Source organism: Streptomyces stoeckheimensis, assembly GCF_045822005.1.
GTDB classification, from domain to species: Bacteria; Actinomycetota; Actinomycetes; order Streptomycetales; family Streptomycetaceae; genus Streptomyces; species Streptomyces stoeckheimensis.
On the sequence record NZ_CP169550.1, the window covers coordinates 5,884,008 to 5,941,678 of the forward strand.

The window sequence follows — 57,671 nt, forward strand, 5'->3', positions numbered from 1 at the left end:
ACCATGATCACCACGGCGGCGCCGCCCGGGGCGACGGCCGTCCGGGTGGCCGTGGCTCCGCCGGTGGAGGTGACCGTGACGATCGCGTGGACGTCGCGGGCGCCCTCGGCGAGGAACTCGTTCTGGTACACCTCCACGCTGAAGCGGGGGGCGCTCGGCTTGGCGAAGTTCGCCATCGGTCGCTACTCCTCGAGGACGGGGATCAGCCCTGGGGCTGCGGGGCGGCGGTGCCTACGGCGCCGGCGGGCGGGGTGGCCGGGGTCGCCGCGAAGGGGACGACGGCCACGGTGACGTTGTCGTGCCCGCCGCCGTCGAGGGCGTGCCCCACCAGGACCTGCGCACTGTGCAGGGGGCGGACGGCGGCGTCCTGCGGGAGGACCTGGGCCATGTCGCGCGCGGACTCGGCGTAGTTCCACAGCCCGTCGGTGCAGACCACGACCACGCCGTCGTGGTCGGGCTTGAAGGTGGCGGTGTGCGGTTCCAGCTCGTACGCATCGGCCCCGAGCCAGCCGGTGATGGCGTGCGCGCGGACGTCGGCGTAGGCCTCGGCCTCGCCCATCAGGCCCGCCGCGACCATCTGGGCGGCCCAGGAGTCGTCCTCCGTGAGGCGGCGGGGCAGGGCGGCGCGGTCGTCGGGGACCCAGTACGCACGGCTGTCGCCGACCCAGCCGATGGTCAGCAGGCCGCGGCTGACCACGGCGCCGACCAGGGTGCAGGCGGGGGCGTTCTGGGCGCCCGGCACCTCGGGGGCGAGGGCGTTCACGGCGGCGGCCGCCGCCAGGATCGCCTCGTGCATGGCCTCCTGGGGGTGGGCGCCGCGGGGGAGGGCGTCGAGCAGCGCCTCGTTGGCGGCTCCGGCGGCCGCCGCGGAGGCCTCGTCGGGGCGGCTGGCGGAGGAGACGCCGTCGCAGACGATGGCCACGGTGGCGGCGGAGCCGTCGGGCAGCGCGGTCGCCGCGACGGCGAAGGAGTCCTCGTTGCGGTGGTGGCGCAGCCCGCGGTCACTGACGGCGGCAACGCTCCCGAGCTCCTCTTCGAGGTGGTCCCGCTCCCGGGGCTGCGCGTGGCCGCAGTGCTCGCAGTACCCGTCGGTGTCCACCCGCCCGGCCCGGCAGGCCACACAGGTCTTCCCCCCGCCGTCCCCCTGCGGGGCGGGCCCCTGCTCGGCGGGGCCGCCACCGTACGGGGCTTCGCCGCCGGGGTGCTGCCCCGGCTGGGCGGGGTGGTCGTAGTGGGAGGCGTGCTCGCCGGGGCCCGGGGTGCCGTACGCGTCGTGCCCGCCGTGCGCGGCTCCGCCCGCGGAACCCGTGCCCTGCGTGCTCGCTCCGTAGGGGGCGGTGTCCGCGGGGTGCCGGCCCTGAGGGGGCGCACCGTACGGGCTCTCCGGGGCCGGAGGCGTGCCGTGGGGGTCGCCCAGGGGTCCGGGGTCGGACCAGCCGGTGGAGCCCGACACCAGGGTGGGGGCCGCGGTGGAGACGCTGCCCCAGCCGGGGGCGGCCTCGCCGGCGTACCCGGGGGCCGCCGGTTCGGCGTAGCCGCCGGAGTACTGGGGTGCGAGGTCCTCGTCGGACGACGGGAGCCCGCGCGCGGCCGGGATCCCACCGGCCGGGGTGGTACCCGTGTGAGCGGCCGCAGCCTGATCCGCCGCCGGGGTCGCCGGGGTCGCGCCCGGCGGGAACGCAGGCGCGGCCGGGGTCGTGCCCATCGGTGGGGTCGTTCGTTGCGGGGGGCCGGGCTCCGTGGGGGCCGAGGTGGTGAGGGCGTAGCCGCAGAGGCCGCAGAAACGGTCACCCTCCTCCAGCGGTTCCGCGCAGCTGGGGCAGCCCGACAGCCGATGCATCGACATCAATCACACCCACGTCCGGGGACGGAAACGGTTTGCCCGCTCCACCAGTTCGATCCTCTCCTCGCCCCGCTGCGCCAGCCGAGCCAGCACGCGGAACGAGCGCTCCAGGCCGAAGCGCAGCCCCCGCTCGTCCAGTTGGCAGCCGAGGAGCGAGGCAGGGCCGGGGTCGGAACCCCGGCTACCCGACAGTACCCAGTCCAGCGCCGAGCCCAGAACTTCCGCCCTGAGCCGCTCGTGGCGCACCGAGTCCAGGCCGAACCGTCCCAGGGCTTCCACCTGCGCCGCGGCCGCCGTCAGATCGGGAAGCAGCGCCTCCTGGGGAGACCGGTCGCGCAGGCGTGCCCGTACGGCCGCCACCCGCGCGGCGGTGTGGTGGATCGAGGCCTCCGGTACGGATTCCAGCGTGCGCACGGCTCCGGCCCGGTCCCCGGTGGCCAGTTGCACCCGGGCCAGCCCGAACGCCGCCCCGACGAACCCCGGATCCGTGGCCCACACCAGCCGGTAGTACTCGGCGGCGTTGTCCAGCTGCCCCAGCACCTCCGCGCACAGCCCCAGCGCCAGCTTCGGCGCCGGTTCGCCGGGGAAGGCGTCGTAGACGGCGTCGAAGGACAGGGCCGCCGTCTCGTCCTCCCCGACGGCCAGCGAGGAGATGCCGCGGGCCCACACCACGCGCCAGTCGTCGGGGTGCTGCGCCTCCAGCCGGGCCAGCGCGTCGGCGACGAGCGGCGCGTCGGCGCCGCCCAGTTCGAGCCGGGCCCGCAGCTCCCGCAGCCGCAGCTCCGCGGACTCGGCGGGCGCCGAGCCGAGCGCGGTCAGCAGGTCGGCCGGCGCGGAGGCCAGCAGACCCGCCAGGAAACCTGCGTTGGGGTCCCCGGCGTCGACCAGCGGCACGGGCAGCGCCAGCGCGGCCTCGCGGGTGTCCAGCGTGGACGGCTCGGGCCGCCGCGCGGCGGTGATCCCGACGGGCGGCAGCGGTGCGGTCGTCGGCGCCGGCCGCGGGGCCGGTACGCCGGGACCGGCGGCCCGGTGCGTCGCCGTGGTGACCAGCCCGGTCGTGCCGTACCCCGTGATCGGCGAAGTCGAAGGAGGCGCGGCCGGAGCCCCCGCGGACACGGCGGCGCCGGGAGACGGGGTGGGAACGGGCACGGGCGCGGGGACGGCGGCCGGAGCCGGGGCCCGGCCCGCCCGCCGCCGCTTCACGGGCCGCTCGCCCAGCCGGGACACGTGGCCGCCGGACGTGTCGTCGATGAACAGCCGGTCGTCCGGCACCCGCAGCTCGGGGCCGAAGAGGGTGGAGACCTGCGGCCTCGGGCGGCCCGTCTGGAGCGCGACGACCTCCCGCAGCACCCCCGTCAGCTGGTCCGCCATCTCCTGGGCGGACGCGAACCGCCGTCCGGGATCCGGGTCGGTGGCCCGTACCAGCAGCCGGTAGAAGGACTCGTACCGCCCGAACACCTCGATGTGCTCGGGGTCCGGCAGGGAGTCCACGAACACGTTCGTGTAGCCCTGGAAGTCGAAAGTCAGCACGGCCAGCGTGCGCGCCACCGTGTACAGGTCGGAGGCGACCGACGGGCCGACCTCCGCCACCTCCGGCGCCTGGTAGCCGACGGTGCCGTAGATGGCCGACTCCTCGTCGTCCATCCGCCGGACCGCGCCCATGTCGATCAACTTCAGCTGGTCGGCCTGCTGGATGGCGTTGTCGACCTTGAAGTCGCAGTAGAGGAGGTTCCTCGTGTGCAGGTGGCCGAGCGCCTCCAGCGCCTCGATGCCGTACGCGCACGCCTGCTCCACCGGCAGCGGGTCCCGGCGGCCGTCCGGCCTGCGCCGCTCGTTGGCGATCTCCTTGAGGGATTTGCCGCCGACGTACTCCATGACGATGTACCCGTCCAGCGAACCGGTCCGCTGGTCCAGGTGCTCCACGAAGTTGTAGATCCGCACGATGTTGGAGTGCTCGATCTCCGCGAGGAAGCGCCGCTCCGAGATCGCGGCCGCCATCGCGTCCTGGTCCCCGGTGTCCAGCAGGCCCTTGAGCACCACCCACCGGTCCGACACGGCCCGGTCCACCGCGAGGTAGACCCAGCCCAGCCCGCCGTGCGCGAGGCAGCCCGCGACCTCGTACTGGCCGTGGACGAGGTCGCCCGCGCGCAGCTTGGGCACGAAGGAGTACGGGTGCCCGCACTTGGTACAGAAACCTTCCGTCCGGCCCGGCCGCTCCCCGCGGGCCCGCCCCACCGGCGCACCGCAGTCCGAACGCGAGCAGAACCGCTTGCGCTCCGGGACCTCCGGGTTCTCCAGCACCGCCGCCGAAGGATCCGGACGAGGCACCTCCGGTACGTTGACCAGCCCGGCGCCCAGGCGGCTGCGGCCCGAACCCGCGGCGGCCGAACCCGAACTGCGCACCGACACCGAACGGGTGGACGCGGCCCCGGAGAGGGCGCGCGAGAGCCGTCCCGACACGGAGCGCCGGGAGGAAGACGATCGCGAGGAGCGGGAAGCCCGCGAGGAGGAGGACGAGGACCGCCCGGACCCGTGCGAGCCCTGGGACCCGTGCGAGCCCTGTGACCACTCGGAGTCCCCGTGGCGGGCGGCGCTCGTCATCGCCGTCGGTACCGACACCAGCTCCTCGGCGCCCGCCGCGACGGCGCCGGCCGGCGCCAGCCCGCAGGTGCCGCAGTAGACCTCGCCGCCGCCCATGTCCTCGTACGTCCCCGGGCAGCCGGGGCGCATGCACGCCGTTCCGATCAGACTCACGCGTCCCCCTCCCTCGGCCCGTCGGGCCACTCGCGCACCGGTCGGTGCCCCTGTTGATCCTGCTGGTCCTGCTGGGCCTGCTGCGGTGACGGCAGCGCCTCGGCCGTGGCCCACTGGTAGCGCAGCACCGCCTGCTCGGCGGCCCGCAGATCGCAGGGAGCGCTCCACAGCATCCGCCGGGCGGTGTCGTACCGCTCCATCAGCAGCGGATCCTCCGCCATGCCGAGCCGGGCCACCTTCGCCCGGTAGGCGTCGAGCCGTCCGCGCAGCTCCGCGCGCACGGCCAGCGGAGCCGTCACCGCGGTCAACGATTCGCGGGCCCGGCGCAATTCCTCCTCGGCCCGCTCCTCCAAGGACTCCAGCAGCGGCGACAGCCGGTGCCACTGGGCCCGGCGCCGGTACTCGGCCGCCGCCGAGAGCTGCTCCTGCAGCACCGTCGGCGGGCCGCTCACCGCGGGCACCTCGGACGCCGCGATCTTCGCCAGCACCTCGCCGCGGGCCACCCGGGCCTCCGCCAGGGTCCGGTCGGCCCGCGAGAGCACGTCCCGCAGCCCGATCAGCCGCTGCTCGGCGTCCTGCCGGACGGTCAGTACCGCCTCGACCTCCCGGCGTACGTCCTCCAGGGCGCGCGCGGCCCGGTCGTAGCGCCCGGTGTCCGGACGGCCGCCACCCGGCGCGGAACTCCCGGCGACCGCGCACCAGAACGCCAGCGGGTCCTCGATCACCCGGGCCCGCAGGTCCGCCAGCTCGGCCGTGATGGCCTCCAGGTCGTCCCCCGAGGGATGTTCCCCCGGCCGGACCCCCACCGAGTGGGCGAGGGCGCGGGTGCGGTGCAGTTCGGCGGCGAGGAGGTCGATCCGGGCGGGCAGCGCCGACCAGACGGAGTCCGCGGCGACCACCACGTCCAGGGAGCTCGCGTACAGCTCGTTCATGCGGGACACCAGCTCGGCGAGGGAGAACCGCTCCGCGAGCGGGGCCCCCTCCACCGCGGCACCGGAGATCAGCACCCCGGGCCCGCGCAGCCGGTCCGTCAGCTCGACCAGGTCCTCGCGGCTCGGCCAGCGCCGCCGCTCGCGGATCTCCCGGGCGGCGCCCAGCGCCCCGCTGTAGGCGTCGAAGTACCGCCACAGCCGGGTGATGGCCGCATCGGCCTCGGCCCACCGCTCCTTGGTGACCCCGGTCAGCCCGGCGCCCTCCAGGAGCCGTCGGCCGGAGTGGTCCTGGAGCGCGAGCAGCGAGGTCTCGACGGCCTCGTGCTCCGCACCCAGCCGGGCCAGCGCACGGTCCACGCCGTCCCGGTCCATCACCGCCGGCTGCGCCCCCAAAGGATGTGCCTCCACCGATCCCGCCTCCGGTCTTGTGACATCGGGCTCAGAATCCGACACCGGCCTCAGTCCCGGTACTTGGGAACGGGCGGGCCGCCCACGCCGGGCAGCACGGGCTCCAGGTGGTCCCTGTAGGCCTTCATCCAGGGGCTGTTGCCGCCGCCCGCGCGGTAGTCCTCCAGCACCTTGTTGACCCGGCGCACCAGGTCGCCGGCGTCCTTGTTCATGGCCACCCCGTAGAACTCCTTGGTGAACGGGGAGCCCACCAGTGCGACCGACGGGTCCTGCGCGGCCTGGCCGGCGGCGAGGGCGTTGTCCGTGATGATGCCGTCCACCTCGCCCAGCTGCAGCCGGACCAGACAGTCGAGCTGGTTGGACACGCTGACCGGGACGGCGCCGTAGGACTGGGCGGCCAGTGCCGACTCGGCCGTGGAGCCTGCCGCCGTGCAGATGCGGCGGCCCTTCAGCGAAGCGTCGTAACCGGTGATCGTCGAACCCTTGGGGGCCAGCACCTGCTGCCCGGCCTCGAAGTACGCCGTCGAGAAGGCGACTTCCTCCAGCCGCTTGCAGTTGACGGTCATCGTGCGCACGACGATGTCGACGGTGCCGTCCTTGAGCGCGGAGATGCGCTGGCTGGTGGGGATGGCCCGGTAGATGACCTTGCCGTCCTCGCCGAAGATGTCCTTCGCTATGGCCTTGACCAGGGCGATGTCGAAGCCGTCGAGCTCCCCGGCCGGGTTGCGGTAGCCCCATTTGAAGCTGTTCTGGTCCACGCCCGCGACGAGGTGGCCCGCCGCGCGGATCCGCTGGATCGCGGAGCCGTCCAGCCCGTTGGGGCGCAGGCTCGCCTCCGGGTTCTCACAGGTGTCCGCCGGTGTCTGCGGAGCGACGGCCATCCTGGCCGGCTCGCGCACCAGCGAGGAGGCTCCCGAGCCTCCCGGGGCCGCCTGGGCCAGGGGCAGCAGCACGGCCGCCGCCGTCAGCGCGCAGGCCGCGGCCATCGCACCGACCCCGCCCCAGCCGCGCAGCCGGCCCGTCAGCCGCCGCAGGCCGCGTACGTCCCGGACCTCGGCGGCGCCCTCCGCGGGCTCCGCCGTGCCTTCCCCGGAGGCCACGATGGCCTCCGGGGCCAGCGCAGGAGTCGTGGTGCCCCCGGACCCCTCGGAACCCTCGCCCGCGCGCTTCACCCGTCCCGGCATCGCTCTCACCTGTACTCCGAAAGCCTGCGCCCGATGCCGAGCAGGGCGGCCACCGCGCCGACGACCGCCAGGGCCGCCGTTCCCGTCACCAAACCGTCGAGCGCCCCGAGCCCGTCCCGCGCCGCCCGGGTGAACTCGCGCTGCTCGTGCAGCACGGCCTCCTCCAGCGAGGCGTCCACCGTGTCGAAGGCGGTGCCCGTGGGCTTCGGGTGGTCCTTGTCGCCGATGACCTGCCCGACGGCGCCCTGGTAGTCGCCCGTCAAGTCGGTCTGCCGGGCCGCCGCGTGCAGCCCCTTCCACTGCCGCACGCCTTCGGCGGCGCGGGCCACGGGATCGCGGCCGGCCGTGTCGTCGGCCAGCTTCGCCGCCGTCGCCAGGCCCGCGTCCAGGTCCTTCATGTCGTTCGAGAAGTCCACGTCGTACTTGTCGGACTTCTTGTCCTCGGCCAGGACGGCTCCGCGCGACACCAGGGTGAGGTTCTCGTTGGCCCGCGCCTGGAGCGAGGCGATCCGCGCGTCGTTGAGCACCTTGAGCGACTCCTGCCCGTCCGTGCGGGCCTCGCTCAGCCCCGACCGGGCGACCGTGTGCCCCGCGGCCAGCCACAGCAGCAGCACCAGCGAGGCGGTGGTCGCCGCGACGAGCCCGTGGTTGAAGACGCGGTTCGTCCGCCGGTAGTTGCGCCGCTGGGCCCAGAGCAGGGCGGCGAGGGCGAGCAGACCGGCCCCGAGCGAGGCCAGGGGCAGCGCGCGGGCCTCGTCGTAGTCCGTGTAGAGCCGGCCGGTCTCCGCCTCGTACAGCCGCTGCGCGGCGGGCAGCAGCTGGGTGCTCATCTGCTCGTTCGCGTACCGGAGGTAGGCGCCGCCGAGCGGCAGGCCCTGCTTGTTGGTGGCCCGGGCCTGCTCGATCAGGCCGGCGTAGCGGGGGAGCTGCTCGCTCAGCAGGGTGATCTGCTTGCGGGAGTCGTCGCCGGCCGTGGTGCTGGCGGCCGCGTTCACCAGCAGCCGGGACGCGTTGGCTATGTCCTTCTCGTACCGGCTGCGGACCTCGCGGGGCTCGTTGCCGCCCGCGAGGAAACCGCTGGAGGAGGCGGTGTCGGCGTCCGCGAGGGAGCGGTAGATGCTGGCCGCGTCGGCGCTCAGCGGCTGACTGCGGCCCACGACGTCGTCGGCCGCGGTGACCCGGCCGGAGATCTCCCAGACGGCCACCGCGCCGAACAGCAGGACCAGTGCGGCCAGGGCCGCGCCGACGATCCGCAGCCGGCCGGGCTCGGTGGTGGCGGCCGCGCGCAGCCGCTCCACGCCCTCCGCCCAGGCGGTGCCCCGCCGGGGCAGCCCGTCGGGCGGCGGCGCCGGCGGCCCGGAGGGCGCCGAGACGCCGCCGGGCGCGGGCGCGCGTGATGTGATGGCCACCCTGACCTCCCCCTCGGTCCTTCGTGCTTCGCAGCAGTATGGCCTTAGTGGCGGTCCTCCACAGCACCCGGTCCGGGATCAGGCACGATCCGCCCCGATCCGTCCCCGGTCCTGCCCCGGCCGGTCCCCCCGTCCGCTCCACCCCTTCACCGTCAGTACGCCCAGGGGGCCGTGATGGTTCCGGTGCGGGCGCGGTTCATCCGAAACGGTTCAACCGAAGCGGTTCATCCGAAATGGGCGCGCAGCTTCCCGTAGGCCTCGGGCCCGGCCCCCAGCGCGTCCAGACCCAGCAGGCCCGCGCCCAGCACCGGCGCGGCCGTCACCACCGAGACCCGGGCGTGCGGGGCCCGTTCGGCCAGCAGGGCCTCCACGCGGCCGTTCAGCCGCGGGTGCCGGGCGGCCAGGACGCTGCCGCCCAGCAGGACGGGCGCCTCCTCGGCCAGCAGCCCGAGCCGCTCCAGCGCCACCGAGGCCAGGGCCACGACCTCCTCGGCCTGCCGCTCGACGAGGGCCGCGGCGACCGGATCGCCGGCCGCGGCCACATCGAACAGCACCGGCACCAACTCGTGCATCCGTACGGGCTCGACGATGCCCAGGTGCAGCGCCTCGATCAGCGCGTGCATGGAATCCCGCGCGAAGTGCCGCGGCAGGGCCGTCGCGAGCTCGGTGGGACCGCCGCGCCCGTCCTCGGCGCGCGCCGCCCACCACATGGCCTCGGCGGCCAGTCCGCCGCCGCCGCCCCAGTCACCGGAGATCTGCCCGAGGGCCGGGAACCGGGCGGTGCGCCCGTCGGGCAGCATGCCCACGCAGTTGATGCCCGCTCCGCACACCACCGCGACCCCGCGCGGGCCCCCGGCGTTCTCGCCGAGGCCGGCCCGCAGGATCGCGAAGGTGTCGTTGCGGACCTCGGTGGCCGTGCCCCAGCCCCGCGCGTCGATCGCCTGCGCGAGCAGGGCCTCCTCCACCGGGAGGTCCGCGTTGGCCAGACAGGCCGAAACCCGGACGGCGTACGGGGCTCCGGCCGCGGGCTCCGGCAGCCCGGCGGCCGCGGCCGCCTCGGCGACGGCCCGCCCGACGACGTCCACCGCCGCCTCGACCCCGACGCGCGGGGGCTGGAAGCCGCCCGCGCGTCCGGTGCCGAGGACGCGGCCGTCCGCGGCGATCAGCGCCACGTCCGTCTTGCTGTTGCCCGCGTCGACGGCGAGGACCGCCGCGGCCGAGGGCGGGGGAACGGGCCGGCTCACGCCCATGCCAGGTGCTCCTTGTTGTGCGCGAGGAGCCGGTCCGTCAGCCCCTCGGCGAGGTCGAACTGGCCCACCAGCGGGTGCGCCAGCAGCGCCTTGAAGACCCGCTCGCGGCCGCCCCGCAGCGCCGCGTCCAGCGCGAGGTCCTCGTACGCCGTGACGTGGGCGATGAGCCCCGAGTACAGCGGGTCCAGCCGCGGTACGGCCAGCGGCGACGGCCCGGTGCGGTCCACACGCGCCTGCACCTCGACGACCGCGTCGTCGGGCAGGAACGGCAGGATGCCGTTGTTCAGCGTGTTGACCACCTGCACGGCGCTCCCGCCGTCGCCCAGCAGGGCCGCGGCCAGGTCCACCGCCGCCTCCGAGTAGAAGGCGCCGCCCCGCTTGGCGAGCAGTTCCGGCTTCTCGTCCAGCGCGGGATCCCCGTACAGGCCGAGCAGTTCCTTCTCCATCGCGGCGACCTCGGCGGCCCGCGAGGGCTTGGTGCCGAGCTCCCGGACCACCTCGTCGTGGGCGTAGAAGTAGCGCAGGTAGTACGAGGGGACCACGCCGAGCCGGTCCAGCACCGCACGCGGCAGCCGCAGGTCCGCGGCGATGGCGTCGCCGTGCCGGGCGATGAGCTGCGGCAGCAGGTTCTCGCCCTCCGGGCCGCCCTTGCGCACCCCCAACTCCCAGGTGAGGTGGTTGAGGCCCACGTGGTCGAGGTGGATGTCGGCCGGCGTCAGGTCCAGCATCGCGGCGAACCTGCGCTGGAAGCCGATGGCCACGTTGCACAGCCCGACCGCCTTGTGCCCGGCCTGCAGCAGGGCGCGGGTGACGATCCCGACCGGGTTGGTGAAGTCGATGATCCACGCGTCCGGGTTGGAGCGCCGGACCCGCTCGGCGATGTCGAGGACCACCGGGACCGTGCGCAGCGCCTTGGCGAGACCGCCGGCCCCGGTGGTCTCCTGGCCCACGCAGCCGCACTCCAGCGGCCAGGTCTCGTCCTGGAGCCGGGCCGCCTGCCCGCCGATGCGCAGCTGGATCAGGACCGCGTCCGCGTCCGCGACGCCCGCGTCGAGGTCGGAGGTGGTGGTGATCAGGCCCGGGTGCCCCTGCTTGGCGAAGATCCGCCGCGCCAGGCCGCCGATCAGCTCCAGTCGCTCGGCGGCCGGGTCGATCAGCACCAGCTCGCTGATGGGCAGGGTGTCGCGCAGTCGGGCGAACCCGTCGATCAGCTCGGGGGTATAGGTGGAACCGCCGCCCACCACTGCGAGTTTCATCGTCACTAGCCTTTCACTCCGGTCAGGGTGACGCCTTCGACGAACGCCTTCTGGGCGAAGAAGAAGAGGACGATCACCGGGGCCATGACCAGCACGGTCGCCGCCATGGTCAGGTTCCAGTTGGTGTGGTGCGCGCCCTTGAAGGACTCCAGTCCGTAACTGAGCGTCCAGGCGGCCGGGTTGTCCGAGGCGTAGATCTGCGGGCCGAAGTAGTCGTTCCAGGCGCAGAAGAACTGGAACAGCGCCACGGCCGCGATCCCGGGCTTCGCCATCGGCAGGACCACGCGCAGCATGGTGCGCAGTTCGCCGCAGCCGTCGACCCTCGCCGCGTCCAGGTACTCGTCGGGGATCGTCAGCAGGAACTGGCGCAGCAGGAAGATGGAGAAGGCATCACCGAAGGCCATCGGGATGATCAGCGGCCACAGGGTGCCGGAGAGGTCCAGCTGCTGGGCCCAGAAGAGGTACATCGGGATGACGACCACCTGGGGCGGCAGCATCATCATGGCGATCACCAGCAGCAGCGACAGCCGCCGGCCGCGGAAGCGGAACTTGGCGAGCGCGTAGGCGACCGGCACCGAGGAGACCACGGTCAGGAGGGTGCCGAGGCCCGCGTACATCAGGGTGTTGCGCCACCAGGTCAGGAAGCCGGGGGTGTCCCACACCTTCGCGTAGTTGCCCCACTCCCAGGTGCGCGGCCACAGGTCGCGGGTCAGCGCCTGCTGGTCGCTCATCACCGAGGTCAGGAAGAGGAACACGAAGGGGAGGACGAAGAAGAGCGCCGCCGCGACGCCCAGGGAGTGCACGGCCACCCAGTGCAGGGCGGCCTTGCGGCGGGCGGTGCGCACGACCCGGGCCGAGTCCGGGGTGCCGGGCGCGGCGGGACGCGGGCTCGGCCGCGCGCCGCGGGTGATGGTCTGGCTCATGATCCTCAGTCACCTGCCTCGATCAGCCCGCCGCGCCGCCGCATGAGCAGCGCGGTGAAGGCCATGGAGAGGGCGAACAGCACCAGGGCGACCACGCAGGCGGTGCCGTAGTCGAAGCGCTGGAAGCCGACGTTGTAGATGACCTGGGGCAGGGTCAGGGTGGACTTGTCGGGGTACCCGGGCTCGAACTGCTGGCCCGAGCCGCCCATCACGCCGGACGCCACCTTCCCCGCCACCAGGGGCTGCGTGTAGAACTGCATCGCCTGGATGACCCCGGTGACTACCGCGAACAGGATGATCGGCGAGATGTTCGGCAGGGTGATGTGGCGGAAGCGCGCCAGCGCCCCGGCCCCGTCCAGCTCGGCGGCCTCGTACTGCTCGCGCGGTACGTCGAGCAGCGCGGCCATGAAGATGACCATCAGGTCGCCGATCCCCCACACCGCGAGCGCGGTCAGTGCCGGCTTGGACCAGGCGGGGTCCGTGAACCAGCCGGGTCCGGACACTCCGACGGCGTCCAGCAGGGTGTTCACCGGGCCGGTGCCCGGGTTGAGCAGGAAGACGAAGGCGAGGGTCGCCGCGACCGGAGGGGCCAGGTAGGGCAGGTAGAACAGGGTGCGGAAGACGCCCGTGCCCAGTTTGATCTTGGTGATGAGCAGGCCGATGCCGAGGCCGAAGGCGACCCGGCAGGCGACCATGATCACGACCAGCCACAGGGTGTTGCGCATCGCCGGCCAGAACATCGGGAGGTCGGAGAAGACGTAGGTCCAGTTGTCCAGCCCGTTGAAGACGGGCGGGCGGAAGCCGTCGTACTTGGTGAAGGAGAAGTAGACGGTGGAGACGAGCGGGTAGGCGAAGAAGACGCTGAACCCGATCAGCCAGGGCGACATGAAGGCCGCCGTGCGCAGCGTCGACCTGCGGCGCCTGGCGCGTAGTTCGGGGGAGAGGGTGCCGGCCATCGGGCTACTTCGCCTTCGCGATGTCCGTGTCGATCTGCTGGTCGGTCTTGGCGAGACCGGCGGGGATGTCCGTGACCTCGCCCTTCTCGACCGCGTACGCGAAGTCCGTGAAGGTCAGCTGGTAGGTGCCGCCGTCCGCCTGCGCCGGGGTGGTGGTCGACTTCGGGTGCTTGGCGATGTCGATGAACGTCTTGAACTCCGGGCTCACCTGGAGCTTGGGGGAGTCCAGGGCGGCCAGCGTGGAGGGCACGTTGTGGATGGCGTTGGCGAACTCCACGACCGCCTCGGTGTCGGTCGTCATGTACTTCGTCAGCTCCCAGGCGGCGTTCTGCTTCTTGCTGCCCGAGGCGATGCCCATGATCGTGCCGGCGAGGTAGCCCTTGCCGTACTCGGAGACCCGGTCGTCGGGGACGGGCATCGGCGCGGTCCCGATCTCGAACTTCACCCCGGCCTCCTTCGCCATGGGGGCCCGCCACTCGCCGTCGATCTGCATGGCCACCAGTCCGAGGTGGAAGGGGTGCTCGGCGCTCCACTCGTCGCCGAAGGTGGTGCGGAACTTCTCCAGCTTCTCGTACCCGCCGAGCTTGCCGACCAGGTCCTTCTGCGCCGTCAGCATCTGCGCGAAGCCCGGGTCCTTGGCCAGGTTGGACTTGCCGTCGGCGTCGAAGTACGACGGGCTCCACAGCGCGGCCAGCCGCTGGGGGGCGGTCTCGTAGCCGTGGTAGGTGGGCATGATGCCGAGCTGCTCGTACGAATCGCCCTTGGCGATCGTCAGCTTCTGCGCGGCGGCCACGAACTGGCTCCACGTCTTGGGCGGTTCGGTGATCCCGGCGGCCTCGAAGGCGGTCTTGTTGTAGACGAGGCCGTACGCGTCGTTCAGCAGCGGCAGCGTGCACTGGTTGCCCTTGAACTGGGTGTACTCCAGCAGGGTCTTGGGGAAGACCTTCTCCTTGTCGATCCCGGACTTCTTCAGGAACGGGTTCAGGTCGGCGAAGGCGCCGGAGTTGCAGAACTTGCCGACGCTGTCGGTGGTGAAGGAGGAGACCACGTCGGGGGCCTTCTCCCCGCCGGCGCGCAGCGCCTGGTTGATCTTGTCGTCCGTCATGTTGCCCGTGACGTTCACCTTGATGTTCGGGTGAGCCTTCTGGAACCGGGCGATGTTGTCCTCGATGGCCTTGATCTCGCTGGGGGCGGACCAACCGTGCCAGAAGTTGAGGGTGACGTCCTTGTTCGGGTCGTCGGCGGCCGTGTTGGAGGCGGAGCCCGTACACGCGGTGGCGAGTACGGATATCGCGGCGACGGCGGTTGCGGCGACGGTCAGGCGGCGGATTCCGGGCATGGCGGAGTCACTCTCTGCGCGGGGGGACTTCCTGGAGGGGTGGTGGTGCAGGGGGATGCGTGCCGTGGTGCGGGGAGGTGCCGGTGGTGCGAGGTGGTGCCGGATGGTGCGGTCGTGCCGGGTGGTGCGGTTCAGCGGCGGGAGGTGTCGAAGACCTCGTCGCGGGTGGCGGCGAGGGCGCTTTCCAGCGCCCCGCGCAGTACGGGCCGTTCCCGCACCTCGCCGGTCACCAGCAGGGGCCGGGACGGGGCGAGGTCGGCGAGCTCGGCTTCGAGGAGTTCGCGCAGCGGCTCTCCGCCCGCGATGGTCAGGGCGCCGGAGAGGATCACGATCTCCGGGTCCAGTACGGCGACCAGCGAGGCCAGGCCGGTGGCGAGGGCGGTGGCGTACTCCCGCAGGAGGTCCAGGTGGGGCCCCTCGGGTGCGGCGGCGGCCTGGGCCAGCAGCGCGGCCGCCGCTTCGACCATGGCCCCGGACTCGGCCCCGTGCACGGCGCCGTGCACCGAGCCGGCCCCGGCCGCGGCGGCCGGCGGTGCGTCGACGCCGAGCCGGGCCGCCATCGCGGGCAGTACTTGTGCGCCGGCCAGCTCCTGGTAGCCGCCGGAGTTGACCTGGGTGACCTGACGGACCAGGGGGTGCCCGGCGACCGGCAGGAAACCGATCTCCCCGGCGCCGCCGGTCCAGCCGCGGTGCAGCCGGCCGCCGAGCACGAGGGCGGCCCCGAGGCCCTCCTCGTTCCACAGCAGGACGAAGTCCTCGTGGCCGCGGGCGGCGCCGAGCAGCTGTTCGGCGACGGCGGCGAGGTTCACGTCGTTCTCGTACTCGAACGGCATCGGCAGGGCCGCGGCCAGCTCGTCGAGGAGCGTGGGGGACTGCCAGCCCACCAGGTGGTCGGCGTAGCGCAGCACCCCGGTGCGGGGGTCGAAGGAGCCGGGGGTCGCGATGACCACCCGGTGGATGTCGGCGAGGTGCAGCCCGGCGTCCTTGACGGCCTCGCCGAGGGCGCGGGTGACGTGCTCGACCGGCCCGACGGACTCCGCGTAGGGGAGCTCGTGGCTGCCGATCACCTCGCCGGTCAGGTCGGCCACGGAGGCGAGGATCCGGCCCGGGGTGACGTCGAGCCCGGCGACGTAGGCGGCCCGCGCGTTGACGGCGTAGAGCTGCGCGTTGGGGCCGGGGCGGCCGGTGGCGGTGCCGGTGGCGACGACGAGCCCGGCGGACTCCAGCCGGGCCAGGAGCTGGGAGGCGGTGGGCTTCGAGAGGCCGGTGAGATGCCCGATCCGGGTCCGGGACAGGGGACCGTGCGTCAGCAGGAGCTCGAGCGCGGCCCGGTCGTTCAGGGCGCGCAACAGGCTGGGCGTACCGGGGGTGGCGGGCATGGGGTGACTTCTCTCTCACCGAGGTGAACTGTTAGGTAAGTTTCCTATTGGTGGGTCGCTCGTGTCAATGGCACTGCGTACACCACTGCCCCCGCAGGTCGGACCTACGGGGGCAGCGGTGTGTCTGTGCGCGGGGCCGGGCTGTGCCCGGCGGAGCGGGGCGGGCGCTACTTCGTGATGCGCGGGCCGGAGACCGAGCCGCCCGCGGCCGGCTGCGGGATCTCCGCGGTGGCCAGGGACTGCGGGGACGTCGGGTTCGCGAGCGCCGACGGCGGGGCCACGGCGGCCGCGGGGTCGGCCGGAGCGGCATCCTCCTCGGGCGCCGGAAGGCCCCCGACGATCCCGATGCCCGCGGCGTCGAAGGCGTCCTTGATCCGCCAGCGGAGCTCGCGCTCCACGGCGAACTGCTGGCCCGGCATCGTCTTCGCCGACACCGACACCGACATCGAGGCCAGCAGCACCTCGTCCAGGCCCAGCACCTCCACCGGACCCCACAGCCGCTCGTCCCACGGGGACTCCTTGGCCATGGTGTCGGCGATGTCCTTGATCACCGCGCGGATGCGGGACAGGCTCTCGGTGGGCTTGACCTGCACCGCGACGCTCGCCGTGGCCCAGCCCTGGCTGAGGTTGCCGATCCGCTTGATCTCGCCGTTGCGGACGTACCAGATCTCGCCGTTGTCGCCGCGCAGCTTGGTGACGCGCAGACCCACCTCGACGACCTCGCCCGAGGCCACCCCGGCGTCGATCTTGTCGCCGACGCCGTACTGGTCCTCGAGGATCATGAACACGCCGGAGAGGAAGTCCGTGACCAGGTTCCGGGCGCCGAAACCGATGGCCACACCGGCCACACCGGCGCTCGCCAGCAGCGGCCCCAGGTTGATGTCGAGCGCGCCGAGCACCATCAGGGCCGCCGTGCCGAGGATCAGGAACGAGGCCACCGAGCGCAGCACCGAACCGATGGCCTCGGACCGCTGACGGCGCCGCTCGGCATTGACCAGCAGGCCGCTCAGGGCCGTGCCCTCGACGGCGTCGGCGCCGCGGTTCATCCGGGTGATCAGCTTGGTCAGCGACTTGCGGACCACCGAGCGCAGGGCGAAGGCGGCGACCAGGATGAGGAGGATCCGCAGGCCCAGGGCCAGCCATCCGGCCCAGTTCTCCTCGATGAAACTGGCGGCGTTCGTGACGCTCTCGTGCGTTTCTCTGATCGTTTCGGACGCGTCCGGGTTGTCGGCTGCGAGCGGGAGCAGGGCGGCAGGCCAGGGCACGGCGGGAACCTCCAGATGTAGCGTCCTGCCCGCGGAAGGGGTGGGGCGGGCAGACCATCCACCCTAACGGGGCATTAGGCCTGACTTGTTGCCGTGTTCGAGGGAGAGACCAGACTCACGCGGGGAGGAAGCGGGTGTGGTCGAAAACACCTCGGACCCGTTACGGGCGCGTGGTGGCGCTTCGACCAGCCGTAAGGGGAGACTGGAAAGCAGATCGTCCCGGCGCGAGCCACGCGCCGCCGGCGTTATAGGAGGCAGTCCGTGCCGCACGTCCTGGTCCTCAACGCGTCGTACGAGCCCCTCGGCGTCGTACCGCTCCGTCGCGCGCTCGTCCTCGTCCTGGAGAACAAAGCCGTCTCCCTGGAAGAATCCGGCGCCTTTCTGCACAGCGCGACAAGGGCCGTCCCCGCTCCCAGCGTGGTTCGGCTCAAGCGCTTCGTGCGGGTCCCCTACCGGGGGCCCGTTCCACTCACCCGCCGCGCGTTGTTCGCCCGGGACGGTGGCCGCTGCATGTACTGCGGGGCCGTCGCCACCAGTGTCGACCACGTCATCCCGCGCAGCCGGGGCGGGCAGCACGCCTGGGACAACGTCGTCGCCGCGTGCCGCCGCTGCAACCACGTCAAGGCCGACCGGCACCTCGTCGATCTCGGCTGGCGGCTGCGGCACCAGCCGGCTCCGCCGTCGGGGCTGGCCTGGCGGATCATCGGGACGGGGCACCGGGATCCGTGCTGGATGCCGTACCTCCAGCCGTACGGGGCGGAGGATGCGCTGGATCGCATCGGGGTCCCGGTGGCCGCCGCGGCGGTCGCGTCGTAGCCCCCTGAGCCGGGCCCCGGCTGCGGGTGTGCCGCTGCGCGGGGCCGGTGTCCCCGCAGCGACCCTTGGCGCTGCGCGGGGCGGAGTTCCCCTACCCACCCTTCGCCCGTTCCCCGGGGCTCCGCCCCGGACCCCGCGCCTCAAACGCCGGCGAGGCTGGATTTCGCGTGTGAGGACCGGGTCCGGGCGGAGCCCGGGGAACGGTGGAAGGGCGGGTAGGGGACTTGCCCCGCAGGGTTACGGGGCGGCCACCGCGAAGGCCTCGGCTCCGAGCAGGCTGCAGCCGTAGCGGGTGGCGCGGGTCTCGCAGGTGACCCGGACGAAGCGGGCCGGCCCGGCCGCCGGGTCCAGGTGGACGGAGTCCACTCCGCCGCGGGACTCGACCGTCGCCGACGGGTGCCAGCCGACACCGTCCGCGGAGGTCTCCACCCGGAACCGGGACGGGTACGCCTCCTGCCACCGCAGCCGCAGCAGCCCGATCCGCGCAGGCGCCGGCAGCTCCGCCTGCCACCAGGCCCCGTCGGCCGCGGGCGAGGACCAGCGGGTGGCCGGGGAATCGTCCAGCGCCCCCGACGCGGGGAACGCCGGGGTCTCGTCGGCCGAGGAGGAGGCCACGGCGGAGCGCAGCAGGTTCGGGCCGGCCGTCCGCGGATGGGCGCGGACCTTCAGCGTGTGCGTCTCGGAGCCGAAGGTGACCGGGACCTCGTAGGTGCCCGGCGCCGTGCCCGCGGCCACCGCGACCTCGACCGGGACGGTCGCCGTCGTACCGCGTGCGGCCGCGGCCGTCTCCGGCAGGCGCACCGAGATCCCCGGCGGCGCGGTCGCCGACAGGGGCCCGCGGACCTCGCCGGGACGCAGCGCGGACAGCTGCGCCGGGATCCGCTGCGCGGCCCCGCCGATCTCCGCGTCCACGGTCTGCGCCAGCTCGAAGCGGGCCTCCGGCCCGTCCGCCGTCCACGGGACCACGCCGTGCACGGCCGGAGCCGGGCCCGACCAGACGAGCCGGACCGCGTCGGCCCGTAGGCCGCCCACGTCCGCCTGGGTCCAGCCCGACGGCGCCGCCTCCGCGACCTTGCGCCAGCCCTCTCCCGGTACGTGGGCCTCGATCACGGCGCCCCGGCTGCCCGGCGGCAGCGGGTCGGTCATCACGGTCACCACCGACACCGGCCGGGCATCCGACAGCTGGACCGTCCACGCGTCGGCCTGCCGGGTCACCGTGCCCGGCGCGCGGGCCGCGCCGGTCCACGCGTCGGCCTCGGCCGCCGCCCGCGCCAGGAAGGGGTCCAGCACCGCCTTGTCGACCCGGGCGGCTTCCGCCCCGGACAGCGCCGCACGGGCGGTGGTGAGGGCCTGCGAGGCCTGCCAGGCCGCCGCCCCGTCCCCGCGGGCCTGCGCCTGGAGGACGTCGAGGGCCAGCTCCCCGGCCGCCCCGTAGCGCGCGAGCCGCGACAGCCAGGGCCCCGCCTCCTCCGCGAGCGCGGGCAGCCGGTCCGGGGCCTCGCGCAGCACGCGGAAGGCGGCGCGCAGCCGGTCGCCCGCCGCCGGGTCGCCCGAGCTGCGGGCCCGCCAGAACTCCTCCATCAGCGGGACCAGGTAGGCGGACTCCGGCTGGGCGAGGCCGGAAGAGGCGTTGTTCCCGGCCAGCGCGGCCAGGGCCTCGCGGGCCTTGGGGTCGGGTCCGGCGAGCGAGGCCACGGCCGCCGCCCAGGAGTCGGCGGCCCGGTAGCCGCGCGGGTTCCACGTGAAGTCCGACGCGGTGAACAGCGGGATGCGCGACAGCGTGCCCTGGGGCATGGCGTTGGCCAGCACGGCCGCCGAACCGCCCGCGACCACCGGGTCGCGTCCCGCGTACGGGCCGAGGAAGATCCGGCCCGGATCCCAGTCGTTGACCGGGTAGTTGTCCATGGTGACCAGCGGGTGCCGGCCGAGCGCCGAGCGCGCCCCGTTCATCTCCTGCCCGGTGATCGTGCGCGGCACCACGCCGACGCCGGTCCAGGCCACCTCCACCCGCTCGTCCAGGGCCTCGGCCAGCGCGGTCCGGTAGGGCGTCGCGCCCTCCTGGTAGTACTCCGTCGGCAGCAGCGACAGCGCGGGCGCCCCCGGATAGCGCCGGGCCAGGTGCGCGGCCAGCTCGCCCGCCACCTCCGCGTGCGCCTTCGCGGCCGCCGCAGGGCCCTTGCCGTACCGCTCGCGGTCGGCCCGGCAGCCCCACTCGGTGTAGCTGACGTCCTGGAACTGCACCTGGAACGCCCGGAACCCCAGGTCCCACATGGCGTCCAGCTTGCGGGCGAGCGCCGCCCGGTCGGCCGAGGAGGCCAGGCACATCGACTGCCCGGGCGCCACCGCCCAGGCGAGCACCACCTTGTTGGCGCGCGCCCGGTCGGCCAGCTCCCGCAGCTCCGCCGCCCGCGGCGCCGGGTAGTCGCGGCGCCATTCCGTGGTCCGGTACGGGTCGTCACCGGGCGCCAGCAGCAGCCGGTTCAGCTTGGTGCGGCCCATGAACTCCACCTGCGCGAGCCGCTGGGCGGCCGTCCACGGAGTCCCGTAGAACCCCTCCGTGATCCCGCGCACCGGCGCGGTCGGCCAGTCCCGTACGAGGACGCCCGGCACCTTCCCGCCGCCCTGGGCCAGCAGTTGACGCAGCGTCTGTGCCGCGTGGAACAGCCCGTCGTCGCCGGTGCCGGCCAGCGCGACCGTGTCCCGCCCCTCGACGCGGCCCACCGCCAGCCGGTAGCCGCCGGCCGGGAGGTCGCCGGCCGCGCCCGAGCCCAGGGCGTGCAGCGCCCGCTCGGCATCGGCGCCTTGGAGCCGTACGACGGGGACGGCGTCGGGCAGCGGTTCCCCGTCGGCCCGCTCGTGCAGGGTCCGTACGCCCGCCCCGTGCAGGGCGTCGCGGACCACCTGGGCGGCGTACGCGTCCACGCCCGCGGGCAGCACCAGCACGGCCTCGGGGCCCAGCGGCACCGCGCGCGCCGGGTCGGCGGCCATCGACTGCGGCCGGGGCCACACCGCGAGCCCCCCGTCGGCGGCGCGCGCCGGATCGGAGCCGGGGTCGAGCACGGGGGCGGGCACGGGAACGGGCGCCGGGTCGCGCAGTGCCGCGGGCACCACCGCGGGTGCCGCGCCCGCGTTCGGCGCGGCGGGTCCGTCCGGCGCGTCGGGCGCGGTCGGCGAGGCGAAGGCGCTGGGGGGACCCACCACCGCCGAGCCGCCCAGCAGTGCGCCGATGACGGCGACCGCCGCAGCCGTGGCCGTGACCCGCTTGCTGCCCCTGGTCTGCACGGAGCCACCCCGTCCCGAGTCGTCCCCCGCTCGTACGAACGAGCCAGAGCCCACCATCCGTACGGCCGGGGTGTCAACGTCGGCGGGTGATCTGACCTGGATCGGCCATGAATGCGGTGCGGCCGACTGGGTATGGCTGGGATGTTCTCCGGACCGCGCACCGGAGGGTGTTCCCGACGTTCCCGCACGCCAGGGCCGATGGCTCCGCACGCGTGGCGACCGCCGCGGAGCTCCGCAACACCTCTCGTGCGCGGAGCGAACACAGGCACGTCTGTACGGATTCACGTCCCGCGCAGGAGAATTTCCGCTGTCGGTGGTGCGCGGACGGTGCGCGGACCGACACAGTGGGAGCCATCCACGGGTCCTGACCGATCCTCACGCACGAAGGAGTGCCTGCCGGTGAACACCAAGGCTGCGAACACCAAGGCTGCAACCACCGAAGCCGCGAACGCCGGAAGCGCCACCACCGCCATATCCGGCCCCAAACGGATCCCGCCGCTCGCCCACCTGCCGGCGCAGGCCGGACCCGACGAGCGGCCCCTGACCAGCGAGCCGTCGCTCGCCGACGCCGCGCACGCGCCGTTGACCAGTGAGCCCCCGCTCGCCTGCGAGGCCCCGCTGACCAGCGAGCCGACCACCCATGCCGCGGCGGCCGCCGCGGGTGACTAGACGAGAAGGAACCTGATGGACGACCTCGCCCGGCTCGCGGCCCTGTACGGAGTGGCCACCACCTACCAGCCCGCCGAGGACGTCACCCTCCGGGTCCCGGAGGCCACCATCGCCGCCGTGCTGCGGCAGCTGGGGGTGGACACGGACACCCCGGAGTCCGTACGGGCGCACCTGGCCACCGCCGAACACGACGCGGCGCACCGGCTGTTGCCCCGCGTGCTGGTGTGGTGGGCGGGATCCCGGCCGCCCGTGGAGCTGGGCGCGCTGCCGCCGGGGACCCGGACGCTGCTGGAGGCGGAGGCCGAGGGGGCCGGGCCGTCGGAGGCGGCGGGCCGTGCGGTCCGCCAGGAGCCGCCTGCGGCCTGGAGCGCGGCCGACGCGGGGGAGCCGCCCCTCGGCGTGCACCGGATCCACGCCGAGGCCCCGGACGGCCGCACCGCCACCGCCACCCTGATCGTTGCCCCCGACCGGGCTCCGGCGGCGCCCGAACGCACCCACGGGCTGCTCGTCCAGCTCTACTCGGTGCTCTCCGAGCGTTCCTGGGGCATGGGCGACCTGGGCGATCTCGCGGAGCTGGCGCGCTGGGCGGGACGCATCCACGGAGCCGGCTTCGTCCAGGTCAACCCGCTGCACGCGGCCGTGCCCGGCACCCCGACCGACCCCTCCCCGTACCGGCCGTCCTCGCGCCGCTTCCCCGACCCGGTGCACCTGCGGATCGAGGACGTCCCCGAGTACGCCGACTGCCCCGACCGGGCCGCCCTCGCGGAACTGGCCGACCGGGGGGCGGAGTTGCGGCGCGAGGTGCTGGAGAAGGGGGCGCTGATCGACCGGGACGCCGTCTGGACCCTCAAGCGGGCCGCCCTGGAGCTGCTGTACGCCGTCCCGCGGAGCCCCGAACGGGAGGCGGCCTACGGGGAGTTCCGCGCCGAGCAGGGCGCGGAGCTGGACCGGCACGCCGCCTGGTGCGCCGGGCACGCCGGGGAGGACCCGAAGGCCGGGGCCGACTTCCACCGCTGGCTGGTCTGGCTGACGGACGCCCAGCTCGCCGCCGCCCAGCGCGCAGCCAAGGAGGCCGGGATGGCGGTCGGCATCGTGCACGACCTGGCCGTCGGGGTGCACCCGGAGGGCTCGGACGCCACCGGCGCCCCCCACTACGCGCGGGCCGTCTCGGTCGGGGCCCCGCCGGACGCCTTCAACGCGCGCGGCCAGGACTGGGGGCTGCCCCCGTGGCGGCCCGACCGGCTTGCCGCCACCGGGTACGCGCCGCTGCGGGCTCTGCTGCGGGGGGTGTTCAGGTATGCGGGCGCGCTGCGCATCGACCACGTCATGGGACTGTTCCGGCTCTGGTGGATCCCGGAAGGGGCCCCGCCCGCCGAAGGCGCGTACGTCGCGTACGACGGGGAGGCGATGCTCGCCCTGCTGGTCCTGGAGGCGCACAGGGCGGGGGCCCTGGTCATCGGCGAGGACCTCGGCACCGTGCAGCCGGGGGTCCGTCAGGCGCTGGCCCGGCGCGGGGTGCTGGGCACCTCGGTGCTGTGGTTCGAGCGGGACTGGGGCGGCGACGGCGAGCCGCTGGAGCCGGAGCGCTGGCGGGCCGACTGCCTGGCCACCGTGACCACCCACGATCTGCCGCCCACGGCCGCCAAACTGGCCGGCTCCCACGTGGAACTGCGCGACCGGCTCGGCCTGCTGACCCGCCCGGCCGAGCGGGAGCGCGCCGAGGACGCGGCCGACACCGCGCGCTGGCTGGACGTACTGGAGGACCTCGGGCTCGACACCAAGGGCGAGGAGGCCGCCGTACGGGCCCTGTACGGGTTCTTGCTGCGCACGCCGGCCCGGCTGGTCGGGGTCTGGCTGCCCGACGCGGTGGGGGACCGGCGGCCGCAGAACCTGCCCGGCACCTGGGACCAGTACCCCAACTGGCGGCTCCCGGTCGCCGACGCGGAGGGCCGGCCGCTGACCCTGGAGGCACTGGCCGCCTCGCCGCGGGCGAACGCCCTGCTGGGGGCGGTGCGGGGGGCGGTGGGAACCCGTACGGCACCCCCGGGCGCGCGCGGCGTTTAGGTGTTCGCTACGTTTGCACCGTGGACAAGAAGAACGCTCTGCGCGCCGGCGCCGTCACGGCCGGATCGACGCTGATGATGCTGCTGATGACGTCTCCCGCCCTCGCGGTCACCCGTGACGACGGCGACGACCCGGGTCCGGGCCTGAGCGTCGCCGAGACGCTCGGCCTCTACGTGGCCGCGCCGATCGTGCTGTTCCTGGTCATCGCCGGTCTGGTGATGGTCGGCGACAAGTCGCGCAAGGCGCAGAACGAAGGCTGACCGAAGACCGAACGAAGGCGCCGGGGGTCCCTGAGGACCCCCGGCGCCTCGTCGTACCCGGGCCCGGTTCGCCGGGCCCGGCTCCGCAGGCCGGGGTCCGCTAGGGGGTCCCTGCCATCACCTTGCGCAGCAGACCGGTGAGCGTCGCGATCTCCGCCTCGTCCAGCCCGGTGAGCGCTTCCCGCTGCACCTCCAGACCCGCCGCGACCGCTTCGTCGATGAGCGCGAGGCCCCGGTCGGTGATGGTCACCCGCAGCCCCCGCCGGTCGTCCGGATCGGGGCTGCGGCGCAGCAGCCCGGCCTTCTCCAGCTTGTCCAGCCGTCCCGTCATCCCGCCCGTGGTGAGCATCAGCGTGGCCGAGAGCTGGCGGGGCGAGAGGGTGTACGGGCTTCCGCTCCGGCGCAGCGTGGCCACGACGTCGAACTCCCCGCGCGAGATTCCGTAGCGCGCGTAGGCCTTTTCCATCGCGTCGCCCATGGCTTTGGAGATCCGGTAGATCCGGCCGAAGACGGCCATGGGTGCGGTGTCCAGATCGGGTCGCACCGCGAACCACTGGTCCGCGATCGCGTCGACCGCGTCGACGGGGGCTTTGTCGGTCATAGGCGCAGTATCCGGCTTCCACTTGTTCCTTCGCAAGAAAGTTGCTTGCAGGAAAGTAGCTTAGTGCTAAGCTACTTCCAAGTGAGCTACTCTCTCGAACCGCTCGCTCGAGCTACTCGTCCCTGCCGGAGGAGCACCGCCGTGAAGCGCATCGCCACCATCGCCCTGACCGCCCTCGCCCCCATCTCCTGGGGCTCCACCTACTTCGTGGCCTCCGAGCTGCTGCCGCCCGACCGGCCGCTGTTCACCGGCGTGATGCGCGCCCTGCCCGCCGGACTCCTGCTCACCGCCCTCGCGCGGAAGCTGCCCACGGGGCGGTGGTGGTGGAAGGCGGCCGTCCTGGGCGGACTCAACATCGGCGCCTTCTTCCCGCTCCTGTTCCTCTCCGCCTACCGCCTGCCCGGCGGGGTCGCGGCCGTATTGGGCTCCGCGGGACCGCTGTTCGTCGTGGGGCTCGCCGCCCTCCTCCTGGGTGAGCGGGCCCGGCTGCGGACCGTGCTCGCCGCCGTGGCGGCGGCCTTCGGCGTCAGCATGGTGGTGCTGACCGCCGAGGCGCAGCTCGACCTGGTCGGGGTGGTGGCCGGCATCGTCTCCTCCGCCTCGATGGCATCGGGCACCGTCATGACCAAGCGGTGGGGGCGCCCGGAGGGTGTCGGCCCGCTGGCCATGACCGGCTGGCAGCTCACCGCGGGCGGCCTGATCATCATTCCGGTCGCCGCGCTGGTGGAGGGGGCGCCGCCGGCCCTCGACGGCAAGGCCTTCCTCGGGTACGGCTACATGATGCTGATCAACACCGGCATCGCGTACTGGCTCTGGATCCGCGGCATCGGGCAGCTCAGCGCCACGTCGGTCACCCTCCTCGGCCCTCTCTCGCCGCTCACCGCCGCCGTCATCGGGTGGGCCGCCCTGGGGCAGGCGCTGTCGCCGGTGCAGGTGCTGGGCATGGTGATCGCCTTCGGCGCCACCATCGCGGGGCAGCTCGCGGCGGGGAGGGCTGGCGCGACGGCTGCGGCGCGACCGAAGGCCGGATCGTTCAGTTCTGCTGAAGAGACCGATCGAAATGTTTCGATGGACCTGACGGGTGACCCGGTGCGACGGTAGACCAACGAACCGACACTCCGAACCCCGAGGGGGAGACACACCGTGGCCGTCATGGACCGAGTCCGCACCGTCCCGCAGGAAGCACTGCCCGGCAAGGCGAAGAAGGCGGCCGCCGGTCTCGGCATCCTCCTCGCCCTGCTCGCGACGGTCGTCTGGTCCGGCAGCTTCGTCGCCACCCGCGGCATGGCCGACAGCATCCCGCCCGTCCAGGCCGTCTTCTGGCGGTGGGTGATCGCCACCGTGGCCGTCGCCCCCTTCGCCGCCCGGCAGGCCTGGCAGCAGCGGGCCCTGATCCGCAGGCACTTCGGCTACATCGCCCTGGCCACCCTCTTCGGCGTCACCCTCTACAACACGCTCGTCCACCAGGCCGGACTGACCACCTCCGCCTCCAACATGGGCATGATCATGGCCGCCTCGCCGGTCATCATGGCCCTGTACGCCCGGCTCGGCGGCGAAAGGCTCGGCGCCCGGCGCACCTTCGGCCTGGCCCTCGCCGCCCTCGGCGTGCTCCTCCTGGTCGGCAAGGGATCGATCCGCTTCGACTTCGCCGCCGGCGACCTGTGGATGTTCGGCGCCGCCCTGTCCTTCGCCACGTACAGCGCGCTCCTCAAGCGCAAGTCCGCCGAACTGGGCGGCCTCGCCTTCCTGCTCACCACCTTCGTCCTCGGCGCCCTGATGCTCGCCCCCGCCTACGCCGTGTCCGTCGGCGTCCAGGGCGGCTTCCGGGTCACTCCCTCCACCGCCGGAATGCTCCTGTACGTCGGCGTCTTCTCCTCCGCCGTCGCCTTCTTCGCCTGGAACAAGGCCGTCGCGATGATCGGCGCCGCCCGCGCCGGAGTCGTCTACTACCTCCAGCCTGTCTGCGTCGCGGGCCTCGGCCTGCTGCTCCTCGGCGAGACGACCGGCCCGACGCAGCTCCTCTGCATGGCGCTGATCCTGGGCGGCGTGGGTCTGGGTGCCCGGCGGTAAGTTCGGTCCCATGATCGAGTGGGACATCAAGAAGCTGCGGATCCTGCGGACCCTCGCCGAACAGGGGACCGTGACCGCGACGGCCGAGGCGCTGCACATGACGCCCTCGGCCGTTTCGCAGCAGCTGACCAACCTGGCCAGGATGCTGGGGGTCCCGCTGCTGGAGGCCCAGGGCCGCCGGGTCCGGCTCACCGACGCCGCACACCTCGTACTCCGGCACGCGGAGGCCGTGTTCGCGCAGCTGGAGCGGGCCGACGCGGAACTCACCGGATACCTCGCGGGGGAGGCGGGGGAGGTGCGGATCGGCGCCTTCTCCACCGCCGTACCGGTCCTCGTGGTCCCGGCGGTCGCCGCCCTGAGGCGCTCGCACCCCGGGGTGGAGGTCCGCGTACGGGAGACCGAGGCGGCCGAGTCCTACGAGCTGCTGTCCGCCGGGGTCGTCGACCTCGCGCTCTCCCTCGCCGCGCACGCCCCGACCGCCCGTGATCCCCGCTTCACCCGCCGGACCCTGCTGGAGGACCCCCTCGACGTGGCCCTGCCCCCGGACCACCCGCTGGCCGGAGCCGCGGAGCTGCGGCTCGCGGACCTGTCCGGGGATCCGTGGATCTACGGCGGCTCCGGGCCCTGGTCGGAGATCACCCGCAACGCGTGCGAGGCGGCGGGGTTCGTGCCCGAGCAGGCTCACTCGGCCTCCGGCTGGACCGCGATCCTGGCCATGGTCGAGGCGGGCATGGGGGTGGCGCTGGTGCCCCGGATGGTGGCGAGCCGCGCGGCGGGCGTCGCCGTCCGCGGGCTGCCCCACGACCGGCCCACCCGGCACGTCATCGCCGCCCTGCGGCGGGGCTCGGAGTCGGCCCCTGCCGTGGCCCACGTCCTGGCGGCCCTACGAGCCGTCGCCACGGCCCGGCCGTAGCCGCCGCGCGGGGTGGGCAGCCCTGCGGGGCGAAGTCCCCTACCCGCCCTTCCACCGTTCCCCGGGCTCTGCCCGGACCCGGTCCTCAAACGCCGGACGGGCTGGAATGTGCCGCGCAGCGGTACATCTCAGCCTCGCCGGCGTTTGAGGCGCGGGGTCCGGGGCGGAGCCCCGGGAGCGGACCCGCGGGGTTACGCCTGGGCGTCCGCCGCCTGGGCGCGCAGCGCGCGCTCCACGCCCGCGCGGGACTCGGAGACGAGGCGCCGCAGGGCCGCGTTCGGCTCGGCCGAGGCCAGCCAGGCGTCCGTCGCCGCGAGGGTCTCCGCGGAGACCTGGAGGGACGGGTAGAGCCCCACCGCGATCTGCTGGGCGATCTCGTGGCTGCGGGTCTCCCAGACCTCCTTGACCGCCGCGAAGTACTTCGCCGTGTACGGGGCGAGGAGCTCGCGCTGGTCGGTCTGGACGAAGCCCCCGATCACCGCCTCCTGCACCGCGTTCGGCAGCGAGTCGCCCTCGACGACCGAGGCCCACGCCTCCGCCTTGGCCTCCGCCGTCGGACGCGCCGCGCGGGCGGTCGCCGCGTGCCGCTCGCCCGCCGCGGTCTTGTCCCGCTCCAGCTCGGCCGCGATGGCCGCCTCGTCGGCGACGCCCGTGGCGACCAGGCGCTCCAGGAAAGCCCAGCGCAGGTCGGTGTCCACGGCCAGGCCCTTGACCTCGGCCGAGCCGTCCAGCAGCGCCGACAGGTAGGTCAGCTGCTCCTCGGTGCGGGCCGTCGCCGCGAAGGCGCGGGCCCACGCCAGCTGGTGGTCGCTGCCCGGCTCGGCCGCGCGCAGGTGCTCCAGCGAGGCCTCCGTCCACAGGGCCAGGCCCTGGTCGCGCCACGCCGGGTCGGCGTACAGGTCCACGGCCAGCTTGACCTGGCGGTGCAGCGACTGGACGACGCCGATGTCCGACTCCTTGCCGATGCCCGACAGGACGAGGGCGAGGTAGTCGCGGGTGGCCAGTTCGCCGTCGCGGGTCATGTCCCAGGCCGAGGCCCAGCACAGCGCGCGCGGCAGCGACTCGGTGAAGTCGCCCAGGTGCGCGGTGACGTTGGCGAGGGACACCTCGTCGAGGCGGACCTTGGCGTACGACAGGTCGTCGTCGTTCAGCAGGACCACGGCCGGACGGGTCCGGCCGATCAGCTCCGGTACGGCGGTGAGGTCGCCGTCGATGTCCAGCTCGATCCGGTCGCCGCGCACCAGCTTGCCGTCGGTCAGCTCGTACAGGCCGACCGCGATGCGGTGCGGGCGCAGGACGGGCTCGCCCTTGGCGCCGGCGGGCAGTGCCGGAGCCTCCTGACGGATGGCGAAGGCGGTGATGGCGCCGTTCTCGTCCGTCTCGATCTCCGGGCGCAGGATGTTGATGCCGGCCGTCTCCAGCCACGCCTTCGACCAGGCGGTCAGATCGCGGCCGGAGGTCTCCTCCAGCGCGCCCAGCAGGTCCGACAGGCGCGTGTTCCCGAAGGCGTGCGCCTTGAAGTACGCCTGCACGCCCTTGAAGAAGGCGTCCTGGCCGACGTAGGCCACGAGCTGCTTGAGCACCGAGGCGCCCTTGGCGTACGTGATGCCGTCGAAGTTGACCAGGACGTCGTCCAGGTCACGGATGTCGGCCATGATCGGGTGCGTGGAGGGCAGCTGGTCCTGCCGGTACGCCCAGGTCTTCATGGAGTTGGCGAAGGAGGTCCAGGCGTGCGGCCACTTCGAACCCTCCGCGTACGCCTGGCAGGCGATGGAGGTGTAGGTGGCGAACGACTCGTTCAGCCACAGGTCGTTCCACCACTCCATGGTGACGAGGTCGCCGAACCACATGTGCGCGAGCTCGTGCAGGATGGTCTCGGCGCGCGTCTCGTACGCCGCGTCCGTCACCTTCGAGCGGAAGACGTACTGGTCGCGGATGGTGACCGCGCCCGCGTTCTCCATGGCGCCCGCGTTGAACTCCGGCACGAAGAGCTGGTCGTACTTCGCGAAGGGGTAGTCGTACGCGAACTTCTCCTGGAACCAGGTGAAGCCCTGCCGGGTCACGTCGAAGATCTCGTCGGCGTCGAGGAACTCGGCGAGCGAGGGACGGCAGTAGATGCCGAGCGGGACGGACTGACCGTCCGCGCCCTCGTAGGAGCTGTGCACCGCGTGGTACGGGCCGACGATCAGGGCCGTGATGTACGTGGAGATGCGCGGGGTGGGCTCGAAGCGCCAGACGTTGTCGGCGGGCACGTCCGGCGTCGGGGAGTTCGAGATGACCGTCCAGCCCGCGGGAGCCGTCACGGTGAACCGGAACGTCGCCTTCAGGTCGGGCTGTTCGAAGCTCGCGAACACGCGGCGCGCGTCCGGGACCTCGAACTGGGTGTACAGGTACGCCTGCTCGTCGACCGGGTCGACGAAGCGGTGCAGACCCTCACCGGTGTTGGTGTAGGCGCAGTCGGCAACGACGCGCAGCTCGTTGTCCCCGGCGGCGAGGTGCGCCAGCGCGATCCGGGAATCCCGGAAGACGGCGGCCACGTCGAGCGACTTGCCGTTGAGGACGACCTCGTGCACGGCCGGAGCGACCAGGTCGATGAAGGTCTCGGCGCCGGCCTCGGCGGACTGGAAGCGCACGGTGGTCACGGAGGGGTACGTGCCGCCCTCCTGCGCGCCGCTGAGATCGAGCTCGATCTCGTACGAGTCGACACTGAGCAGCTTTGCCCGCTGCTGAGCCTCTTCACGGGTCAGATTCGTGCCTGGCACGCGGTCATCTCCTTCGATGGTGACGTTCCGGCCCATCCTTCCACGCGGGCCGCGCCACCGCGCCGGAGTCATCCACGGGCGAAACGCGACGTCCGATTTCCGCCAGCTCCGACCGGTCCGCCGGGAGCACCCTGGACCCCATGACCACCCACACCGTGCTCGCCATCGCCCCTCCCGTCCTCGCCCGCCTGCGCACCCTCGACGACGCCGGTCGGCCCTGCACGCCGTACGAGGACCCGGAGGGCGGCGCCCCGCTGCGCTGCTGCCTGCGCCGCAGCGTCCCCGGAGAGCGGATCGCCCTCGTCTCGTACGCCCCGCTGCGCCGCTGGGCCGCCGCGACCGGCGCCGACCCCGGGGCCTACGACGAGCAGGGCCCGGTGTTCGTCCACGCCGCCGACTGCGGCGGACCGGCCCCGGAGTCCGGCCTCCCCTTCGCCCACCCGGGTGCCCTGCGCACGGCCCGCCGCTACGACGCGGCGGGCCACATCCTCGGCGGGCGGGTGCTCGACCTCTCCGAGGACCCGGACGCGGTGGTCGGGCAGGCGCTGACGGAGGCCTTCGAGGACCCGCGGACCGCGCTCGTCCACGTCCGCTCGGCCGAATTCGGCTGCTACCTCTTCGAGGTCCGCCGGGCATAGGGGCTCTGCCCCGAGGGCGGGAACGCCGGAGGGCGGCACCGTGACGGTGCCGCCCTCCGTCCGTGCGAGCGGGATCAGCCGCGCAGCTCCTCCGCGACCAGCTCCGCGATCTGGACCGCGTTCAGCGCGGCGCCCTTGCGGAGGTTGTCGTTGGAGAGGAACAGCGCGAGGCCGTTCTCGGTGGTCTCGTCGACGCGGATGCGGCCCACGTACGAGGCGTCCTTGCCGGCGGCCTGCAGCGGGGTCGGGATCTCCGAGAGCTCGACGCCCGGGGCGTCCTTGAGCAGCTCGTAGGCGCGCTCGACGCTCAGCGGGCGGTCGAAGCGGACGTTGACCTGGAGGGAGTGGCCCGCGAAGACCGGCACGCGCACGCAGGTGCCCGAGACCTTGAGCTCCGGGATCTCCAGGATCTTGCGGGACTCGTTGCGGAGCTTCTGCTCCTCGTCGGTCTCGAAGGAGCCGTCGTCGACGATCGAGCCCGCGAGCGGGATCACGTTGTAGGCGATCGGACGCTTGTAGACGGCGGGCGCCGGGAACTCCACCGCGTCGCCGTCGAAGGTCAGCTGGTCGGCGGCCTCGGAGACGGCGCAGGCCTGGCCCTTGAGCTCGGCGACGCCCGCCAGGCCCGAGCCGGACACGGCCTGGTAGGTGGTGGCGATCAGCGCGGTCAGACCGGCCTCGTCGTGCAGCGGGCGCAGCACCGGCATCGCGGCCATGGTGGTGCAGTTCGGGTTCGCGATGATGCCCTTCGGGCGGTTCTTGATCGCGTGCGGGTTGACCTCGGAGACGACGAGGGGGACCTCGGGGTCGCCGCGCCAGGCGGAGGAGTTGTCGATCACGACGGCGCCCTGCGAGGCGACCTTCTCGGCGAGGGCCCTGGAGGTGGCGCCGCCCGCGGAGAAGAGCACGATGTCCAGGCCGGAGTAGTCGGCCGTGGACGCGTCCTCGATGGTGATCTCCCGGCCCTCCCACTCGAGGGTGGAGCCGGCCGAACGGGCCGAGGCGAACAGCCGCAGCTCGTCCACCGGGAACTTGCGCTCGGCCAGGATGCCGCGCATGACTCCGCCGACCTGTCCGGTGGCTCCGACGATTCCGACCCTCACGGTGACTCCTCTTGGTACGTACGACGCGGGCGCGCGTGAAGCCATCATGCGTTCGACCCCACGAGCCTTGTCCAATCCATTGTCCGAGGAGCGGACGGTGTTCTTCCCGTGAACCCGCGTGACAACTCCGTGGCGAGCGTGTTGCACCGCCGCCCGATGGGCGTTTCGCCTGGTCGAAGCCGCTTACGGTCCCGTCTGCCATGTCCGTGATCCGGAAAGTTGTTCCGTATGTCGAACCTCGGGTAGATCACCGTGCCCGCCTTCCGCCACCGCCGCCGGTCCATACCGGCGCTCGCCGCCCTCGCGGCCGCCGCCCACCCGCGCGAGGGCCGGCTGGCCAAGGAGCTGGTGGAGGAGGTCACCGCCCGCGGCGCCTACCGCCACCTGGCGAGGTTCCAGCAGATCGCCGACGCCAACGGGGGCAACCGCGCCGCCGGCACGCCCGGCCACGCGGCCTCCGCCGCCTACGTCCACGACACCCTGAAGAAGGCCGGGTACCAGGTCTTGTACCAGGACTTCGACATCTACGACGCGCACACGAGGACGGAGAAGACCACCGTCCTCGGCGCGGAGTCCCGGGAGCTGGCCACCGCCGCCTTCACCTTCACCAAGTCGACCCCGGCCGGCGGCCTCACCGCCGCGCTCGCCCTCGCCCGGGTCGACGAGAGCCCCGGCTGCGACGCCGACGACTACGCGGCCGGTGCGTTCGCCGGGAAGATCGCCCTGGTCCAGCGCGGCACCTGCACCTTCGTGGAGAAGCAGCGGGCCGCCGCCGCGGCGGGCGCGATCGTTTACAACCACAGGAGGACCACCCCGGTCCGGGCGCGTTCTCCTAGCCCTCGGACGGCGTCACCCCGGGCACCGGGATCACCCCTCCATTGGTGAGGGTGATCCCGGCGCCCGGGATGACGGACCGTATGCCTGGAGCTGGACCAGGAGCACTTGAATCCTCCCCCAGCCGAAGCAGGGGGATTCCTGACTCACGCCGCTCGGTCGCTCAGCGAGCGACCGAGTCTTCCGCGATCAACACCAGCCGGGTTGAAACCAGCCCGGGTGTATGAAGTTGTGGCGGTGCTGTGTTGGCTTGGTTCTCGCTCAACACGTCGTACGCGCTTGGTTTTCGCAACGCACGACACACACTGCTATCCGGCGGAGCATCGCCCTGGGGGTGAAAGACCGCTCCCCGCCCAACTGGATGTGAGTCCGATTCCTCCCCGGCCTGAGGGTTGCGGCACCCTCAGAGCTGCACGGCGGTCGCCGGACAAGACCGGCGAGGGCGCCGGACCGGCCGGCTCGGCGCAGATCGAGGCGCTGATCAACGGCTTCCTCGACAAGAAGGGCAAGCCGCACGAGGGCAGCGACTTCGACGGCCGCTCCGACTACGGCCCCTTCATCGCGAACGGCATCCCGGCGGGCGGGACCTTCACCGGAGCCGAGGGCATCAAGACGCCGGAGCAGGCCAAGCGGTACGGCGGCACGGCCGGGGCCCCGTACGACCCGAACTACCACGGGGCGGGCGACACCCTGAAGAACATCGACCTCAAGGCGTTCGACACCAACCTGGACGTGATCGCCCACGCGGTGGGCACGTACGCCCAGGACCTGAGCTCGCTGGGGAAGGGGAAGTAGTCCCGTCCCCGAGGGGGGAAACAGGAGGGGCGGTGCTCGTCAGAGCACCGCCCCCGCTGTGTTCAGGCTCCTACCGGGTTACGGCAGGACCTTCTCGATCTGCACGCTGCCGGTGCCGGCGGCGGTGCCGCGGGCGTTGAGCAGCTTGACCTCGCCGAAGAATTGGCGGCCTTCCGGAGCGGCGCTGTTGACCAGCACGTTCGCGGAGACGGTCGCCGAGGCGCCGTTGGCGAGGTTGACCGCGGCGGCCTCGTCGACCTGGACGGTGCCCAGGGCGGCCGAGTAGTAGACGTCGCGGTAGTCGTACGTGGTGGAGCCGGACGGGATCGCGTAGCCGAACACCTCGATGGTGTAGGTGCCCGCGGCCGGGTTGACGAGGCTCACGGCCTCCTCGGAGTCGCCGTCGGCGGAGGAGCCGACCTTGACGCCGTCCTTGTACACGTCCAGGTCGAGGTCGGCGGCGGTGTCGGACACCTTGCCGATCGCGATGTCGAGGCGGGAGACGCCCTCGCCGATCGTGACCTCGGTGGTGTGGGTCTCACCGGCGGCGATGGTCGGCTTGGCGACCTTCGCGGAGCCGAGCGGACCACCCTGGAGCTTTCCGCCGGAGATGGCGGCCCCGTCGTTCTTGACGGTCCACTGGACCGGCGCCGGGGTGCCCTGCTTGACCTCGGGCAGGACCTTGACCGCGGGGTCGAAGGCCGCGCCGAGCACGGAGACGTCCAGCTTGAACGGGTTGTCGAGCAGCGGCGACGTACGGCGCGACTCGACCTCGATCTCCCAGACGCCCGGCTGCGGGTTCGGGTACGAACGCAGGTCGGGGCGGCACTGGTTGGCCGGGTTGTCGTAGTTCGGGTAGCACTGGGTCGTCGCGCTGTCCTCGACGCCCACACCGTACGGGTGGATCGAGATGAAGCGCGTCTGGCTGCCCGCCGCGAGTCCGCCGAGGGCGACCTCGAGGGTCTTCGCGCCCGCCGGGACGGTCACGAAGTACGACTTGTGGCTGTTGCGCTGCACGGAGGAGGTGTCCGAGTAGCTGTACGAGGGCTTCGCCAGCGGGGTCGAGACGACGACCGTGGAGAGGATCTGCTTGTCGACGCCCTCGGTGAAGGGGTCGTCGAGCTGCAGGATGCCGCTGTGGACGCCGGCCGTCTTGGCCTTGGCCTCGACCTTGATGGTGACCGGCTTGTTCAGCGGCAGGGTGACGTAGCCGTAGTCGCTGAGGACCTTGAACGTGCCGTCGTTGTTGCGCCAGCTCAGCTGGTGCAGGGTGCCGTACTTGACGCCCGTGGTGCGGGTGACGACGACGTCGTAGACCTTCTTCTGGCCGACCTTCAGGCCGCCCTCGCGGTCGTAGACGCCGGTGCCGAAGCCCGGGGTCTTCAGGAACTGGTCGATCGCGGTGTCGACCGGGGCCTTGACGGTGAAGTCGTTGGCCTTCGCGCCGCGCTGGATGGACTCCCACGCGCCGGGGATGTTGATCAGGCCCGCGCCCTGGGCGTGCGCCGGAACGTCATCGATCTTCTTCGCGCTGCTGGTGAGCGCGATGCGCAGGTTCGCCGGGGTGAGGGCGATCTTCTGCTGCTTGGCGGCCGAGATCAGCAGGGCGCTGGCGCCCGCCGCCTGCGGCGAGGACATCGAGGTGCCCTGGAGCATGCCGTAACCGGCCGGCAGGGTGTAGCCGGCCTCCTTCACCGGTGCGCCGGGCAGCCAGGTCTGGATGGTGTTGATCGACGCGCCGGGGGCGGTGATCGTCGGCGTGAAGCCGCCGTCCTCGCGCGGACCGCGGGAGGAGAAGGGGAACATGTTGTACTTCTTGGTCACGCCGGAGCCGTAGTTGGCCGCCCAGGTCTCCTTGGAGACCGCCGCACCCACGGAGATGACCTTGTCCGCGAGACCGGGGTCGCCGATGGTGTTGATGCCGGGGCCCTCGTTGCCCGCCGAGATGACGAGCTGGACACCGTAGGTGTCGATGAGGTTCTTGTAGAGCTCGGAGCGCGCGTTGTTGCCGTCGTTCAGGGCCGGCAGGCCGCCGATCGACATGTTGACGATGTCCACGCCGCGGTTGACGACGAGGTCGATCATGCCCTCGGTCAGCGCGATGTTGGTGCAGCCGCCGGACCAGGAGCAGGCGCGCGAGGAGACGAGCTTGGCGCCGGGAGCCTCGCCGTTCATCGCCCCGCCGAACAGGCCGTTGGCGGCGGTGATGCCCGCGACGTGCGTGCCGTGCTCGGACTCGATGATGCCGACGTTGACGAAGTCGGCCTTCTTGCCGACCCAGTCACCGCCCAGCGGGTCCATCGGGACGTCCTTGCGGATCTCGATCACGAACGGGATGCGCTCGGCGACCTCGGTCGCCGGGTTGTCCGTGCCGAAGTAGCCGATCTGGTAGCCGTCCTTGTACGGCTTCATCGGCTCGTTGTTCGTGAAGTCGTTGTCCTGGTCGGTGTCGACGCGGACGGTCCCGGCGACCGGGTCGTAGAGCAGGCCGAACCGGTCGGTGGTGTCCCCGTCCCGGTTGACGTCGCCCTTCATGTCACCGTTCGCGGTGATCGACTCGGTGAAACGGCTCCACTGGAACGAGCCCTCGGGAGCCTTCCAGCTCCCGCCGCCCGCGGTGAAGGTGCCACCGGCGACCGGGGTGATCTGGGCGCGCCAGGTGGCGTCGCCGTCGGTGATCGGGTCGGTCGCGGTGACCCAGTCGACGATCTTGCGCTCGCCGGTGGTGGTCTTCTGGAGCGCCGGGTGGCCGAGGTCGACGCCCGAGTCCATGATGCCGATGGTCACGCCGCGGCCGTCGGCCGTCGGGTTCTTCTTGAGGAAGTCCAGCGCACCGGTCTCGAAGGACGGGTTGTACGGGTTCTTCGCCGGGGTGTTCTTGCCCGGACCGGGGTAGGTCTCGGCGGCGGTCCGCTTCACCGTCCCCGTCTCGCGGTCCGCGTCCGGACGGGGGTCCGGCAGCTGGATCTCGTGCCGCAGGTCGATGCCGTGCACGGAGGACAGCTTGGCGGCCGCCTTCAGCGCGGCCTCCGCCTTGTCGGTCGGCAGGGTGGCGCGCACGTAGCCGAGCTTGTCGTACGTCTGGCCCACCGAGGCGCCCTGGACGTCGTCGAGCTGCTTGGCCACCTGCTGGGTCTCGCCGGGGGCCGTCGCGACCATCACCGTGACGGTCTTCTCGCCCTTGGTCTTGGCTTCCTGGAGCAGTTCGGCGTCGGCCGAGCCGAGCTTCTCGTCGGCAGACTTCACCGCAGGGCTGGGCGCGGGGGTATTCGTGCCGGTCGCCGCGAAGACGGGCATGGCGCCGGTGGCCGCGAGGGCGGCCACCAGGCCGGCCGCGGCCGCGACGCGCGCGGCGCGCCGGGCCCCGGATATGGAGCTGGGGGAGTCGAGGGTCATCAGCATCCCTGGCTAAGTGAAAGGTACGGTCCGGATTTCGGTGCCGGATGACCGGTCAGCCTCGCGTAAGTGACAGCTCTTTGGGGAGAGTTGTCACGGACCGATACCTACCGTGGCGGACTCCCGCCAGCTCGGGGCATACGCCAGAAGGCCCGTACCGGACCGAACCGGTGCGAACCTTCGGGGTGGAACATGGATTTGTAGACTTCCCGACCGCGCGTCAGGGCTCGGGCGGGCCCCGGTCTCAGATCGGGTGTGACAACTTCGGCGTGTTCAGCGCTCGCGCGTGCGCGCGTAGTGGCGGGATGCCTTCGCCCGGTTTCCGCAGGCCGACATCGAGCACCAGCGCCGGGTGCCGTTGCGCGAGATGTCGTGGAAGTGCAGCACGCAGGTCTCGGAGGCGCACTTGCGGACCCGGCCGGGGTCGGAGCCCAGCAGTTCCAGGTAGTCGCGGGCGGCCGTCCAGGCCGGACCCCAGGTCGGGTCGTCGAACTCCGTCCGCTCGCCCGGCCCTTCGGCGGTCAGGGTCGCCCGGATCCGGCCGTGCTCCAGGACGGCGTCGACCAGGGTGCGGGCGCTCTCGTCGGTCGGATCCGCGACCGCGCGGGCCAGCGCCTCGCGGGCGGTGAGCAGGTGGACCAGGGTCGCGGCGTCGGCGCGGAAGCGGCCGGCCAGGCCGGCGCTCTCCAGCCAGATCGCGAGCCCTTCGACGCGGGTGAGTCCGAAGGCCCCGGCGAAGAGGTCGAGGGGTTCCCCCTCCTGGACCCACCGGGTGTTCAGCAGGTCCAGGGCCACCGGTTCCCCGGTCAGGGGTCGTGGGTCCGTCGTCGTCATGTCCGCCTCCTCGTGGCACTAACCCCTCAAGAGTACGTGAGCGGTTGACTCCTCACGCTCTAACCCTTAATCTCGATTTAGAAGGTTAGAAATTAGAGAGTTCTGGGGAAGGAACCGTTGTGACGACCGCCATCAGCAAGCTGCGCACCGGCCACGTGGGCCTTAACGTCACGGATCTCGCCCGGTCGCTCGTCTTCTACCGGGACGCCCTCGGCTTCGAGCTGCTCGGCGAGGGCAAGGAAGAGGACCGCCGCTTCGCCCTGCTCGGCCGGGACGGCGAGCTCGTGCTCGCCCTGTGGCAGCAGGCCGAGGGGGCCTACGCGCCCGGCGCGGCCGGACTGCACCACCTCGCGCTGTCCGCGGACGCCATCGAGGAGGTCAGGGAGTACGAGGAGCGGCTGCGCGGCCTGGGCGTCGATTTCGCCTACGAGGGGGTCGTCGCCCACGGCGAAGGGGCGGCCTCCGGCGGGATCTTCTTCCACGACCCCGACGGGACCCGGCTGGAGATCTCCGTGCCGAGCGGCGCCGAAGACGCCGAGGCTCCCGTCGCAGGGGCACCTACCTGCGGGTTCTTCTAATGTCCGGGTACCACTGGGGCTCGCTGGCCATCCAGGAGAGGGTCGGTGTCCGCGAGCACGCCGTGCACGTCGGCCAGTCCATCACCCCGCACATCAAGGACGTGGCCGCGGCCTTCCTGGGGCTGCAGCCGCACCTGGTCGTCGGCGCGGCCGATCCCGGAGGTCTGCTCTGGGCCTCACTGCTGACCGGCGCCCCCGGGTTCGTACGGGCCACCGGGCCGGACCGGATCGCGGTCAAGGGAGGGATCCCCGAGGGCGATCCGCTCGCCGAGGCGCTGGCCACCGCCGGGACCCGGGTCGGGACCATCTCCCTCGACCCGCGCACCCGGCGCCGGATGCGGCTGGGCGGAACCCTGGAGGTGACCCCCGGCGGGTTCGCGCTGTCGGCCGAACGGGTCTTCGCCAACTGCCCCAAGTACCTCCAGAAGCGGCAGCCTGTCCAGCTCGTCGCCGAAGGAGCCGGTGTCGTGCGGCGCGGGGACGCGCTCACCCCCGACCAGGAACGGGCCGTCCGCGCCGCCGACACCTTCTTCGTCGCCACCTCCGCGGGAGCGGACGGGGCCGACGCGAGCCACCGGGGCGGAATGCCGGGCTTCGTCGAGGTGTTGTCCTCGACCGAACTGGCCTGGCCGGACTACGCCGGCAACGCGATGTTCCTGACGCTGGGGAACCTGCTGGCGGACCCGCGGGCCGGGCTGTTGTTCCCGGACTGGGAGAGCGGGGCGCTGCTCCAGCTCAGCGGGCGGGCGGACCCCGAGTTCGGGGCGGGCGGGGACCGGCGGGTCCGCTTCCGGATCGAGTCGGTGGTGGAGAGCGTGCACCCGGGGCGGCTGGTGTGGAGCGCCCCGGAGTACTCGCCGGCCAATCCGGCGCTGTAGGGCCGTCACCTGGGCAGGACGACGAGGTAGGCGGCGGGCTCGCGGTCGGCGGACGCCGTCAGGGCGGTCCGTACGACCGCGGCCTGCTGCTCGGGCCAGTCGCGGAGCTTGCGCGGGGTGACGTGCAGGACGGTCACCCCGCACCGCTCCAGGGTCTCCCGCTTGCGGACGGACTCCGTCCACGCCTCGTCCTCGCCCTGGCGCGGGGCCCGGGTGTCGATCTCCACGGCCACCGCCTGCTCCGGCCAGTACGCGTCGACCCCGCCCAGGTGCGGGCCCCCGGGCAGCCGCAGGTCCACGTTCCAGACGGGCTCGGGGAGTTCGAAGCCCCGTACGAGCTGGTACAGCCGGTCCTCGGCGATGGCCCGGCCCTCGGCGAGCAGCGATTCGACGGCGTCCACCACGTGCGGGCGGTTCAGCAGCCGGGCCACCGTCAGCTCCCGGACCACGGCGGCCGGTTCGCAGTGCCCGCCGCGGACGGCTTCGCTGAGCAGGCGGCGGACCGTACCCGCGTCGGAGAGGTGGGCGACGGCGTCGGCGACGGCGCGGGCCACGGGGGCGACGGGGAGCCCGGTGACCTCCATGGGCCGGGGCGGGGTGTGCGTCCGGACGATGCGGACCTGTCCTGCGGAGCGCAGGCGGCGGGTGTTCGGGACGAGCACGTCGATCTGGGGGAGGCCGAGCAGGGCGGGGGTGGAGGAGAACCGGTACAGGGCGAGGGCGGCCAGCCCGGTGATCATGACCTCGTCCCCTCGGCGCCCGGCGTACAGGAGCGCCGCGTGCAGCCGCTCCTCGCTCGTCGCGGGCCCGGAATGGAGCAGGAACACCCCCGGCAGGATCTGCTGCCAGGACCGCTCGGCGGCGTCGGAGGCGGTGACCCCGTGCTCGCGGAGCTGGGCCAGCGACAGCACGCGGGGGCGGTTGTCGGTGAGGTGGGCGAGGGGGAGGGGTGCGTTGTGGTTCATGACGCTGAGATTCCCTCAGGCCATGGCCTCGCTAACCCCTGTTACACATCCGTCGGCAAATCGGGACAAGACGGGGCTAAAGTACGGACGTTCGACTGCCGATGGCATGCGCCGCTCGGGGGCCGGCGGGGCTGGAGAATCCAGCCTCGCCGGCCCCGCAGGGCTAGCCCGCCGCCACGTCGCAGGCCTGCGCCCGCAGCGCACGGGCCAGGTCGTCCCGCGACTCCAGCACCAGGCGTCGCAGCGCCGGCGCCGCATCGGCATGGGCGTCGAGCCACGCGTCGGTGGCGTCCAGGGTCTCCTGGGAGTCCTGGAGGGACGGGTAAAGCCCCCGCACCACATCCATGCCGATCTGGATCGACCGGTCGGCCCAGATCCGCTCGATCACGGCGAAGTAGGGCTCCGTGTACGGCGCCAACAGCTTCCGCTGCGAAGACTGCTGCATCCCCGCGATCGTCGCCTCGACCAGCGCGTTCGACAGCGCGTCCGACTCCACCACCGCGGCCCACGCCTGGTCCTTGACCGCCGCCGATGGCCGCGCCGCCAGGCACCGGACCTGGTGCCGCTTGCCCGACGCCGTGTCGTCCCGCGCCAGTTCGGCCGCGAGGACCTCCTCGCCGATCGCCCCGTGTGCGGCCAGCGGCAGCAGGAAGTCCCAGCGCAGTTCCTGGTCCACCTCCAGCCCGTCGATCCGCGCCGATCCCTCCAGCAGCCCCAGCAGCAGCTGGAAGTCGCCCTCGGTCGCCGCGCCCGCCGCGAAGAAGCGGGCCCAGGTGAGCTGGTGCTCCGACCCCGGCTCCGCGAACCGCAGTTCCTGCAGCGCGCACGCCGCCAGCACCTTGCCGCCCTGCTCCCGCCAGTCGGGCGCCGCGTAGCGGGTGACCGCGGTCAGCGCCTGCGCGTGCAGCATCTGGAGGACGCCGACGTCCGTCTCCCGGCCCGCGTGGGCCACCACGAGCGAGACGAAGTCCCGCGCCGGCATCAGCCCGTCGCGCGTCAGGTTCCACAGCGCCGACCAGCACAGCGCGCGGCTCAGCGGGTCCGTCACCGAGCCCAGGTGCGAGCGCAGCGTGGCCAGCGACGCCTCGTCGAAGCGGATCTTGCAGTACGTCAGGTCCTCGTCGTTGACGAGCACCAGCGCGGGCTTCTCCTGCCCGGTCAGCTCGCCGACGACCGTCCGCACCCCCGCGACGTCCGCCTCGGCCCGCGCGTAGCGGACCAGCGCGCCGTCCGGGTCCAGCCGGTACAGGCCCACCGCGACCCGGTGCGGACGCAGCTCGTCGCCGTCCTGGACCACCGCCAGCTCGGTCACCCGGCCGCCCGCGTCGCAGGTCACCACCGGGGTCAGCGCGTTCACGCCGGCCGTCTGCAGCCAGGCCCGCGACCACTCGGCCATGTCCCGCCCGGACACCTCCGCGAGCACCGACAGCAGGTCGTCCAGGGTGGTGTTCCCGTAGGCGTTCGCCTTGAAGTAGCGCCGCGCGCCCTCCAGGAAGGCGTCCCGGCCGACGTAGGCCACGAGCTGCTTGAGCACCGCCGCGCCCTTGGCGTAGGTGATGCCGTCGAAGTTCAGCTTCGCGTCCTCCAGGTCACGGATGTCGGCCGTGATCGGGTGCGTGGACGGCAGCTGGTCGGCCCGGTAGGCCCACGCCTTGCGGCTGTTGGCGAAGGTGACCCAGGCCTGGTCGAAGCGGGTGGCCTCGACCAGCGCGAAGGAGCCCATGAAGTCCGCGAAGGACTCCTTCAGCCACAGGTCGTCCCACCACTTCATGGTGACGAGGTCGCCGAACCACATGTGCGCCATCTCGTGCAGGATCGTGTTCGCGCGCCGCTCGTACGAGGCCTGCGTGACCTTCCCGCGGAAGATGTACTCCTCCCGGAAGGTCACCATCCCCGGGTTCTCCATCGCGCCCAGGTTGTACTCCGGCACGAAGGCCTGGTCGTACTTCCCGAAGGGGTACGGGTAGTCGAAGATCTCGTGGAAGAGGTCGAAGCCCTGCTTCGTGACGAGGAACACCTCGTCCGCGTCGAAGTGCTTCGCCAGCCCCTTGCGGCAGATCGCGCCGAGCGGGATCGTCAGGTCCCCGCGCGTGTAGGAGTCCGTGACGTAGTGGTACGGACCCGCCACCACGCACGTGATGTACGTGGAGATCGGCGCGGTCTCGGCGAAGCGCCGGGTCTGCCCCTCGCGGGACTCCTCGGCGCCGTTGCTCCAGACCTGCCAGCCCTCGGGCGCGGTCACCTCGAAGCGGTACGGGGCCTTGAGGTCGGGCTGCTCGAAGTTCGCGTACACCCGCCGGGCGTCGGCCGGCTCGTACTGGGTGTAGAGGTAGACCTCGCCGTCCTCCGGGTCCACGAAGCGGTGCATGCCCTCGCCGGTCCGGCTGTACGCGCAGTCGGCGTCGACCACGAGCACGTTCTCGGAGGCCAGTCCGTCCAGGGCGATCCGCGCGCCGTCGAAGACGACGGCCGGGTCCAGCTCGCGCCCGTTGAGGGTCACGCTGTTCACCGAGGGCGCGATGAGGTCCGCGAAGCTCGATGCTCCCGGAGCGGCGGCGCGGAAGCGGACGGTGGTCACCGAGCGGAAGGTCCGGGGGCCGTCGGCCGGTTCGGCTTCGTCCACCGCGGACCTCAAGTCGAGGACCACCTCGTACCCGTCGACGGACAGCAGCTCGGCCCGCTCGCGGGCCTCGTCACGGGACAGATTCTCTCCGGGCACGTGCACTCCTTCGTGCGTGATCGCGATACCTGACCGAATCCTCCCACGGGGGAATGCGTGTGCGGTCGGAGCGGTTGGGCGGGGAGGAACGTTCCGATCTGAGGAGAGACATGGCTGACACCCAGGTGCGCGAGAAGACCGCTGTCGACTTCTGGTTCGACCCGCTCTGCCCCTGGGCCTGGATGACGTCCCGCTGGATGCTGGAGGTCGAGAAGGTCCGTGACGTGGAGGTCCGCTGGCACGTGATGAGCCTCGCGGTCCTGAACGAGAACAAGCTCGACGAACTGCCCGAGCGCTACCGCGAACTGCTCGGCCCCAAGGGCTGGGCCCCCGTGCGCGTGGTCGTCGCCGCCCAGCAGAAGTTCGGCGACGAGGTCACCGGCAAGCTCTACACCGCACTCGGCACCCGCTTCCACAACGAGGGCGCGGGCCCGACCCGCGAGGCGATCGCCGAGGCCCTGGACGAGGTGGGCCTGCCCGCCGAGCTGCTCCACTACGCGGACTCCGACGAGTACGACGAGGTCCTGCGCGACTCCCACAACGACGGCATCAACCGCGTCGGCCAGGAGGTCGGCACCCCGGTCATCTCGGTACCCGGCGCCGACGGCGAAGAGGTCGCCTTCTTCGGCCCGGTCGTCACCCCCGCCCCGCGCGGCGAGGCCGCGGCCCGCCTCTGGGACGGCACCCTGCTCGTCGCCTCCACCCCCGGCTTCTACGAGATCAAGCGCACCCGTACGCAGGGCCCGATCTTCGACTAGTTCGACTGGCCCCTCTCGGGAGGCGGGCGTCCCCTTCCTCCCTTAACGTCCCCGTATGGGGAGCAGCCCGACGCACGAAAGCACGCGCGAGGAACCGCTCGGCCGCAGCGGCGGCCGGGCGGAGCCCGCGATACCGAACGACAACGCCGCGCACGCCAGCCTGCCCGCACGCCCCCGAGACCGGGTGCTGCGGGCAGCTTGCGTCGCGGTGCCCCCGCTGTGGACGGCCCTCGGGGTCCGGCAGGCCGCCGGCACCCTGCGCCACTACCTCCGGGGCACGGGCCGCCCGTACCGGGTCGACGCGCGGGCGCTGCTCGCCGTGCCCGCCGTACGGGCGGACGTGGACCGGCGCCTGGCCGAGTGGCGGGAGGCCGCGCGGTCGCTCGGCGAGCCCGGCGCGTACGCGGCGGACAGCGGCTGGCGCGGGGTGCTGATCACCCGGCGCGCCCGCGAGGGAGGCAGCGCGGACTGGTGGCTGGCGCTGCGCGGGGCCCAGTACCGGATCAGCGGCACGGTACGGGTCCACGAGGACGGCTCCGTGGTGAGCGACTACCGCTTCCAGGTGCACAAGAGCTGGAACTTCGACCGGGGGGAGTCGGAGTTCGGCGTCCCCTTCACCCCGTTCGCGCGGCTCCACGAGACCGGTCTGGCGCGGGAGTTCACGGTGGTCGGCGAGGTGGACGGCCTGGTCGACAGTGCGGACGGCGCGCAGGACGCAGAAGGCCCCCGCGAGTCACGTCCTCACGGGGGCCTTCTGGTGGACACGCCCGCACGCGAAGGTTGAGAAGACGATCACGAGGCGGACGGGCTGGTGGTGCCGATCAGCCCTTGGCGGGGATCAGCAGCGGGGTGTTCGCCTTGGCGTCGGCGTAGCGCTTGGCCACGTCCTGCCAGTTGACGACGTTCCACATCGCCTCGATGAAGTCCACCTTCTGGTTCTTGTACTGAAGGTAGAAGGCGTGCTCCCAGGCGTCGAAGACCAGGACCGGGGTGCTCGCGATGCCCACGTTGCCCTGGTGGTCGTAGACCTGCTCGACGACGAGTCGGCCGCTGACCGGCTCGTACGCCAGCACGCCCCAGCCGGAGCCCTGGGTCGCGGAGGCCGCGAAGGTCAGCTGCTTCTTGAACTTCGCGAAGGAGCCGAAGGACTCGGTGATCGCGTCGGTCAGGTCGCCCAGGCCGTCGGCCGCGGTGGGCTCGCCGCCGCCCTCGCCGGTCTTCGGGCTGGCCATGTTGTGCCAGTAGATGCTGTGCAGGATGTGCCCGGAGAGGTGGAACGCGAGGTTCTTCTCCAGGCCGTTCAGCGCGCCCCAGTTCTCCTTGTCGCGCGCCTCCTCCAGCTGCTCCAGCGTGTTGTTGGCGCCCGTGACGTAGGCCGCGTGGTGCTTGTCGTGGTGCAGCTCGATGATCTGCGGGTTGATCACCGGCTCGAGAGCCGCGTAGTCGTAAGGAAGCTCAGGAAGCGTGTAAATGGCCATGCGTGTTATCCGGTCCCCTCAGCGTGCCAACTGCTTATTGCAATCAATGCGCAACTGCACGCTAGCAGTATCTATTCCACGATTCCCGTAAGGGTCACCTCACTTGTCGGGGCCTCCGAAACGCCGGAGGCCGGACCCATGCGATCGCATGAGTCCGGCCTCCGGGGCGGTGGTTGAGCGGGTGCTACGCGGCTTCGCGCGCCGCCGCCCGGCGCTGGACGGCGTAGCCGGTGGCGGCCAGGGCCACGGTCAGGCCGCCGGTGAAGACGAGCTGGATCCGGGTGTCGTCGCCCATGGCCATCAGGACCAGGACACCGGCGAGTCCGGCCAGCGCGACCCACGTCAGATAGGGGAAGCCCCACATCTTCACGACCAGCTTCTCGGGGGCCTCGCGCTCCGTCCGGCGCCGCAGCACGAACTGCGAGACGGCGATGAAGCCCCAGACGACGAGGATGACGCCGCCGACCATGTTCAGCAGCCAGGCGAAGAGGGTGTCCGGGTACCAGTACGACAGCAGCACGGTGACGAAGCCGAAGCCGGAGGAGGCCAGCACCGCCCGGCGCGGCACCCGGCCGGAGAGCTTGCCCAGCGCCTTGGGGCCCTGGCCGCGGGAGACCAGGGAGTAGGCCATGCGGGAGGAGCCGTAGATGTTCGCGTTCATCGCGGACAGCAGGGCGATCAGGATGACCACGTTCATGACCTGGCCGGCGTGCGGGATGCCCAGGTGGTCCAGGGTGGCCGCGTACGGGCCCTCGGTGGTGACCTTCGGGTCGTTCCACGGCAACAGCGTGACGATGACCAGCATCGAGCCGACGTAGACGATCGCGATCCGCCACATGGTGGTCTTCACGGCCTTGGCGACGCCCCGGACCGGATTGTCGGACTCGGCGGCCGCGATGGTCACCGTCTCCAGCCCGCCGTACGCGACCACGGAGGCGAGCAGGCCGACCAGCAGCCCGTCCACGCCGTTCGGCAGGAAGCCGCCGTCGTGCAGCAGGTTGGCGGTGCCGGGGGAGCCGGTACCGGGCAGCACGCCCAGGACGGCCAGCACGCCCAGGCCCAGGAAGAGGGCGATCGCGCCGATCTTCAGGGCGGCGAACCAGAACTCGAACTCGCCGAAGTTCGAGACGGCGGCCAGGTTGGAGCCGCAGAACATCGCCATGAAGACCAGCACCCACATCCACGAGGGGGTGCCCGGGAACCAGCCCGTCATGATGTGCGCCGCCCCGATGGCCTCGATGGCCACGCCCACGCACAGCAGGGTCCAGAACATCCAGCCGGCGGTGAAACCGGCCCACGGGCCGATGGCCCGCTCCGCGTGCACCGAGAAGGAGCCGGAGGCGGGGTTCGCGGCGGACATCTCGCCGAGCATCCGCATCACGAACATGACGAGCAGCCCGGAAGCGGCGTACGCGAGCACGATCGAGGGGCCGGCGGCCGCGATGCCCGCGCCGGACCCGACGAAGAGGCCCGCACCGATGACCCCGCCGAGGGCGATCATCGAGAGATGGCGCTGCTTGAGTCCGTTGCCGAGGGGCGATCCGGCTTCGGGCCGGTTCGCGGCCTGTTGCTCGGGCGGGGTCAGGGTGCTCTGGCTCATGGGGAGGTGCCTGTCCGGTGTGCGGTGGGACGGGAGGGAGTGCCCCAGTCTCACCCGTGTCCGATCCCCGGACCTTATGTGTCCGTTATCCGGACAGGCGGATGACCGGGTGTGATCATCCCCGTACGCTGGCGCATCGGACCGGAGCGCACGACGGAGGGCCGAATGGACCACGGCACAAGGGAATTGGCCGCGACGGGCCGGGGCGTGCTCGTCACCGGAGCCTCGCGGGGCATCGGACGGGCGATCGCCACGGCGTTCGCCGAGCAGGGCGACCGGGTCGCGGTGCACTGCACCGTCCGCGGGCCCGACGCCGAGCGGACCCTCGCGGAGCTGCCGGGCGAGGGGCACGTCCTCGTCGCCGGCGACCTCGCCGACCCGGCGCGCGTGGAAGCCCTCGCCGCCGAGGCCGAGGAGGCGCTCGGCGGGATCGACGTCCTCGTGAACAACGCCGCCGTGATGGTCGCGCATCCGCTGCCCACCACCTCGTACGCCGACTGGCAGGCCGCCTGGCAGCACACGGCCGCGGTCAACCTGTTCGGCGCCGCCAACCTGGCCTACTGCGCGGCCCGCCGCATGATCGACGGCGGCCGCGAGGGACGCATCGTCAACATCGGCTCGCGCGGTGCCTTCCGGGGCGAGCCCGACCACCCCGCCTACGGCGCCACCAAGGCCGCGCTGCACGCGCTGGGCCAGTCCCTCGCCGTCTCCCTCGCGCCGCACGCCATCGCGGTGGCCTCCGTCGCACCCGGTTTCGTCGCCACCGAGCGGGTCGCCGGCCGGCTGGAGGAGGAGGAGGGCGAGCGGATCCGGGCGCAGAGCCCCTTCGGCCGGGTGGGAACCCCGCAGGAGATCGCCGCCGCCGTGCTCCACCTGGCCTCGCCCGCGGCGCGCTGGAGCTCGGGCGCCGTCCTCGACGTCAACGGAGCCTCGTACCTGCGCACCTGATGCCCTGCGCACCCGACGCGCCGCGCACCTGATGCCCTGCGCACCCGACGCACGAAGGCCCCCGCGCGGCGTGCGCGGGGGCCTTCGCGGGGGACCGGCCGGCGGTCAGGCCTTCGCGGCGCGGAGCTCGCGGATCCACGCCACCACCAGCACCGCGGCCGCGGCCCCCGTGGACCACAGCAGCTGCGGCCGCGCCGAATCGTCGAACAGCATCAGGACCAGCACCGTGGCCATCCCGATCAGCGCCGCCCACGTCGCGTACGGGAACAGCCACATCGGCAGCGTCAGCCGCTCCGGCATGTCCCGCTCGATCTTCCGGCGCAGCTTGAGCTGCGAGACCGCGATCAGCGCCCACACGAAGAGCAGCACCGCGCCGACCGCGTTGAGCATGTAGAGGAAGATCGTGTCCGGCCACAGCAGGTTCAGCACCACCGAGACGAACCCGAAGGCCACCGACGCGAAGACCGCCCGGCGCGGCACCCCGCCGTCCGACACCTTCAGCAGGGACTTCGGCGCCTCGCCCCGCTCCGCCAGCGAGAACACCATGCGGGAGGACCCGTACAGGTTCGCGTTGAGCGCCGACAGCAGGGCCACGAAGATCACGACGTCCATGATCTGGCCGGCGTGCGCGATGCCGATCGAGTCGAGGACGGCCACGTACGGGCTCTGGCCCGGCGTCAGCGAGTCCCACGGCAGCAGGGTCACGATGACCAGCATCGAGCCGACGTAGAAGAAGAGGATGCGCCAGACGGCGCTGCGCACGGCGCGGGACACGGACCGGGCCGGATCGTCCGACTCGGCGGCCGCGATGGTGACGACCTCCAGGCCGCCGAAGGCGAAGACGACGGCCAGCATGCCGGCGACCACGCCGCTCGCGCCGTTCGGGAAGAAGCCGCCCTGGCCGGTCAGGTTGGCCATGCCGACCGGGTCCGTGTCGGGGAGGAAGCCGAAGATCGCCAGCGTGCCCAGGATCAGGAACAGCACGATCGCGCCGACCTTGAGGGCGGCGAACCAGAACTCGAACTCGCCGAAGTTCCGCACGGCGGCCAGGTTGCTCACGGTGAAGACCACCATGAAGAGGAGCACCCAGACCCACTGGTCCACCGAGGGCAGCCAGCCGTTCGCGATCTTCGCCGCGGCGGTCGCCTCCACGGCCAGCACCACGACGAGCAGGAACCAGTACAGCCAGCCGGCCGAGAAGCCGGCCCAGCGGCCGAGCGCCTTCTCCGCGTAGACGGAGAAGGAGCCGGAGGCGGGCATCGCCGCCGACATCTCGCCGAGCGCACGCATCACCAGCATCGCCAGGATGCCCGCGAGCAGGTACGAGCAGATGATCGCGGGACCGGCGATGGTGATGCCGGCGCCGGAGCCGACGAACAGCCCGGCGCCGATCACGCCGCCGAGGCCCAGCATGGTCAGGTGGCGCTGTTTGAGGCTGTGGCTCAGGGGCTCCGGTGGGAGCTCGTCCGTGGTGCCGGGAGGGGCGGACGGGAGGTCGCGCATGAGGGGTGCTCGTACTCTCTAATGGCCTGGCGGCGGTGGGGGCTCCGCGACAGTTGGAGGGACCCTACAGTCTCTCCGGAGAGCGCCCATCCGCGCAAAACGGACGTGTCAGCCGTCATTGCCCGTGATGCGGATCACTCCAACTGGGGTGCTGGACGGGGTCTTTGTGTACTCCCCACCAAACCGGGGAGTACGGCTTTGTCCCGGGCCACCCTGCTGCGGCCCCGGACCCGGCACTAACGTCGGTGATCGTCCCTGCCGATCCCACCCCCTGCGGAGTCCCCGATGAGCACTGCTTCCGTCTCCTTCCGGCCCGGCGCCGTCCTCGCCGACCTGCTGCCCGCGAGCCGCGTCCGCGACATCGCGCTCGTGGCCGGCGGAGCCGCGCTCACCGGTCTGGCCGCGCAGATCGCCGTGCCCGTCCCCGGCTCCCCGGTCCCCGTCACCGGCCAGACCTTCGCGGCCCTCCTGGTCGGGACCGCCTTCGGGGCCCGCCGCGGCTTCCTCTCGCTGGCGCTCTACGCCCTCGTCGGCATGGCCGGCGTGCCGTGGTTCGCGGGCGGCAGCTCCGGCGCGGGCGGCGCCTCCTTCGGCTACGTGCTCGGCATGCTGCTCGCCGCCACCGTCGTGGGCGCCCTCGCGCGGCGCGGCGCCGACCGCTCGGTGCTGCGCACGGCGGGCACGATGGTGCTGGGCTCCGCGCTCATATACGCCGTCGGCGTGCCCTACCTCGCGCTGTCCACCGGGATGTCCTTCGGCGCGGCCGTCGCCGCCGGGCTGACGCCCTTCCTGATCGGCGACGCGCTCAAGGCGGCGCTGGCGATGGGCCTGCTGCCGGCCGCCTGGAAGCTCCTCGGCCGCGCGTGAGCGCTCGTACTCCACACGCTCCACACGGCAGCCCCGGACCGCAGTGCGCGGTCCGGGGCTGCCGTCGGTTTCGCAGGGATTACGCGGAGGCCTTCGGGGTGGCCTTGCGGCGGAGCTGGCGTGCCACGCCGATCGCGATCACCAAGGCCGCGACCAGCAGGGACAGCAGGACGGTCTCGCGGTTGTCCTTGTCGTAGACCATGTAGCCGAGGACGAAGGTGATCATCGCGGCGGTGGCCCAGGTCAGGTACGGGAAGAGCCACATCTTCACCGTCACCTTCTCCGGGGCCTCGCGCATGAGGATCCCGCGCATCCGCAGCTGGGTCAGGCAGATCACCAGCCACACGAACAGCGCGATCGCACCCGAGGCGTTCAGCAGGAAGCTGAAGACCGTGTCCTTGAAGGCGTAGTTGAAGTAGACGGCGACGAAGCCGAACACGACCGAGCCGAGGATCGCGGCCACCGGCACGCCGCGCTTGTTCACCTTGGCGAAGGCCTTCGGGGCGTCACCGCGCTCGCCCAGCGAGAAGGCCATGCGGGAGGCGGTGTACAGGCCCGAGTTCAGGCAGGACAGCACGGCCGTCAGGACGATCACGTTCATGATCTGGCCGGCGTGCGCGATGCCGATCGAGTCCAGGGCGGCGACGTACGAGCCCTTCTCGGTGATCGACTTGTCGTTCCACGGCAGCAGGGTCAGCACGATGAAGATCGAGCCCAAGTAGAAGACGCCGATGCGCCAGATCACCGAGTTGGTGGCCTTGGTGACCGCGCGCCGCGGGTCCTCGGACTCGCCGGCGGCCAGCGTGACGATCTCGCTGCCCATGAAGGAGAAGACGACCATCAGCACACCGGTGAGGACCGAGCCCCAGCCGTTCGGGATGAAGCCGCCCGTGTCGGTGAGGTGGGCGAAGCCCGCGCCCGGGTTGTCCGAGCCCGGCAGCACGCCGAAGACGGCCAGCATGCCGATGATCACGAAGCCGCCGATGGCGACCACCTTGATGCCCGCGAACCAGAACTCGAACTCGCCGTACGAGGCGACCGAGCCGAGGTTGGTGACCGTCAGCACGGCCATCACGATCAGCGCCCAGGCCCACTGCGGGACGGCCGGGACCCAGCTTTCGAGGATGACGGCGCCGGCGGTGGCCTCCACGGCCAGGACGACGACCCAGAAGAACCAGTACAGCCAGCCGATGGAGAAACCGGCCCAGCGGCCGAGCGCCCGGTCGGCGTACGCGGAGAAGGAGCCGGAGTTCGGGCTGGCGGCGGCCATCTCGCCCAGCATCCGCATGACGAAGACGACCATCGCGCCGACCAGCGCGTAGGAGATCAGGATGGCGGGGCCCGCCTTGGCGATACCCCCGCCGGAGCCGACGAAGAGTCCGGCGCCGATGACACCACCGATGGCGATCATGGACAGGTGGCGGTTCTTGAGACCGGCCTTCAGGCCGTCGGAGGGCTGGCCGTCACCGGGGTTGCCGGTGGGGGCGCCTTCCTTCTGAAGGGTCGTCGTGGAACTCATGAACGGATCCTTAGGTTCTCGGGTGGCGAGCCCCGGCATTCAAACCCGAGATGAACGCAGGGCGGAAGACCCCAATCCGGATCGTTGCGTCGGGACGAACGTCCAGGACCTTGGTCCCGCGGTGTCCCATCTGCGTTCTTTGGGTTTACTTGAGCTTTAGAAGTGACTTACGCGACACCCCGCGGCGGGTCCCCGGCCCGGCTCGTGCCACACTCGGACCATGCGCGTGTACCTCGGATCCGACCATGCCGGCTTTGAGCTCAAGAACCACCTGGTGGACTGGCTCAAGAACAACGGCCACGAGCCCGTCGACTGCGGGCCCCACATCTACGACGCGGTGGACGACTACCCGCCGTTCTGCCTCCGCGCCGCGGAGAAGACCGCCGCGGACGCCGGCTCCCTCGGCATCGTGATCGGCGGCTCCGGCAACGGCGAGCAGATCGCCGCGAACAAGGTCAAGGGCATCCGCGCCATCCTCGCGTGGAGCGTCCAGACCGCCGAGCTCGGCCGTGAGCACAACAACGCCAACGTCATCTCCGTCGGCGGCCGGATGCACACCCAGGACGAGGTCGTCAGCTTCATCGACGCGTTCCTGAAGACCCCGTACTCCGACGAGGAGCGCCACACCCGCCGCATCGACATGCTCTCCGCCTACGAGACCACCGGCGAGCTCCCCCCGATCCCGGCGCACCACCCGCAGGGCTGATCCCGCTTCCGGCCGCGGCGCCCTCGGGGCGGCGCGGCCGGTTTTTCTTTTCCTGCGCGCACCGCCCGCTCCACCCTGCTCTGCTCCGCCCGCTCCGCCCGCTTCTTCGAGGAGTACCGCCGTGCCCGAGGGGCATACGATCCACCGCCTCGCCGAGGACCACACCGCGCGCTTCGCCGCCCGGCCGGTCCGGGTGAGCAGCCCGCAGGGCCGGTTCGCCGAGAGCGCGGCCCTGCTCGACGGCCGCGAGCTGGAATCCGCCGAGGCGCACGGCAAGCACCTGTTCCTCGAACTCGGCGACGCCTGGATCCACATCCACCTCGGCCTCTTCGGGAAGCTCGGCTTCGGCCCCGCCCCGGCCCCGCCGGCCGCCGAAACGGTCCGGCTCCGGCTGCTGAACGAGGACCACTACGCCGACCTGCGCGGACCCACCGCGTGCGCGCTCATCGGCGAGGGCGAGAAGAAGGCGATACACGACAGGCTCGGCCCGGATCCGCTGCGCCCCGCCGACGACCCCGACCGCGCCTGGGCCCGGATCTCCCGCTCCCGCACCACCGTCGCCGCCCTGCTGATGGACCAGAAGATCGTCTCGGGCGTCGGCAACGTCTACCGCGCCGAGGTCCTCTTCCGCCACGGCATCGACCCGTACCGCCTCGGCAAGGACCTCACCCGTGCCGAGTGGGACGCGATCTGGGCCGACCTGGTCCTCCTCATGCGCGAGGGCGTGCGCAACAACCGCATCGACACCGTCCGCGACGAACACCTGCCCGAGGCCATGGGCCGCCCGCCGAGGGTGGACGACCACGGCGGTGAGGTGTACGTCTACAGGAGGGCGAACCTGCCCTGCCACATCTGCGGGGGCGAGATCCGCACCGCCGGTCTCGCCGCCCGCAACCTCTTCTGGTGCCCGGGCTGCCAGGCGTTCTAGGGCCTGTCGTCAAAATCCCGTCGTCGCCCGAAGGGCGGCCGCGCGGCGTCTGGTGCGTGCTCTCGGCGTGCCGGGCGGAAGCCCGCGTACTGGACGTACTTGGCTTCCGTCCGGTGCGGCGAGAGCGCGTGCCAGGCGTCGCGCGGCAGACGGGAGTTTGACGACAGGCCCTAGGCCGCCTAGAACCCGTGCGGCAGCCAAGGGGCCACGTCCCCCGCGAAGGCGCGGGAGGCAGGGGCCAGCGCACCCGGCCGCACCTCGCGCACCAGGCCGGCCGCCGCCAGCGAGTTCAGCGCGACCCCGCCCAGATAGGCCGCGCCCAGCTCCCGTACCGACAGCTCCAGGTCGGCCTGGTCCTCCGTCCGGGTACAGACCGCGGACCCGTCCGCTCCGACGGCCAGCCGCCAGCGCCCCGCGTTCCACGGGCAGAACGCGTCCTCGACCTCCAGCACCACGTCCAGCGGAGCCCCGTAGGACCGCGCGGCCAGCGCCGCCGGCAGGTCCACGATCCGTACGTGCATCGAGTCGCGCAGCCGCACCTGCGTCCGCCGGACATCGGTGACCAGGTGCAGCAGCGCATCGTCCGCCGGCCGCTTGACGGCCCGTACGGTCCAGGTCAGGTCGATGGAGAACACGTAACGCCACAGCGCCGCGTACGCCGCCGGGTCGAGCGCGTCGAGGTCCGCCACGTCCACCCGGCCGTCCGAGCCGGTCAGGTCCCATTCGGGCTTGACCCGGTAGCGGGCGTACCCCACCACCTCGCCGTCCGCCCGCTCCGCGACCACGCACTTCAGCGGTGACCCGCCGTTCCTCGTCGCCTCCGGGTCGAGCAGCGCCTGCAGCTCCCAGCCGGGCTGCCGGGCCGGCATCCCGGGGCGGCCCGCGAGCAGCGCCGCGTAGACCCGCTCGCAGTCGGCCAGGGCCTTGTGCGGATCGACCAGCCGTAGCCGCAGGTCGTCGGTCCCCGGCGGCACGGAGAGCCGTACGCGGGTCTTGTCGATCTCCACGGACATCGAGTACGCGGCGGTGCCGTAACCGAAGCGCCCGTAGATCGCCGGATCCGAGGCCGTCAGCACGGCGATCGGTTCACCACCCGCCCGGACGTCGTCCAATTGGCGCCGCATCAGGGAGGTGAGCACGCCCTGCCTGCGATGGGTGGGGGAGACGCCCACCATCGTGACCCCGGCCGCCGGGACGAGCGCCCCGCCCGGCACGGAGAGCCGGAAGGAGAAGGCCCCGGCCGTGGCGACGCAGGTCCCGCCGTCCCAGACGCCGAGGGAGCGCTCCGTCTCCGTCAGCGACCGGTAGAGCTTCCGCTCGTCCGGGGACTCGGGCACTCCGCCGAACGCCAGTTCCAACTGGTCATACCAGACATCCCACTCATCCGCCTGCAATACGCGCGTCTCAAGAGCCATACGGCCATCCCTATCAGGGCAATCCGTCCCGGTCGATCTCTTTTCGGTCGCCGATGGGCCCATCTCAGGGGGTACCCCTGCGCGCGCACAGCCAGGATGGATAGGGTCCCGAAGCAATGGCCGGAGCACACGTGGAGTCCCTCCTGGCCCGGTCCCGCATGATGTGGCACCGGGCGCGCACCGCGCTGCGCAAATCCGCCGTCGACTACTTCCGCGGCGACGCCTCCGACTGGCTGGCCTTCGGCGGCCTGCTCCTGACCATCCCGGCCATCGCCTGCGGCACGCTGATGCTGCCCGTGTGGTTCTCGCCCGCCGCCCTCGTCCTGCCGATCGTGGCCGGCGGCCTGCTCCTCCGCCCCGCCAGCCTGCTCGCGCTCTACGCCGCCTCCGCGGCCGCGCTCATCGTCGAGGCCCTCGTCCTCGGCCCCTACACCCAGGGCCCGGCACGGGTCACCCCCGGCACCGTCCTCGTCGTCGCGGCCTGCGGGTTCTTCGGCCTGGTCATCGCCCAGTTCCGCAGCCGCGTCGGCGTGCCCTGGCGGCGCGGCGGCACCATGCTCTTCGACCTGCGCGAACGCATCCGGGTCCAGAGCAAGCTGCCCGCCCTGCCGCGCGGCTGGCACCGGGAGATGGCCCTGCGCCCGGCCGGCGGCCAGTCCTTCTCCGGCGACTTCGTCGTCGCCGCCCGCACCAACGGCGGCCGCACCCTGGAGATCGTCCTCACCGACGTCTCCGGCAAGGGCATGGAAGCGGGCTCCCGGGCCCTCCTCCTCTCCGGCGCCTTCGGCGGCCTCCTGGGCGCGCTGCCCCCGCACGGCTTCCTGCCCGCCGCGAACGGCTACCTCCTCCGCCAGGACTGGGACGAGGGCTTCGCCACCTCCATCCACCTCGTCCTGGACCTGGAGACCGGCGACTACGAACTCCTCTCCGCCGGCCACCTGCCCGCCCTCCAGCTCTCCGCGGGCACCGGCCGCTGGCAGGAGAAGACCGGCGAGGGCCCGCTCCTCGGCGTCTACGACGGAGCCGAGTTCACCCCGGCCCGCGGCAACCTCCGCCCCGGCGACGTCCTGATGCTCTTCACCGACGGCCTGGTCGAAACGGCCGACCGCGACATCAGCGAGGGCATCGACCGCCTCACCGGCGAAGCCGACCGCTACGTCGGCGCCGGCTGGGAGGGTGCGACCTGGCACCTGATCGAAAAGGTGGCCAAGGACGTCAACGACGACCGAGCCCTCCTCTTGATCCGCCGCGCGCCTTTTTAGCCGCGCCGCGCATCTTTTCGACGCGCCGCACTCCTTCGCGACGCGCCGCACTCCTTCGCGACGCGCCGCACTCCTTCGCGACGCGCCGCTCGCACTGCTGCGCGGGCTTCGCGTCGCTGCGCCGGACTCCGTCCGGCGGTGGCCGGTCGGGGCTGTCGCCCCTGCCGTCCCGGCTTGGGGTCCGGTGGGCGGGTGCGGCTGGGTGGGCCCTGTGGGGCTGGGTCCCCTCCCCACCCTTCGCCCGTTCCCCGGGGCTCTGCCCCGGACCCGTTGCCGGGTGCGGCGCCGTTGCCGGGGGCCGGGGCGGAGCCCCAGGGGGTCCGGGCGCAGCCCGGTACCCCTTCCCAGCCCGTCCGGCGTTTGAGGACCGGGTCAGGGCGGAGCCCTGGGAACGGTGGAAGGGTGGGTAGGGGACAGCCCCGCAGGGCACCACCCGAAGCCGCGGCCGGCCCTGCCACGCCTGCGTCGGCACCCGCCCGTGCCCGCGCCCGGGCCGGTGCCGCCCGCCAGGGCCGCGCCCCGTCCGACGACCGGGCCGATGGTCGGGTTACCCCCACCACCGGTCCGCCAGCTCCCGTCATGGTCCCGACCACCGCACGCTCCGTAGCGTCGGAGACACGATCACCACCGGGTGTTCGACCGGCACGGAAGGCGGCACGACCATGGGGCTCCGGCGCAACAAACGACAGGCCGAGCAGCACACGCAGCAGGCCGGGCAGCCGGGGCAGGCGGGCCAGCAGGAGTACGCGGGCCACGCGGGCTATCTGGGCCACCTGGGCCACGCAGGCCAGCCGGGTCAGCCGGCCCACCCGGCCCACCCGGAGGCGGCGCACGACGCCGCCCCCGCCGTCGAGCTGCGCTCGGTCCGCCGGCAGTACGGGCGCGGCTCCGCCACCGTCCACGCCCTGCGCGGCATCGACCTCACCCTCCCCCGCGGCAGCTTCACCGCGGTGATGGGCCCCTCCGGCTCCGGAAAGTCCACCTTCCTCCAGTGCGCCGCCGGGCTCGACCTCCCGACCGAGGGCTCCGTCCGCCTAGGCGGCACCGAGATCACCGGCATGAACGAGAACCAGCTCACCGAACTGCGCCGCAGCCGCCTCGGCTTCGTCTTCCAGGCGTTCAACCTCCTCCCCTCCCTCACCGTCGAGCAGAACGTCCTGCTCCCCATGCGGCTGGCCGGCACCCGCGGCCGCACCGCCGCCCAGGCCCAGGCCCGCGCCGCCGACCTGCTCGCCCGGGTCGGCCTGGAGGGCAAGGGCGGCCGCCGCCCCGCCGAACTCTCCGGCGGCCAGCAGCAGCGCGTGGCCATCGCCCGCGCCCTGGTCACCCGCCCCGACGTGGTCTTCGCCGACGAGCCCACCGGCGCCCTCGACACCACCACCGCCACCGAGGTCCTCGGCCTGCTCCGCAGCGCCGTGGACACCCTCGGCGCCACCGTCGTCATGGTCACCCACGACCCGGCCGCCGCCGCCCACGCCGACCAGGTGCTCTTCCTCGCCGACGGCCTCATCTGCGACCGGCTCCCGCGCAGCCCGGCCACCGCGATCGCCGCCCGCATGACGGCGCTGACCGCGCCCTCCAAGCCCGCCGCTCCCCGCTACGCAGGAGCAGC

45 protein-coding genes and 1 pseudogene (2 of these 46 cut by a window edge) are annotated in these 57,671 nt (G+C 72.6%); 20 read left to right on the forward strand and 26 right to left on the reverse strand.

Annotation, left to right across the window (positions count from 1 at the left end):
• The 13 genes from ACE1OC_RS26690 to ACE1OC_RS26750 form a co-directional block, all read right to left on the reverse strand.
• Window positions 1-176: the 5' portion of a vWA domain-containing protein gene (locus ACE1OC_RS26690; RefSeq protein ID WP_407839145.1), read on the reverse strand. It extends 1,150 nt beyond the left edge of the window; the window shows 176 of its 1,326 coding nt (coding positions 1-176); the start codon lies at window positions 174-176; its stop codon lies off the left edge, out of view.
• 26 nt (window positions 177-202) lie between these two features.
• Window positions 203-1,705: a PP2C family protein-serine/threonine phosphatase gene (locus ACE1OC_RS26695; RefSeq protein WP_407839146.1), complete on the reverse strand. Its 1,503-nt coding sequence runs from the start codon at window positions 1,703-1,705 to the stop codon at window positions 203-205.
• Window positions 1,706-1,849: 144 nt separating this feature from the next.
• Entirely contained in the window at window positions 1,850-4,588 is a 2,739-nt protein-coding gene (locus ACE1OC_RS26700; RefSeq protein ID WP_407841688.1) for a serine/threonine-protein kinase, read from the reverse strand.
• Window positions 4,589-4,593: 5 nt separating this feature from the next.
• Window positions 4,594-5,901 (reverse strand): hypothetical protein, encoded by a 1,308-nt coding sequence (locus tag ACE1OC_RS26705; protein WP_407841689.1) that lies wholly within the window; start codon window positions 5,899-5,901, stop codon window positions 4,594-4,596.
• Window positions 5,902-5,987: 86 nt separating this feature from the next.
• Entirely contained in the window at window positions 5,988-6,923 is a 936-nt protein-coding gene (locus tag ACE1OC_RS26710) for a glutamate ABC transporter substrate-binding protein (RefSeq protein ID WP_407841690.1), read from the reverse strand.
• A gap of 203 nt (window positions 6,924-7,126) precedes the next feature.
• Window positions 7,127-8,530 (reverse strand): hypothetical protein, encoded by a 1,404-nt coding sequence (locus ACE1OC_RS26715; RefSeq protein ID WP_407839147.1) that lies wholly within the window; start codon window positions 8,528-8,530, stop codon window positions 7,127-7,129.
• A 224-nt stretch (window positions 8,531-8,754) separates the two neighbouring features.
• Complete coding sequence (locus ACE1OC_RS26720; RefSeq protein ID WP_407839148.1) at window positions 8,755-9,780, reverse strand: N-acetylglucosamine kinase; 1,026 nt, start codon at window positions 9,778-9,780, stop codon at window positions 8,755-8,757.
• On the reverse strand, window positions 9,771-11,036 hold the full coding sequence (locus tag ACE1OC_RS26725) for a 6-phospho-beta-glucosidase (protein WP_407839149.1): 1,266 nt from the start codon (window positions 11,034-11,036) through the stop codon (window positions 9,771-9,773). The genes ACE1OC_RS26720 and ACE1OC_RS26725 overlap by 10 nt, the downstream gene beginning before the upstream one ends.
• Before the next feature lie 5 nt (window positions 11,037-11,041).
• On the reverse strand, window positions 11,042-11,959 hold the full coding sequence (locus ACE1OC_RS26730; protein WP_407839150.1) for a carbohydrate ABC transporter permease: 918 nt from the start codon (window positions 11,957-11,959) through the stop codon (window positions 11,042-11,044).
• A gap of 5 nt (window positions 11,960-11,964) precedes the next feature.
• Complete coding sequence (locus ACE1OC_RS26735; protein ID WP_407839151.1) at window positions 11,965-12,915, reverse strand: carbohydrate ABC transporter permease; 951 nt, start codon at window positions 12,913-12,915, stop codon at window positions 11,965-11,967.
• A gap of 4 nt (window positions 12,916-12,919) precedes the next feature.
• A complete protein-coding gene (locus ACE1OC_RS26740) occupies window positions 12,920-14,254 on the reverse strand; it encodes an ABC transporter substrate-binding protein (RefSeq protein WP_407839152.1) in 1,335 nt (444 codons plus the stop codon).
• Between the two features lie 131 nt (window positions 14,255-14,385).
• The gene (locus ACE1OC_RS26745; RefSeq protein WP_407839153.1) at window positions 14,386-15,633 is read right to left on the reverse strand and encodes an ROK family transcriptional regulator; all 1,248 of its coding nucleotides are present in this window, start codon (window positions 15,631-15,633) and stop codon (window positions 14,386-14,388) included.
• Between the two features lie 167 nt (window positions 15,634-15,800).
• Window positions 15,801-16,898 (reverse strand): mechanosensitive ion channel family protein, encoded by a 1,098-nt coding sequence (locus tag ACE1OC_RS26750; protein ID WP_407839154.1) that lies wholly within the window; start codon window positions 16,896-16,898, stop codon window positions 15,801-15,803.
• Window positions 16,899-17,159: 261 nt separating this feature from the next.
• On the opposite strand from ACE1OC_RS26750, the gene ACE1OC_RS26755 reads away from it, so the two are divergent.
• Complete coding sequence (locus tag ACE1OC_RS26755; protein WP_266877654.1) at window positions 17,160-17,714, forward strand: HNH endonuclease; 555 nt, start codon at window positions 17,160-17,162, stop codon at window positions 17,712-17,714.
• A gap of 237 nt (window positions 17,715-17,951) precedes the next feature.
• Here the strand turns inward: ACE1OC_RS26755 and ACE1OC_RS26760 are convergent, their stop codons facing one another.
• On the reverse strand, window positions 17,952-20,996 hold the full coding sequence (locus ACE1OC_RS26760; RefSeq protein WP_407839155.1) for a beta-N-acetylglucosaminidase domain-containing protein: 3,045 nt from the start codon (window positions 20,994-20,996) through the stop codon (window positions 17,952-17,954).
• Between the two features lie 471 nt (window positions 20,997-21,467).
• Here ACE1OC_RS26760 and ACE1OC_RS26765 point away from each other — a divergent pair, with 471 nt between their 5' ends.
• Genes ACE1OC_RS26765 through ACE1OC_RS26775 form a run of 3 tightly spaced genes read left to right on the forward strand, consistent with a single transcriptional unit; the run spans window position 21,468 to window position 23,989 of the window.
• Window positions 21,468-21,665: a hypothetical protein gene (locus ACE1OC_RS26765; RefSeq protein ID WP_407841691.1), complete on the forward strand. Its 198-nt coding sequence runs from the start codon at window positions 21,468-21,470 to the stop codon at window positions 21,663-21,665.
• A gap of 15 nt (window positions 21,666-21,680) precedes the next feature.
• Window positions 21,681-23,729 (forward strand): 4-alpha-glucanotransferase, encoded by a 2,049-nt coding sequence (locus ACE1OC_RS26770; protein ID WP_407839156.1) that lies wholly within the window; start codon window positions 21,681-21,683, stop codon window positions 23,727-23,729.
• A gap of 20 nt (window positions 23,730-23,749) precedes the next feature.
• Complete coding sequence (locus ACE1OC_RS26775; protein ID WP_407839157.1) at window positions 23,750-23,989, forward strand: hypothetical protein; 240 nt, start codon at window positions 23,750-23,752, stop codon at window positions 23,987-23,989.
• Between the two features lie 100 nt (window positions 23,990-24,089).
• On the opposite strand, the gene ACE1OC_RS26780 is transcribed toward ACE1OC_RS26775, so the two are convergent.
• Complete coding sequence (locus tag ACE1OC_RS26780; protein ID WP_274553289.1) at window positions 24,090-24,590, reverse strand: MarR family winged helix-turn-helix transcriptional regulator; 501 nt, start codon at window positions 24,588-24,590, stop codon at window positions 24,090-24,092.
• 141 nt (window positions 24,591-24,731) lie between these two features.
• Here ACE1OC_RS26780 and ACE1OC_RS26785 point away from each other — a divergent pair, with 141 nt between their 5' ends.
• From ACE1OC_RS26785 to ACE1OC_RS26795, 3 genes are read left to right on the forward strand one after another with little or no spacing between them, the layout of a single operon-like run.
• Window positions 24,732-25,691, forward strand: a complete 960-nt coding sequence (locus ACE1OC_RS26785) for an EamA family transporter (protein ID WP_407839158.1) — start codon at window positions 24,732-24,734, stop codon at window positions 25,689-25,691.
• Between the two features lie 42 nt (window positions 25,692-25,733).
• Window positions 25,734-26,660 carry a DMT family transporter gene (locus ACE1OC_RS26790; protein ID WP_407839159.1) on the forward strand — a complete coding sequence of 309 codons (927 nt, stop codon included), beginning with the start codon at window positions 25,734-25,736 and terminating at the stop codon, window positions 26,658-26,660.
• 10 nt (window positions 26,661-26,670) lie between these two features.
• Window positions 26,671-27,573, forward strand: a complete 903-nt coding sequence (locus ACE1OC_RS26795) for a LysR family transcriptional regulator (RefSeq protein ID WP_274553292.1) — start codon at window positions 26,671-26,673, stop codon at window positions 27,571-27,573.
• Window positions 27,574-27,764: 191 nt separating this feature from the next.
• On the opposite strand, the gene pepN (ACE1OC_RS26800) is transcribed toward ACE1OC_RS26795, so the two are convergent.
• Complete coding sequence (gene pepN, locus ACE1OC_RS26800) at window positions 27,765-30,335, reverse strand: aminopeptidase N (protein ID WP_407839160.1); 2,571 nt, start codon at window positions 30,333-30,335, stop codon at window positions 27,765-27,767.
• Window positions 30,336-30,475: 140 nt separating this feature from the next.
• On the opposite strand from pepN (ACE1OC_RS26800), the gene ACE1OC_RS26805 reads away from it, so the two are divergent.
• Window positions 30,476-30,973: a DUF1203 domain-containing protein gene (locus ACE1OC_RS26805; protein ID WP_407839161.1), complete on the forward strand. Its 498-nt coding sequence runs from the start codon at window positions 30,476-30,478 to the stop codon at window positions 30,971-30,973.
• Window positions 30,974-31,047: 74 nt separating this feature from the next.
• On the opposite strand, the gene ACE1OC_RS26810 is transcribed toward ACE1OC_RS26805, so the two are convergent.
• A complete protein-coding gene (locus tag ACE1OC_RS26810) occupies window positions 31,048-32,076 on the reverse strand; it encodes an aspartate-semialdehyde dehydrogenase (protein ID WP_407839162.1) in 1,029 nt (342 codons plus the stop codon).
• 252 nt (window positions 32,077-32,328) lie between these two features.
• Between ACE1OC_RS26810 and ACE1OC_RS26815 the strand changes: the two genes are divergently transcribed.
• Window positions 32,329-32,961 (forward strand): PA domain-containing protein, encoded by a 633-nt coding sequence (locus ACE1OC_RS26815; RefSeq protein WP_407839163.1) that lies wholly within the window; start codon window positions 32,329-32,331, stop codon window positions 32,959-32,961.
• Window positions 32,962-33,336: 375 nt separating this feature from the next.
• Window positions 33,337-33,705 (forward strand): annotated as a pseudogene (locus ACE1OC_RS26820) (M28 family peptidase); the annotation flags it as partial.
• Between the two features lie 78 nt (window positions 33,706-33,783).
• On the opposite strand, the gene ACE1OC_RS26825 reads toward ACE1OC_RS26820, so the two are convergent.
• The gene (locus ACE1OC_RS26825; RefSeq protein ID WP_407839164.1) at window positions 33,784-37,101 is read right to left on the reverse strand and encodes a S8 family serine peptidase; all 3,318 of its coding nucleotides are present in this window, start codon (window positions 37,099-37,101) and stop codon (window positions 33,784-33,786) included.
• Between the two features lie 273 nt (window positions 37,102-37,374).
• Window positions 37,375-37,935, reverse strand: a complete 561-nt coding sequence (locus tag ACE1OC_RS26830; RefSeq protein ID WP_407839165.1) for a CGNR zinc finger domain-containing protein — start codon at window positions 37,933-37,935, stop codon at window positions 37,375-37,377.
• Between the two features lie 119 nt (window positions 37,936-38,054).
• Between ACE1OC_RS26830 and ACE1OC_RS26835 the strand changes: the two genes are divergently transcribed.
• Window positions 38,055-38,513: a VOC family protein gene (locus ACE1OC_RS26835; RefSeq protein WP_407839166.1), complete on the forward strand. Its 459-nt coding sequence runs from the start codon at window positions 38,055-38,057 to the stop codon at window positions 38,511-38,513.
• Window positions 38,513-39,391 carry a pyridoxamine 5'-phosphate oxidase family protein gene (locus ACE1OC_RS26840; protein WP_407839167.1) on the forward strand — a complete coding sequence of 293 codons (879 nt, stop codon included), beginning with the start codon at window positions 38,513-38,515 and terminating at the stop codon, window positions 39,389-39,391. Before ACE1OC_RS26835 ends, ACE1OC_RS26840 begins: the two co-directional genes overlap by 1 nt.
• Before the next feature lie 5 nt (window positions 39,392-39,396).
• Here ACE1OC_RS26840 and ACE1OC_RS26845 read toward each other — a convergent pair whose 3' ends face one another.
• The gene (locus ACE1OC_RS26845; protein ID WP_407839168.1) at window positions 39,397-40,356 is read right to left on the reverse strand and encodes a hypothetical protein; all 960 of its coding nucleotides are present in this window, start codon (window positions 40,354-40,356) and stop codon (window positions 39,397-39,399) included.
• Between the two features lie 163 nt (window positions 40,357-40,519).
• Entirely contained in the window at window positions 40,520-43,075 is a 2,556-nt protein-coding gene (gene pepN, locus ACE1OC_RS26850; RefSeq protein ID WP_407839169.1) for an aminopeptidase N, read from the reverse strand.
• Window positions 43,076-43,185: 110 nt separating this feature from the next.
• On the opposite strand from pepN (ACE1OC_RS26850), the gene ACE1OC_RS26855 reads away from it, so the two are divergent.
• Together ACE1OC_RS26855 and ACE1OC_RS26860 are read left to right on the forward strand one after the other, a co-directional pair.
• On the forward strand, window positions 43,186-43,833 hold the full coding sequence (locus ACE1OC_RS26855; RefSeq protein ID WP_407839170.1) for a DsbA family protein: 648 nt from the start codon (window positions 43,186-43,188) through the stop codon (window positions 43,831-43,833).
• A 55-nt stretch (window positions 43,834-43,888) separates the two neighbouring features.
• Entirely contained in the window at window positions 43,889-44,617 is a 729-nt protein-coding gene (locus tag ACE1OC_RS26860) for a hypothetical protein (protein WP_407839171.1), read from the forward strand.
• A gap of 37 nt (window positions 44,618-44,654) precedes the next feature.
• On the opposite strand, the gene ACE1OC_RS26865 is transcribed toward ACE1OC_RS26860, so the two are convergent.
• A complete protein-coding gene (locus ACE1OC_RS26865) occupies window positions 44,655-45,311 on the reverse strand; it encodes a superoxide dismutase (protein WP_281210776.1) in 657 nt (218 codons plus the stop codon).
• Between the two features lie 184 nt (window positions 45,312-45,495).
• On the reverse strand, window positions 45,496-46,911 hold the full coding sequence (locus ACE1OC_RS26870) for an amino acid permease (RefSeq protein WP_407839172.1): 1,416 nt from the start codon (window positions 46,909-46,911) through the stop codon (window positions 45,496-45,498).
• A 165-nt stretch (window positions 46,912-47,076) separates the two neighbouring features.
• On the opposite strand from ACE1OC_RS26870, the gene ACE1OC_RS26875 reads away from it, so the two are divergent.
• A complete protein-coding gene (locus ACE1OC_RS26875) occupies window positions 47,077-47,859 on the forward strand; it encodes an SDR family NAD(P)-dependent oxidoreductase (protein ID WP_407839173.1) in 783 nt (260 codons plus the stop codon).
• Between the two features lie 105 nt (window positions 47,860-47,964).
• On the opposite strand, the gene ACE1OC_RS26880 is transcribed toward ACE1OC_RS26875, so the two are convergent.
• Window positions 47,965-49,362: an amino acid permease gene (locus tag ACE1OC_RS26880; RefSeq protein ID WP_407839174.1), complete on the reverse strand. Its 1,398-nt coding sequence runs from the start codon at window positions 49,360-49,362 to the stop codon at window positions 47,965-47,967.
• Window positions 49,363-49,647: 285 nt separating this feature from the next.
• On the opposite strand from ACE1OC_RS26880, the gene ACE1OC_RS26885 reads away from it, so the two are divergent.
• Window positions 49,648-50,229: a biotin transporter BioY gene (locus ACE1OC_RS26885; protein WP_407839175.1), complete on the forward strand. Its 582-nt coding sequence runs from the start codon at window positions 49,648-49,650 to the stop codon at window positions 50,227-50,229.
• Between the two features lie 79 nt (window positions 50,230-50,308).
• On the opposite strand, the gene ACE1OC_RS26890 is transcribed toward ACE1OC_RS26885, so the two are convergent.
• Entirely contained in the window at window positions 50,309-51,748 is a 1,440-nt protein-coding gene (locus tag ACE1OC_RS26890) for an amino acid permease (protein ID WP_407839176.1), read from the reverse strand.
• Window positions 51,749-51,968: 220 nt separating this feature from the next.
• Between ACE1OC_RS26890 and ACE1OC_RS26895 the strand changes: the two genes are divergently transcribed.
• Both ACE1OC_RS26895 and ACE1OC_RS26900 read left to right on the forward strand, forming a co-directional pair.
• Window positions 51,969-52,454, forward strand: coding sequence for a ribose-5-phosphate isomerase (locus ACE1OC_RS26895; RefSeq protein WP_250739491.1), 486 nt, complete (start codon window positions 51,969-51,971; stop codon window positions 52,452-52,454).
• Between the two features lie 121 nt (window positions 52,455-52,575).
• Window positions 52,576-53,382, forward strand: coding sequence for an Fpg/Nei family DNA glycosylase (locus ACE1OC_RS26900; protein WP_407839177.1), 807 nt, complete (start codon window positions 52,576-52,578; stop codon window positions 53,380-53,382).
• 179 nt (window positions 53,383-53,561) lie between these two features.
• On the opposite strand, the gene ACE1OC_RS26905 is transcribed toward ACE1OC_RS26900, so the two are convergent.
• Window positions 53,562-54,797, reverse strand: a complete 1,236-nt coding sequence (locus ACE1OC_RS26905; RefSeq protein ID WP_407839178.1) for a GNAT family N-acetyltransferase — start codon at window positions 54,795-54,797, stop codon at window positions 53,562-53,564.
• 116 nt (window positions 54,798-54,913) lie between these two features.
• Between ACE1OC_RS26905 and ACE1OC_RS26910 the strand changes: the two genes are divergently transcribed.
• Together ACE1OC_RS26910 and ACE1OC_RS26915 are read left to right on the forward strand one after the other, a co-directional pair.
• A complete protein-coding gene (locus tag ACE1OC_RS26910; protein ID WP_250739488.1) occupies window positions 54,914-56,059 on the forward strand; it encodes a PP2C family protein-serine/threonine phosphatase in 1,146 nt (381 codons plus the stop codon).
• Between the two features lie 662 nt (window positions 56,060-56,721).
• Window positions 56,722-57,671 carry the 5' portion of an ABC transporter ATP-binding protein gene (locus tag ACE1OC_RS26915; RefSeq protein ID WP_407839179.1) on the forward strand. 7 nt of this gene lie beyond the right edge of the window, so only the first 950 of its 957 coding nucleotides appear in the window; it begins with the start codon at window positions 56,722-56,724; the stop codon falls past the right edge of the window.

What these genes read in the sequence shown, in the direction of transcription:
- ACE1OC_RS26710 (WP_407841690.1), bottom strand. Translation starts at nt 6,923, where the DNA reads ATGGCCGCGGCCTGCGCGCTGACGGCGGCGGCCGTGCTGCTGCCCCTG.
- ACE1OC_RS26780 (WP_274553289.1), bottom strand. Translation starts at nt 24,590, where the DNA reads ATGACCGACAAAGCCCCCGTCGACGCGGTCGACGCGATCGCGGACCAG.
- ACE1OC_RS26745 (WP_407839153.1), bottom strand. Translation starts at nt 15,633, where the DNA reads ATGCCCGCCACCCCCGGTACGCCCAGCCTGTTGCGCGCCCTGAACGAC.
- ACE1OC_RS26905 (WP_407839178.1), bottom strand. Translation starts at nt 54,797, where the DNA reads ATGGCTCTTGAGACGCGCGTATTGCAGGCGGATGAGTGGGATGTCTGG.
- ACE1OC_RS26840 (WP_407839167.1), top strand. Translation starts at nt 38,513, where the DNA reads ATGTCCGGGTACCACTGGGGCTCGCTGGCCATCCAGGAGAGGGTCGGT.
- ACE1OC_RS26805 (WP_407839161.1), top strand. Translation starts at nt 30,476, where the DNA reads ATGACCACCCACACCGTGCTCGCCATCGCCCCTCCCGTCCTCGCCCGC.
- ACE1OC_RS26705 (WP_407841689.1), bottom strand. Translation starts at nt 5,901, where the DNA reads ATGGACCGGGACGGCGTGGACCGTGCGCTGGCCCGGCTGGGTGCGGAG.
- ACE1OC_RS26730 (WP_407839150.1), bottom strand. Translation starts at nt 11,959, where the DNA reads ATGAGCCAGACCATCACCCGCGGCGCGCGGCCGAGCCCGCGTCCCGCC.
- ACE1OC_RS26890 (WP_407839176.1), bottom strand. Translation starts at nt 51,748, where the DNA reads ATGAGTTCCACGACGACCCTTCAGAAGGAAGGCGCCCCCACCGGCAAC.
- ACE1OC_RS26735 (WP_407839151.1), bottom strand. Translation starts at nt 12,915, where the DNA reads ATGGCCGGCACCCTCTCCCCCGAACTACGCGCCAGGCGCCGCAGGTCG.
- ACE1OC_RS26845 (WP_407839168.1), bottom strand. Translation starts at nt 40,356, where the DNA reads ATGAACCACAACGCACCCCTCCCCCTCGCCCACCTCACCGACAACCGC.
- ACE1OC_RS26865 (WP_281210776.1), bottom strand. Translation starts at nt 45,311, where the DNA reads ATGGCCATTTACACGCTTCCTGAGCTTCCTTACGACTACGCGGCTCTC.
- ACE1OC_RS26725 (WP_407839149.1), bottom strand. Translation starts at nt 11,036, where the DNA reads ATGAAACTCGCAGTGGTGGGCGGCGGTTCCACCTATACCCCCGAGCTG.
- ACE1OC_RS26885 (WP_407839175.1), top strand. Translation starts at nt 49,648, where the DNA reads ATGAGCACTGCTTCCGTCTCCTTCCGGCCCGGCGCCGTCCTCGCCGAC.
- ACE1OC_RS26880 (WP_407839174.1), bottom strand. Translation starts at nt 49,362, where the DNA reads ATGCGCGACCTCCCGTCCGCCCCTCCCGGCACCACGGACGAGCTCCCA.
- ACE1OC_RS26795 (WP_274553292.1), top strand. Translation starts at nt 26,671, where the DNA reads ATGATCGAGTGGGACATCAAGAAGCTGCGGATCCTGCGGACCCTCGCC.
- ACE1OC_RS26740 (WP_407839152.1), bottom strand. Translation starts at nt 14,254, where the DNA reads ATGCCCGGAATCCGCCGCCTGACCGTCGCCGCAACCGCCGTCGCCGCG.
- ACE1OC_RS26770 (WP_407839156.1), top strand. Translation starts at nt 21,681, where the DNA reads ATGGACGACCTCGCCCGGCTCGCGGCCCTGTACGGAGTGGCCACCACC.
- ACE1OC_RS26870 (WP_407839172.1), bottom strand. Translation starts at nt 46,911, where the DNA reads ATGAGCCAGAGCACCCTGACCCCGCCCGAGCAACAGGCCGCGAACCGG.
- ACE1OC_RS26720 (WP_407839148.1), bottom strand. Translation starts at nt 9,780, where the DNA reads ATGGGCGTGAGCCGGCCCGTTCCCCCGCCCTCGGCCGCGGCGGTCCTC.
- ACE1OC_RS26910 (WP_250739488.1), top strand. Translation starts at nt 54,914, where the DNA reads ATGGCCGGAGCACACGTGGAGTCCCTCCTGGCCCGGTCCCGCATGATG.
- ACE1OC_RS26875 (WP_407839173.1), top strand. Translation starts at nt 47,077, where the DNA reads ATGGACCACGGCACAAGGGAATTGGCCGCGACGGGCCGGGGCGTGCTC.
- ACE1OC_RS26855 (WP_407839170.1), top strand. Translation starts at nt 43,186, where the DNA reads ATGGCTGACACCCAGGTGCGCGAGAAGACCGCTGTCGACTTCTGGTTC.
- ACE1OC_RS26830 (WP_407839165.1), bottom strand. Translation starts at nt 37,935, where the DNA reads ATGACGACGACGGACCCACGACCCCTGACCGGGGAACCGGTGGCCCTG.
- ACE1OC_RS26860 (WP_407839171.1), top strand. Translation starts at nt 43,889, where the DNA reads ATGGGGAGCAGCCCGACGCACGAAAGCACGCGCGAGGAACCGCTCGGC.
- ACE1OC_RS26895 (WP_250739491.1), top strand. Translation starts at nt 51,969, where the DNA reads ATGCGCGTGTACCTCGGATCCGACCATGCCGGCTTTGAGCTCAAGAAC.
- ACE1OC_RS26825 (WP_407839164.1), bottom strand. Translation starts at nt 37,101, where the DNA reads ATGACCCTCGACTCCCCCAGCTCCATATCCGGGGCCCGGCGCGCCGCG.
- ACE1OC_RS26695 (WP_407839146.1), bottom strand. Translation starts at nt 1,705, where the DNA reads ATGGGCACGACCCCGGCCGCGCCTGCGTTCCCGCCGGGCGCGACCCCG.